A 57,671-nucleotide genomic window follows, 5' to 3' on the forward strand; every position below is an offset into this window, starting at 1 on the left:
TATCAGCAGGAACTGGAGGCGCTCTTTTCGGTGGGGCACGACTCCTTTGATGAGATCGATTCAATCACCCCCGGCTTATCGGGACTGCTGACCACCAACGAAGAAGACTTCAAGGCCCGCTGGGCGAAGTGCCCAACCTTCAAGCGGTGCAACATCGTCACCATGCTGGGGGATGAGCTCCGGTCGAGTCCGTACGTAACGGTCTGGCTTAACGCGACCGTCGGCGGCTTCGGCCTAAACCGGGAGGCCGGCCGGCTGATGGCACTCAAGGCGCAAAGTCTTACGGCGCGCCGGATCGAGGTAACGGCGGATCAGTTCGTCATCGCGGCGGGCACCATAGAATCCACGCGCTTGCTGCTCTTGCTTGATGAGGCCAGCGACCGGCATGCCTTTGCGGGCACGGATGCGCTGGGACGCTACTTCCAGGACCACCTCAAGGCCGAAGTTGCGCTGGTCGATCGTCATCGGGCAGCGCTCACCAACCATCTGCTGAGCTACCGGTTCGTCAAGGGGACGCGGCGCGACCTGCATCTGGAGCTGTCGCACGGCGCTCAGGAAAGCGAGGCCGTTTCCAGTGCGTTCGTCTATGTTTCGATGGACCTGGCCAATAGTGGCCTGGCGGCAATCAAGAGCATTGCCCACGGGCTGCAACAGCGAAAAGTCGAGTTCAGGCAGGTCGGCTCGGCGATGAAGGATTTCAGGCTGATTGCCAAAGGCGCCTTCTGGCGGCTGGTGCACAAGCAGCTCTATGTGCCTCCCGGCATAGCCTTTCGGTTGATGACGTCAATCGAGCAGCTTCCCAATGCGCAGAACCGCATCACCTTGTCGGACAGCAAGGACCGCCTCGGCGTACCCAAGGCCCGATTTGACTGGAAGCCGCGCGCTTCCGACGAGCGGACCTTTCGCGCCACCACACAGCACCTGAAACAGTACTGGCTGCGATCCGGCTTCGACAACCTTTGCCCGCTGGTGTGGGATCCGGCGGTAACCGATCCCTACGGCTACATTACCGACAAGGCCGAGGCGTGCGCCCATCCTTCGGGGTCGACCCGCATGGGAACCGACCCCGCAACCTCGGTCGTCGGCCCCGATCTGCGCTGCCATGCCCTGCCCAACGTCGCCGTCGCCAGTGCCGCGGTGTTTCCCACCGCCGGCAGCGCCAACCCGACCTTCACCATCATGAAGCTGGCGCTATGGCTGGCGGACTCCTATCAGCAATTGCCGTTGCAGATTTTGTAAGCACTCGCCGGGTTTCAGGCGGCCTTGCAGTCTCAGCCGCAAGGCCGCTCGCCCGGGGCAATTGGCCGGCTATAAGTACAAATAACCAGTCCTTCACGCTGTGCGGCTTAACGCTTGACGGCTTAGTGTGCGTGCCTCATGCCAATGCTGCGCAAAACGGGTCGAGGTCGCATGAGCAGTCCACTTTTCTACAATCGCGTCGTGCCTCTGGATAGCGCAGCCCATCGTGACCTTCTATTGACGGGCGGCGATCGGCCGCTTGCTTTTGCCGAGGGCGCCAATCTCATTCCCGCACTGAGCGAGGAATTCGTTGCGGCGGCGGTGCATCTTCCCATTGCATTTTTGCCCGGCGCGACCCGTCCCGCTGCCGTGTTCGTTGTCGGCACCAGGCCCGGCAACAATGTCTTTATCGATGCGGCGGGGAAATGGGATGCCGGCTATTTGCCCGCCTATCTGCGCCGCTATCCGTTCATCATGGGTGATGTTCCGGAGGGCGAGCCGATCCTGTGCATCGATGAAAGCTTTGCCGGTTTGGGCCGCGATGACGGCCAACGCTTGTTCACCGAAAGCGGCGAGGCGACCGATGCGTTGAAGCAGGCGCTATCCCTGGCCGATAATTATCGCACGGCCGCGCTGCGGTCCGACCAGTTTTGCGACACGCTGCAATCCATGGGCCTGCTCCGTTCGGTCACGCTCGACGTCAAGCAGGCCGATGGCGCCTCCAATGTGGTTCATGGGCTGATGGTCCTGGACGAAGAGGCGTTCGATGCGCTGGACCAGGAAAAGCTTGCGGCACTTCATCGCGATAAGATGTTGAAGCCGATCTTTGCGCATTTATTTAGCCTCGCGGCGATTGACAAATTAGCGCCGAGGCCCACGCAAGCTTAACCTTGTTAAACAAATGTGAACGGGCGGGGTTTACCGATCGTAAATTGAATATGGACTCGGTTCCGTATCCATGGAATCAGTCCACCACTTGAATGAGGGGGCTGGTTTGTTTCACCGCGTATCTGTCGGGCTGCAGCGGGGCGCCTTGCGCCTTATCGGTGCGGCCCTTTTTGTCGCGAGCGCTGTTCTGCTGGCGCCCACCTACAGTATTGCCCAGGAAGCTCCGGCCGCTGCCGTTCCTGCGCCGCTCTCCGTATCGGGATTTCGCTCCGCACAATTCGGCATGGATGAAGCTGCGGTTCGAGCAGCAATCAAGACCGATTTCGCGCTCGGCGAGGATGCCATCGTTGTTGGTTCCAACACTGTCGAGCGCACGAAGGTTCTGACCATCAAGGCGCCAGACGTGCTGCCTGAGGGCGGGATTTCGGAGGTCTCCTATGTCTTTGGCTATGCCTCCAGCAAACTGATCCAGGTCGGCATTTCGTGGAGCCCACAAATCGACCCGGCAGTCGATGCGCAACGGCTCTATGCCAATGGCGACGTGCTCGTGGCCTATTTCGCCGCCGCCGGCTACGTCCCCGAAACCGTTCGCAGCGGCATCGTGCTCAACGACGGTATTCTGCTGTTCCGGGGCGAAGATAGCGAAAAGCACGCCACGGTGCTGTTGCTGCAGGGAAGTTACGACAAGGTTGGCGACAGCCAGCCCGTGCTGACGCCGCTCAGCCTGGCTTTGCTCTATGCGGAAGACTCCACCAATCCTGACATCTTCCAGCTCAAGCCAGGGCAGTTCTAGCGATCATGAGCAGACGGAGACCTAGCGCTGCGTCTGCACCCCCCGCGAAAAGTTTCCCGGCGATCTTTGCTCGCTCCGGCCTGATGGCCGGGGCGAGCCCACTTGTACTGGGTATGGTCGCCGTGATGGCTGGCGCCGCGCCCGGCTATGCGCAGGCGGTCAATCTCGGTGGCGGCAACAATATCGTCGCCGATGGTCGCACCCAGACCCAGGTCACCGTCAGCGGAAACCAGACCTCGATCACCACCAATACGGTGGCCAACGGCACCGGCTTCAACTCGTTCTCCGATTTCCAGCAGGCCGCCAATACGCGCGTCGATATGTACGTGCCCGATGGCGCCGGCAATCTGGTCAATATCGTCCGCAACGGACCGGTCGTCATCGATGGCGTGCTGAACGCCTATAAGAACGGCCAGATCGGCGGCAATATTTTCTTTGCCAGCAGCCAGGGCTTCATCGTCGGCGCCAATGGCGTGGTCAATGTCGGCTCGCTCTCGGTGACCACTCCGACCAGCGACTTCATCGAAAACGTGATCCGTCCCGATGGCGGCATCAACGATACGCTGGCCGCCAACCTGCTGCGCGGCGTAGTGCCCTTGTCGGCCGATGGCATCATTTCCATCGCCGGCACCATCAATGCCAAGGGCGGCGTGTCCCTCCAGGGTCATGACGTCAATCTCGACGGCGGTACCATCCGCATCGACGGGCGCCTTGCCACCCATCGCGAAATCCTGGATTCAGCGGTCAATACCGGCGGTGTCGTCGAAGGCACGGCGCTGGCCATGCGCGGCGGGGTCATCTCCATCGTCGCCTCCGGTAATGCCCATATTGCCGGCGTGATCGACGCGAGCGCCAGGGGCACGGGCGACAGCCATGGCGGCAGCATCGAGATCCGCTCGGGCGGCAATATCACCGTCGATGGAACCGCCAGGCTGTCCGCCGATGCTGCCAGCGTCAATGGCGGCGGTGGCACGATCGAGGTCATCGCCGACGATACGCTGCTGGTGGCGGACAATGCCCGGTTTACGGCGCGCGGCACCGGCATTGGCGCCGGCGGTTTCGTCGAACTCAGCGGCAAGACCGCGATCATCCGCTCGATCGCCGTCGATCTGGACTCCGAGCGTGGCGCGGCAGGCACGCTGCTGTTCGATCCATTTGACCTTTACATCGGCACGCTCCCGCCTGGTGCGACCGGTAGCGTCAGCGGCAATATCGTGCTCAACGGCACCAATGCGGTGGTGCAGGCCGATAATTCGATCACCGTCGTCGCCAATGGCGTCATCGATACCCGCAGCGCCACTGGAGCGTCGGGTGACATCTCGATCACGGCGCCGCTGATCACCATTGCGGACGGCGCTCGCCTCCAGGCCGACGTCACTAATGGCTCAGGCGCCCAGGGCGGCAATATCACGCTCACGGCCACGCGGACGACGAGCGGGGAGTCCCGGATCGTCATCGGGACCGGCACCGGAACCGGGCCGATCATCGCTGGGCACAATGTGAGCCTGCTGGCTTCGGCCAATGTGGATTCCGGTCTGCTGCTGCTGACCCTTCCCACCGCCAAGGCCACGATCTCTGTCGGTACTGCTACCATCACCGCCAGTGGGATTTTCCGCGCCGAGGCCACCGCCAGCGCTGCCGGCACTCTCAGCGTGCTGCCCATCGGCGTCGTGGTCAGCAATGTGCTCGCTTCGGTCGATGTCGGCGGATCTGCCGATATCACTGCGGCTTCTGCCGCGTTGCGGGCGACTGCGACCGCAACATCGCGGATTGGGACCACGTCCCTCGCGCCCCCCAACAGTGCGGCTGATGGCGCGGTTGCTGTCTCCACAGTCACCAGCAAGGCGCTGGTCAATGTCGCTGGCAATGCTCGGGTCGCGACCACCGGGGCGCTCGAGCTTGCTGCCCACAACACCGTTATTTCCGCAGCCAGCGCGGTTCCGCAGGCAGCGCGCTTCGGCGCGAGTGTCGCGGTCAGCGTCGTCAAGGCCGAGACTTCGGCCATCGTTGCGGGTGCTGCCAATATCTCCAGTGGCAGCCTGAGCATCGACGCACAGACCTCGGCACTGGTGAAGGTCACCGCCCAGGCGGCCGCGGGCGGCGGCAGCGAGCCGGACAGCGGCTCCAAATCGTCCGAGTACCTCGACGATTCCAAATATGGCCAGGAAGCCAGCACCTCCGACGGCAAGGTTTCGGTGGTTGGCGGGCTCGCCATCTCCGACCTGACGGCGACGACGCTGGCGAAGTATGCGTCCAGCGTTGCAGCCGCCATCGGCGGCGATACGACAATCACGGCCGGCTCCACGACAGGCGCGGAACTGGTGGCCGATGGCGCGGCCGTCGATTCCACCACCGGCGTGGGCGTGGCGGTCGGCATCAACCTGGCCCGCGTCAGCACGGCGGCGCTGGCCGGCGGCTCGCTAGGCTCCGGCAGCCTAACGCTCGCCTCGGTTGCCAGTGGTAATGTCTTCAGCACGGAGGCCACGTCCGGCGCCGGAGCGGAGAATGTCGGCGTCGCGGGCTCCCTGGCCACCAACATAATCGATACCGAAAGCCGCGCTGCGCTGGAGCCTGCGGCCACGATCGACCTGACCGGCGATCTGTCACTGACGGCGAGCAACGCCTCCAGCAGTGCCGCGATTGCTAAGCCGACCGAAACCGGCGTGACCGGTGGCAAGGTCGGCGTCGGCGTCTCGGCGGCTCTCAATGTGGTGGCCAACCGCGCCACCGCAGAGGTCGCTGATGGCGTCGTCCTGACCGGTGCCGATGCCACGACCCTGGCCGCGACCGGCGAGTTCAGCGTCGAAAGCGAGGCCAAAGCCGGCTCGTCGGGCGGCATTTCGGTGACGCCAGCGCTGGCCCTCAACATGGTCAGCAATGCCACGACGGCACGTGTGGGAACAGGTGGCCTTCTGACCTTGGGCTCGCTCGACCTGAGCGCCGTCCAGCAGGCATCCAACAAGGCGACCGTCACGGCTTCCGCTGCCGGCAGCAAGGCCGCCGTCGGCGCAGGCCTCGCGATCGCGCTGCTCAACGACACAGTCACGGCCAGCCTGGCACGATCGGTCACCGCGACCGGTAGTGTCAGCGTGGTCGGCATGGGCGTATCGCTCTCCGAACTCACCGTCGAAGCCAGCGCCAGCGGCGCCAAGGCCGCCGATGATACCGGCAATGCGCCAGCCGGCAGCAAACCGGACGTCGACAGCCAGGTCACAGGCCAGCTCGGCTCTGCCAAGACCAAGCAGGACAAGGCCGGCGTCGGCAGCGCCGATCAGCGCGCCACGGCTGACACCGGCGTCGCCAACGGCGGTGCCCGCTCTGCCTCCACCAGCGAGGGTAAGGTCTCCGTCGCGGCAGCCGTCGGCGTCAACGTCCAGTCTGCCAAAGTCGTCGCCCAGATCGAGGACGCGGTTGCGGTGTCCGCTGGCGGCGCATTGACCGTGCGCGCCGTCGGCAACGCCGATGGCAAGGTTACGGCCAGCGGCTCCGCGGTCTCCACCGATGGCGTTCCGGCTTCACAGGTCGGCATCGGCGCCGCCGTCGCCGTCAACAAAGTCGCGACGGCCACGACGGCCCGCTTGGGTGTCGCCAGTTATAGCGCAGGCGCCGTCACCGTCGAAGCGCTCAAAGCCGATGTCGCAGCGCTGCTCGCCAATCCGGCCAGCACCGCGACCCGCACCGATACCTACCTTGCCTCGGCAACCTCGGGCGCTGGTGGCAGCAAGGTCGGCATTGCCGGCTCGCTCGGCCTCAACCTGATCGATACGGAAAGCTCGGCCCGCATCGCGGCCGCGGCCATCGTTACCATCACCGGCGCTGGAGCGGTCTCCCTCAAAGCCGACAACCGCTCGACGGCCACTGCCGAGGCACTCCCGGTCGAAACCGGCGCGACCGGTGGCAAAGTCGGCGTCGGCGTGTCGGCGGCGATCAACATCATCGCCAACCGCTCTATCGCCGAGCTGGAAGACACCGCGGTGCTGACCGGCGCGGGCGCGGTATCGCTCAACGCCAACGGCAATTTCACCTCTGTGGCCGAAGGCAAGGCGGGCGCCTCGGGCGGTGTGTCGATAACGCCGGCGCTCGGCCTCAATCTCATCGGCAACACCACATCCGCGCGCATTGGCACGGGTGCCACCATGTCGGCCGGATCGGTCGCCGTGAGCGCCGTGCAACAGGCCACCACCACCACCAAGGCTGCCGCCGCCGCGACTGGCGCCACAGCGGCTATCGGCGCCAGCCTGGCGCTAGCTTTGGTCAACGACACTGTTTCGGCCACCACGGCCCGCTCGCTGACTACGACAGGCAATGTCTCATTCACCGCTCAGAACAAGTCGGTCGGTACGCTGTCCGCCGAAGCCAGTGCTGCCGGCGCCAAGCCGGCAGGCGATAGCGGCCAGGCCCAGGCCGGCGACAAGGACGTCGATGGCAAGGTCAATGACCAGCTCACCGGCGCCAAGAGCAAACAGACGACGGCCAATGTCGGCAGTTCGACCCAGCAGGGCGCCACCAGCCAAAGCGTTGCCAACGGGAATGCTCGGTCGGCCAAGACCAGCGAAGGCAAGCTTTCGGTCGCCGCCGCAGCAGCGATCAATGTCACCACGTCCTCGGCGATTGCCGAAGTGCCCGATGCCGTCGCCATCAATGCCGGCGGCACTCTGTCCATCACCAGCGCCAATACCACCGGCGGCACCATCACGGCCGATGGTAGTGCCGTGGGCGCGTCGAGCGGCTCGGGCGGATCCTCGGGCCAGTCGCAGGTGGGCATCGGCGTGGCGGTGGCGGTCAACGCCATCGACAAGACCAATACGGCCCGTCTCGGCGTAGCCTCTCATGTTGCCAACGGTGTCACCGTTGCCGCCACCCAGTTCGGCGCGACGGCTACTCCCGATATCGATACCATCAGCGCGACAGCGGCCTCGGGCGCCGGCGGCAGCAAGGTCGGCATTGCCGGCTCCCTGGCGCTGAACGTCGCTGACGTGCGCACCAGCGCGCTGATCGCCGCTGGCGCTACGGTCAATGCCGGAACCGGCGCCTCGGTCATCCTGGCCGATACGCGCATGAATATCACCGCCAGCGCCCAACCGATCAAGGCCGGCGCAACCGGTGGCAAGGTGGGCGTCGGCGCTTCGGTCGCGCTCAATATGGTCACCACCAATACCAGCGCGACGCTGGCCGATGGCGCCAGCTTCAGCAATGGCGCGGGCCTTGCCGTCAGCGCCAATAGCGCGGTTTCAACCACCACCAAGTCGGCGGCCGGCTCCGCTGGTGGCGTTGCCATTGATGCGGTCGTCGCCCTGGCGCTGCTCAACGACACCACGACCGCCCGCATCGGCACCAGCAGCACCGCGATTTCCACTGCGGGCGCAGTCTCGGTCTCGGCCACCAGCAGCGGCGATCACCTGGCGGAAGCCGACGGCAATACCAAGTCTGGCTCGGTCGGCCTCGGTGCTGCCGCAGCCGTTATTCTGGGTGCCGGCGCACAGGGCACGGTGCTGTCGAACACGTCGACCACGTCGGCGACCCTGGCGCGCAATGTCACCGCGGCATCGCTTGCCATCACCGCAAGCTCCATCCGAACCTACACGGCCGACGCAACGGCGACCGCCAAGGGCGGCCAGTTCAGCGACGCCGATCCCAAGAAGAATGAAACCACGGGCGGCACGGCAGCCAGCGCCGACACCCTGGACAAAACCAAGAACTCCCAGCAGGGCACCAGTGGCGGTGGCAAGGTTACCGTCGCTGCCGCCGTCGGCGTCGCCGCGGCGCAGGACGTCGTCTCGGCCAATCTGCAGGGCGTCACCGTCAACACCACGGGCGCCGTCACCATTGGCGCCACCAACACCGTCGGCATGGCCACCGGCGGCAGTGGCCTGGCGGTCAACAGCCAGAGCCAGGTCGGCGTCGGCATCGGCGTCGCGCTGGGCATCATCAACAATTCGACCTCGGCGACCATTGCCGATGGCAGCCGCATCAACCAGTCCGGCAGCGTCGCCGTCACCGCGACCACCAGCGAAAACACCGCCCCGGCCTTCATCAACAAGGCGACTGCGGTTGCCATCGCGGGCGCCTCCTCGTCCAAGGTCAGCGTCGCCGGCGCTTTGGCTGTCGCCATCTCAACATCCAGCGCCAAGGCCGCGATTGGCGACAATGTCGCGGTCAACAGCGGCGGTGCCGTCAATGTCGCCGTCGACAATTCCAGCAAGCTGTCGGCACGTTCGCTGGCTGGCGCCTATACCAGCGGCAATGTGGGTGTCGGTGCCTCGATCGCCTCCATCTACTCGCAGCACACCCTGAGTGCCTCGGTTGGCGCCGGCGCCAGCGTCACCAGCGCCAGCCTCGCCGTCACCACCAATAACCGCAAGGTCAATGAGCCCTCGGTTTTCACCTTTACCAACTTCGACGATCTGAAGACGCGCCTACAGTTGGGCGAACTGCTGGGCGCTTCCAATTACTACGCCGAAGCCATGGGCGGCGCGGCCGCCACCGGCAGCGTCGCGGTTCAGGGCTCGTTCGCGGTCCTGTCGTTCGACGATAGCGCCAATGCCAGCATTGGCCGAAGCCTGAATGTGAACGGCTCCACGGCACAAACCACCGTCACCACGACCGGCGCCGTCACTCTCAAGTCCGAGAGCGATCTCACCTCCAAGGCCATGGCCGGCGGCATCGTGGTCAGCAAGAGCGTCGGCGTCGGCGTATCCAGCGCGGTGATCGTCAGCTCCGGCACCAACCGCGCGCTGTTCGCGGCCGGCACGTCCGTGACCGCTGGCTCCGTCACCGCGCTCGCCAAGGCGGGCCAGGACGTCCAGGTCTTCGGCATCACGGCCTCTGGGGGCGGCGATGTCGGTGTTGCGGGCGTCGCCACCGTCGTCACCACGCAGAATACCGTCGAAACGCTGGTTGATGAACGCGCCAGCATCGCCGCGTCCGGCAATATCGCGCTCGACTCCAAAAATGACTTCACCGCACTCAGCGTCGCCGGTGGCGCTGCCGCGGGTGGCACGGCTGGTGTCGGTGGCGCCGCCTCCGTTGTTACCATCAACAACGTCACGCGCGCCGCGCTGGCCAACGCCGACAATCTTGCCAATGCGGTCACCATCAATGCCGGCGGCACCTTCGGCCTCTCCGCCAAGGCGAGCGAGAACGCCAAGACCTTTACCGCTGCAGGCGCCGCTTCCAACAACGTCGCCGTCGGCGTCGCCGCGGCCGTCTATGTGCTCGGTACCAAGACCGAGGCTTATGTCGGCACGCATGCCCGCGTCGGGCAGACTACCGAGCCGTCCGGCATGGTCATCGAAGCCGAAGACCTGACCACGCTGGATAGCCTGGCCGGCGCAGCCGCGGGTGCCAGCACTGTGGGCGCCGGTGCCGGCGCCAGCGTCGGGGTGATCATCAAGACCACGCGCGCCGCCATCGCCGATAATGCGCTGGTTCACTCCGGCGATGTCCGCATCGCTGCCCGTAGCAGCGAAACCGCCCGCACGCTGGCCGCTGGTGTCGGCATTGGCGGCACGGCCGGCCTTGCCGGTGCGCTGGGCGTCTATTCGATGGTCAACACCACGACAGCCGAAATCGGCAGCAATGCCACGGTCTTGGCCGATAACAACGTCGCCGTATTGGCCGACGACGATGTCGATATTTCCTTCCTCACCGGTGCTCTCAGCGCTAGCGGCACAGCAGCGGTCGGCGCTTCGGCGGCCGTCGCGGTCATTCATGCCACCACTACGGCCCGCATCGGTTCGGGCGCCAGCGTCACGGCGCTCGGTCTCGGCACCGGCGTCAATTACGTCACCGGCTATGCTGCATCTCTTGGGGGTTTCGGCACCAGCACCGCGCCCAAGATTACCGCACCAGGCACCACCGGCTACAGCGCCGCAACCGGCAGCGACGGTGAAGTCACCACGGCGGACGAAGCGCTGCGCCAAGGCCTGCGCCTCCTGGTGCTTGAGCGCAAAACCACCCCGACGACCGCCATCGCCCGTGGCGTGGTGGTCAATGCCTCCGGGCAGAACGCCGTGCGCTCGCTCGTCGTCGGTGCTGCCGGTGGCGGTACGGCCGGCATCGCGGTCTCGGGCAACGTGCCGGTCATCCTGTCCAACATCACCGCCAGCATTGAAGACGGCGCCAGGATCAATATCGACAATGCCGGGGGTTCCGGCGCCAACCAGTCGGTCACTGTCGCGGCGGTCAGCGATGTCTATCGCATCGGCGTTGCCGGCTCGGTCGGCATCGGCACCGTGGGTGTCGGCGCTGGCGTCGAAACCTCGTTCATCAAGCCGATTACCAGCGCGACCATCGGTTCGGCCCAGGTCAACGCCAAGCGCGACGTCGTCGTCACCGCCCGTTCCACCCAGGATTATGCGGGCGCCGCGGCCGCTGCGGCGGTTGCTGCTGGTGCCGCCGTCGCCGGTGGTTTCTCGGTGCTTGTCCTCGACTCCTTCACTGAAGCGCGCATTGGCGGCATCGTCCATGCCGATGGCAACGTCGTCGTCCTGGCCGACGATATCACCCGTTCCGCGGCGCTCGCCGGTTCCGCCGCGATCGACATCGTTGGCGCCGGTGTTGGCGGCAGCATTGCGCTTGGCGTCTTGACCAAGCGCACTAGCGCCACCATAGCCGCCAATGCCGTGGTCACCGCCCTGGGCAATAGTGCGGACGTCACCGTCCGCGATGGCACCAGCTTCAGCGGCACCCGCACGGCGCGCGGCGTTGTGGTTTCGGCCAACAGCAATGAGAGCATGTTCACGCTGGGCATCGCCGGGGCAGGCGGGTTCTATGCCGGCGTCGCCGGTGCCGTCTCCCTGCAACTGCTCGATATTGCCACCATGGCGACCATCGGCGCCGACGCGCAGATCAATGCCACCAATACGGGCGCCAATGCCGCCCAGGACGTCGTGGTCGTCGCCCGCAACAGCAGCAGCATCGCCGCCATCGATGGTGGCGTCGCCGTCAGCCTGGGCGCGGGCGTGTCGGGTGCCGTCGATATCGGCATCCTGCGCAACACCACCGCGGCCGGCATAGCCGACGGGGCAGTCGTGAAGGCCAATCGCAGCGTCGATGTGCTTGCCCTGCAAAACATCGATACCAGCTCGACCGTCATCAGCGCTTCGGCGGGTCTGGCGGGTATCGCGGCCGGCGTCTCGGTCTATTCGATCGGCGACGGCATCGCGGTCGGCAGCGAAGGCAGCACGCAGATCAATTCGGGCGGTGACATGCTCGGCTATGTGCAGGGCCAGCTCAGCGACAATACCACCGGTTCGGTGCTGGCTGCGTCCAGCGATCAGCGCGTGCGCGATGTCGGCGTCTCCGCCAGCGCCGCCAAGGCCGGCGTCACCCTCTCCCTCGCACCCACCAGCGTCGCGGGGATTTCGGCCCGCATCGGCGATGCGACGATCACCTCGGGCGGTGCGGTCAATATTGCCACACGCGACACGCTCAACACCGAGACCCTTGCGGGGGCCGTGGCCGTCGGCGTGGTCAGCCTCGGTGCCGGTATCGGCATCGTCACGGTAGAGAGCACCAATACGGCGCAGCTTTCGGGTGTATCGACGCTCAATGTCGGTTCGCTCAAAGTCGATGCCAATTCCACGCACACCCTGGGCGTTTACAGCCTCGCCGGCACTGTTGGCCTGGCAGTCGCTGCCCAGGCCGCGATCGCGATCATCACCGACAATTCCATCACACGCAGCGTGATCGCTGGCGCAACCGTGCGCACATCGAACGATGTCATCGTCAACGCTGCCGCAATCCGCACCGGCACCGCCGATACGCGCGGCGCGGCCCTCAGCGGCTCGATGGCGCTGGGCCTGTCCTACGCCGCCGTCAATCTCGGTGGTCTGGTCGAAGCCAAGCTCGATACGCTAGCTGGTACCGGTGTGACCATCGGCAGCATCGGGGCACGCGCGGCAAGCGTCGCCGTCACCGCCAACAGCACCAATACGGCCAAGGCCACAACCAAGGCCGTCTCGGGCGGCATCGGTATCGCTGCGCTCGGCGCATTGGCCGAAGCGAACTCCACCACGTCAGTGTCGACCTCGGCCAACAAAGCCACGATCTACGCCCTCAACAATGCGCGCTTTGCATCTCAGTCGGGCGGCCGCGCCGAAGCCACCGCCCAAGGCCTGGCATTGGGCGGCCTGCTTGCCGCGGGCGGCTCGCTCGCCAAGGCCAAGGTCGCCGAGGCCGTCTCCACCACGATTTCCGGCGGTAGCCTGATCGACGCAGGCAGTGTCGATCTTGCCGCCTCGGTGGCGCCAATTCTCAGCACCCCCGGCGTGTCCGCTTCGGCCTCGGGGTCGTCTGGCGCCTTTGTGGGCCTCACCGCGACCGAAGCCGAAGCCACCAACAATTCCAGCGCCAATGTCCTCGCGACCGGCAGCACCCTGCGCGCCTCTGGGCTCATTCGTGCGGCGACGCAGACCAACACCGCTCAGCTTGCCGACGCCTCAGGATTTGCCTTCGGCATCCTGGCTGTCGGTGCCAATACCTCGCTGGCGCGCTCCGCCACCGTGTCCCAGGCGATCCTGCGCGACATGATCAGTGTCCAGGGCGGCGATGTGCGGATCGTGGCCGAGGGCCAGGACCGCAACGAGGCCAATACTACGTCGGGTAGCGGCGGCTTGATCGCCGGTGCGGCGGCCAATGCCCGCACCATTTCGCTCAACATCACGCGCGCCCTCGCCGAAACCACGGCTTCCGCCGCGCAATACACCATCCAGGCCAGCGGCCAGCTCGAGCTTCGGGCCGACCACACCACAACTTTTGCGGGCAAGGTCGATAGCGTCCAGGCTGCAGTGGTGGGCGCCAGCGGAGCGACCATTTCCCACACCGCAAACAGCACGGTCGAGGCCATCTTGGACGACCGTGCTCGGGTTCGCTCGGCCAGCCTCGCCATCAAGGCGCTGAGCGCGGTCAAGAACTTCTTCCTCAACGAGTCGGCATTCAGCCTGCGTCCAGGCGCCGCTACGCCAGTGGCCTACAACCCCGATACCGCCGCCTGGAATGTGGATTCTGGTTCCGGCGGCTTGGTCAATCTGCCCGCCGGCAGCAGCACCGTCACTGTGACCCACGCCACCACTGCCGCGATTGGCGCCAATGGCGACATCCTGGTGGTCCCTGCCGGATCGAACCTCGGCAATGTGCAGATCGAAGCCTTCAACGAAACCATCGTGCACCAGAAGGCCAAGCTGGATTCCGGCGGTGCCATTGCGCTCGCCGACTCCGACGTCCGCGCCACAGTGGTCTCCAATGCCACGGCGGCGATCGGCGCTGGCACCAATGCCATCGTTTCGCTCGGCGACATCGCCATGGCCGCCTGGGGCAGCACCCATATCGACTTGCGCTCGGCCGCCACCACCTACGGTCTGGCCGGCGCTCCTTCGGGCACGGCCGACGCCACCTATACGGGCAACAACACCGTCAGCATCGGTACCGGCGCGACGCTGATGGCCGCCAAGGGTACTTTCCCGACCACTGTTGGCGCCATTCCCACCAGCGGCACTATATCCCTCTCGGCCGGCACGGGCCTACTTGGCGAAGCCGCGCGGCTCAGCGTTCGCACCACGGTCGATCTGTTCAACAAGACCGCGATCCCGATTTCGACGACGCCCGACGCGCGCAGCACCGTCGTGGTCAATTCCAACCTCACCGTCGCCGACTCGCAGAATCCCGCCAATCCAACGACGCTCAAGGGCGTGCTGGCGGCCGGCGACATCACCCTGCGCGCCGTGCGCGGCACCATCGATGCGTCGGCAGTTGGCACCGGCAAGGACATTTATCGCGAAGCCCTCGCGGCCGCCGCCAGCGCCATCTCCAATGCCTTCGGCGGCGGCGATGTGACCTTCGACTATCACGGAGGCACCGTCAGCACGACCGGCATGGGCACCGCCACCATCAATGGCCTCGTTGCCACCGGCATCGAGCGTTACCAGACGCTGGTTCTCAATTACCAGTCGAACTGCTCGATCTCGACCCAGGCCTGCACTGTCTCCTCGGGCAATATCAACTACACCATCGGCGGACCGGATCCGGTGGGCACAGATATCCTCAAGCGCCTGAGCGAGCTGAAGGATCTGCAGGCCCAGTACAAGGACGATCCGATCGCCGTCGGCGCCTACGGCAATGAAATCCGCTTCCTGCAGGACAAGCTCGTGGCGCTTGGCCTGGGCAGCTACAATACCAGCGGCGTGTTCGTGCCGGGCACCTTTGCCGGCCCGTCGCCGCGCGATGCCGCGCTGGCTCTCGCGCAGCAGAATACTACCGATATTGGCGGCTTGAAGACCCAGTTGAGTACCGCCACCCAGGCGGTCGTGATTGCCGACCTCGACGACTGGGGCACCAGCCTCAAGGGCACCATAACGGATCCGACCAACGGGCTCGATGCGAACGCCCGAGCCACGCTGATGACGATCGCTGGCTTCTCCAAGCATTCGACCTTGATTGGGACCGGGCAGGGGTCGAGCGCTATCTATAAAACGACCTATGATTCCGTTGGCGGCCTGATTACCGCAGCCACTGACGCAGCCAACCAGGTCGCGCTCAGGACTGCCGACAACACCCTGCAGCAGGCGACGATCCAGCTGCAGGTCATCGAGATCCAGAGTGCCCAACTGGCCCGCCAGCAAGCTCTCATCGATGGTCGCCTGGGTGACGCAGCCACGGCGGGCACCAGGATTGGTGCCGCGCAGGGGATAATCGATCAGGCGCTGGGAACGATCTCCCTCAATAACACGGCCATCGACACCCAAGCGGCGCTGGCCAAGTCCAAGTCCACGGACGTTCTCAACGCCCTGAACAATCTCATTATTCTTGCATCGACGGGGGCAGGCGCCGACGCCCAGCGTCTCGACGATCTGAATGGTACCACCCAAAGCCCGGGAACCTTGGCCAAGGTCGGCCGCGGCTTGAACGGTTTCACGACGGCTGACGGATACATTGCCGGCGTGATTTCACTGCAAGGCAGCCTGAGCGGCGCCGCAACGACGGCAAATGCGGCAGTCACTGTCCTTACCGCCGACGCGTCCAGCACCGGCTCGGTTGCCAAGTTCATCACGCAGATCAACTCACTGACATCCGACCTTGCCAACAACACCCGTACCGCCGCGACCGCTGCCACCACAAGCGGCACGCCGATGGCCTATACGATCAATGTGGCCGATACGCTGGCACGCCTGGGCAATATCTCGGTCGTGACCGATCGCCTGGTCGGCTCCGCCACGGGCTCGCTGAGCGCACCGGGCGACGCCAAGATCGAGATCATCAACAATACCGCCAATACCCTGCGGGTCGGCAACCTGCTGATCCCCACCTATGACGCCGGCCGCCTTCGTCTCAACGGCGCGCTGGTGACCTCCAACAGTGAAATCAACGCGCTGCAGGGCGGCGCCTACTCCAATTTCAGCACCGTAACGACGGCCCTCGGCTCCAGTCGGCCCCTGGTCAGCATCACCTCGAACTACAATCCCGACTCGCTGCTCTCCTACAATCCGTCGAGCAGCGATTCCTCGCTCAGTACGCCCCGCATCGCGCCTGATATCATCCTCAAGCAGGGCTCGACGATCGACAACCTGGCCGGCGCGGTGAAGATCATCAGCGCCGCGGGCAATATCTATATCAACGGGACGGTCAATGCCGGCTCGGTGGAAGTGCTGGCCAAGAATGGCGATTTCGTTTCGAGCTATGTGAACGGCTTCAACCATATCGGCGGCGATCCCGCGAGCTTCAACTCCGCCACCCGCGCCGGCGAAGCCGGCAAGGGCATCACCGCCAACGGCGCCATTACCATCGCGGCCCGCTTCATCAACATCAACAGCACCATCCAGAGCGGCATCGCCGACTGGACGCTCAACCTCAATGGCTCGCCGACGCTGACGACCACCACGCCGTCGACGATCGGGCTCAGCCAGTCACAGATCGACACGGCGATACAGGGCTACAAGACCGCCATGGCGGCGGCCGCCAGCAATCCGGCCAACGTGCCGTCGTCGACGATCACGCTGACCAACAGCAATGGCCAGACGATCACGCTCAACATGGCGCCGGCCGGTATGTCGAGCACAGAGATCACGGCGCTGAACACGGCGATCAGGACTTACCTGTCCACCAACAGCACCAATAGTCCGGCCAACCCGCTGGCGTCACTGAGCGTTGGCGGCGTGACCAAGCTCATCAATCTCAAGGATTTCCTGTCGGCCGAAATCTCCGGCCGGCTTGAGTTCACCATGGCAGAGGCCACGGCCTACAATACGGCTGCCCACGCGCAAGGCCTGTTCGGCGTCATCAGCCCGACCAGCAATATCGGCGTCGCCTATGACACAGTGAACAACCGCTATGTCGTCGATGGCACCAGCGTGCGTGGCGGCTTTATCCAGCTCTATGGCCAGATCATGAACACGGCGTCGAGCGGTGGCCAGCTCAACGTGCTGGACGGCTTCGGCACCATTAACATCACCAATACCAGCAACATTCCCGTCGTGTTGCAGACGCTGAGCGCCGGCGCCGACAGTTCGGGCAATGGCCGCGGCACGGCCGGCATCATCGACATCACCGATATTGTCGGCGTCAACACGAGCAATGCGGCCAATCCGGTCATCAGCGTCAAGCGCACCGTCTATAGCCGCGACTACGACCCGGCCAATGCCAGCGGCAACATTCGTGTCCTGACCCAGAACGGCAGGCTCGATAATGAAACTGGCGATTTGCTGATCGCCAATCAAAACACGACCTTCACCGGCACGGACCGCACGGCGTCCTACGCGACGACGGCCAACCAGCGCTACGTCTGGAGCACGGGCGAGTATTTCGACCGCACCACCAATTTCAACGTCAAGCAGACCCAACTGTTCGGCTCATCGGCCCTCACCATCAGTTCGGCAACCGTCCTGCAGGACGTTCAGGGACGCACGCTCAATACCTACCGCCTGGCGGACGGTACTTACGTCACCACCGATAGGACCCAGACCGGCACCTTCAACGCTGCGCAGACCAACCAGGGCATCGTGCTGTCCAATTCGCCGACCAGCGCGAGCAATACGGACATTGCAAGCACCGAGTTGGCCACCTCGTCGCATGCCTATATGAATTCCCAGGACGGCCCGACCAAGACTGGGCAGCGCCGTGACTGCAACTGGTGGACCCTGTGCATCGCGTCCAACGTCACGCTCTATTACACGATCAACCAGAAATACACGGTGGTCACCACCAACTCGCTCAAGGCCGATAATCCGATCGGCATCAACTTCATCGGCTCCAATACCGGGGCGATCAACGTCACTTCGGCCAGCGATGTCGTGCTGACCGGCAACATCAACGCCAGCAATGGCACTGTGGCGATCACCAGCCAGGGTTCCAGCTCAATCGTGCAGGGGGACCTGGCGGCACAGATCACCGCCCGCAACGTGACCCTGACGGCCGGCGGCTCGGCTGGCGGCGTGACCTACTCCGTCAATCCAGCGGCACCGGTTCAGGCGGCTGTGGCGATCGATTTGCGCGGCGGCGTGCTCAACGCCAGCGCGGCCAATGGCAACGTCTCCATCAGCACGCGGGGCAATCTGGTCATCGGCCAGGTGACTTCAGCCGGCAACGTTCATGCCGGCAAGGGCAGCGTCAATCTGTTCGCCTCCGGCTCCATTTCGGCCGCCAACGCCTCCTCGCTGATCCAGGGTCCGCGCGTGTCGCTGACCGCTGTCAACGGCTCTATCGGCTCGACCGCCGCCAACGGCCAGCTTCACGTCAACACCGGCTACTCAACCACGGCGGGCGATCGCGTCTTCGGCGATCCGGCCACCGACCCGACCCTCAATACCAATCCCTATCTGGGTCTCAGCGCATCGGCTGCCGGCGATATCGGGATCACGTCCACCGCCTGGGCAAGCAATGTCGATGGTACGATGCTGCTCGATAAGGTCATTTCCACCGGCGGCAATATCCGTCTTACCTCGACCGGCCACATCCTCGACAACAATCCCGCCGAGTCGATCGACCAACGCACCTATAGCCAGCTGCTGGGCTACTGGAACTCGCTGGGCCTTGTCGACGCCACGGCGCAGAACGACCAAAAGCAGTTGGCCAATATCGCTGCGTTCAAACGGGCCACAGAGCAGTCCTATAACCAGTATTGGCAGATCCGTTCTAGCCAGGCAGATGGCGGCACCAGCTACGACGCATCCTTCACCTATCACGTGGCAGCGGGCACGGCACAAAACGCCGCGCTCACCCTGCAGTTTGGCAATGAACTGCGCGACGCGAACCCGACCTGGACCGACACGCAGATCTCTGACGGGATCGCCCAGCGCATTGCCGACTACGAAACCGCGCAGACCAGCCTGTACCGCGATCTCAACAGCAAGGTCGGTGCTCTGACCGCCGCCTACGATGTCAATTTCAAATATGTTGTTAGCACCACTGAGAAAGCCGCGCTGTCCGCGGGGTCAAGCTGGACCCAGCGCGAATTGGCGTTCTCGCTGTCGCCCGGCGCCCTCAAGGCCGTCACCGCCACCAATCCGGTGATCAAGGAAGCCAACGTCTCGGGCCGCTCGATCACCATCGAGGCCCAGACCGGCATCGGCGAAACCGTCGGCGCCGGCACCGCCAATGTCGGCGTCAGCATCGCCGGTGGCATGGATCCGAGCCTACTCACCATGGACCAGCGCGTCGCCCTGGCTTCGGCGGAGCGGTCCGACCTGCTGCTGACCGTCCTCTACAACGGCGCCAGCGTCGCCATCCCCCTGGGCACCGATTACTCTGCGCTCACCCCCACACAACGCTCCGCGCTCGATGCCGCTGCCTCCAAGCAGATCGCCGCCACCGATATGACCATCACGGTGCTCAGCAAGCGGCCGCTGAACTTCAATGCCGTGGAAGCGCTCAACGTTACCGTCGCCGCGGTCCCCAATGGCACGCTGGACACCGGCACCGCCCACCTCGCCTCCCGCGCCGATGCCCCACTGGGCAACATCAATGTCCAGGGCGAGACGCGCATCAAGACCAGCGGCAATATCTTCAACGCCGCCAGCTCCCTCATCACCACCGGCAACCTCATCCTGGAGGCCTCGCAGGGCAGCATCGGCTCGTCGGGCCTGGCGCTCAATCTGGCAACCGGCACCTCGACTTTCACCGGCCGCGCCCAAGGCGGGGTCTATGTCAACTTCAACGGCAATGGCGTGATCGACACCGTCTATTCGCCCGGCGCAGTGAGCCTCAGCGCCACCGGCGCGCTGACCAATGCCAACAATGATGGCCTGATCAACGTCCTCGGCAAGCAGATTGCGCTGAACGCCGGCACGACCATCGGTACGGCCGGTCGCGCCCTCAATGTCGGCAACAGCCTTGGCGGCGGCATCACCGCCAGCGCCGGTGGCCTGATCAACCTGTTTGGCCCCGCCACCAATCTCTTCGTGATCAAGAGCGCCATCAGCACTACTGGCGGCATTACCCTGACCGCCGCCAGCAATGGCACCATCGATGGCGCCGTCCGCGCTCCTGGCCGTGTCACACTCACCTCCGGCACGGGCCGGTTCGTCCTGTCCAGTGCGGCCGCCGTCCGCTCCATTGCCGACGACGTCAGCGTCGACGGCAATAGCATCGTCATGCGCGATGGCGCCACGCTGGTGGCCGATGCCGGTCGTGTCCTGATCAACGTGACCGGCGACGCCCAACTGACGGGCGTGAGCAGCGGCTCCAGCCACGCTCAGGCGGTCGATATCCGCGCCGGCGGGCGGGTTTATGCCGGCAACGCCGCTGGCCGCGCCTATGACATCGCAGCCCTGAATGGCGGCGTCTCGATCATCGCGCTCGGCGTCGCCGACAAGACGCTGACCGCCACCGATACCGTGCTCAATATCGCCAACCCGCTCCGCATCCTGTCGAGCTCGCTGGCCCTCAATGCAAGCGGCGGGTCCATCCACGTGGACGCCCTGGCGGCCGCTACGGAACTTGCCGCCACGGTTACCGGCAGCCTTGTCGTCACCGCGGCCGGAACGCTGACTCTGAAGCCCGTCACCACCGCTGGTTTCCAGAACTACCTCGCACAGGGTGACATCACCTTCGGCCAGCTCACCGCGACCGGCCCGACCGGCCACATCACGCTGGCGTCGATCAATGGCGCGCTGACGGGCACCAATATCACCGCCAGCGGCTCTACCGACCTGTCGGGCAACGGCGTCTCGTTCGGCACCATCCTGTCTGGTGTGAATTCCCGCATCGTCTCGACCCGTGATATCATCGGCACGGCACAGATCGCCGGCAATGCCATCGACGACCGGGCCGGCAGCGATACCTTCGCGGGTTCGATCCGGATTGGCACAATTCGGGCCAAGACGATGACATTCGATGCCACTGGCAGCTTGATCCTGCCGAACCTGGAAGTTGGCGAAACCATCTCTCTGGCTGGCGGCGAACTGCAGGTCGGCCTCACCCAAGTGCCATCAGGTCCCAACCCGCTGACCGTCAATCTCACAGGCGGCAAAGGCTCCGTTGGCAACTTCGCAAGCGTCAAGATCAACGCGCCGGCTGGTGTGATCATCCCGACATTGCGTTTCGTCGATGCCGACATCACCACCACGGCGAACAACGTCACGATTCTCAGCGCCTATGTACCTGGTCAGTTGCGGCTGACCTCGCCGCTCCAGACCATCGTCGCCAACAACCGCACGCCGGGTCCGCAACAGGGCAATAATATCCAGTTGTATCAACCCGGCTATGCCTTTGGTCTGGCGCTGCAGAACTACCACACCTCGACCAACGCCTTCGTGGTCAAGTATGACGCCAGCTCACAGGCAACCGTCCTCGTGAACGGTCTCGCCTTCGACGGCATTAGCCTCGTGCGCGACTCGGTCCGGGCCATGTTCAATGGCGATCCCATCCAGCAAATGCTGTTTGCGATTTTCGGACCCAAGGACGAGAAGGACCACGATGTCGAGTTCGACGCGCTGCAGAATGTCGTGGTGATCGATGGCGTGACCTATCCCATCAGCCGCATTGGCGACGGCCCGGCAGTCCAGCTCAGCTTGCTCAACTGAGGGTGTTTACGTAACAATAACGCCAACCCCATTGTGTCAGTGTTAAAGTTAGCAGTTTGTTAACCGAACACAGCAACAGGTAGCACAGCCAGTTCTGTTCTTGGCTGTACTGCGGGGCTTGCAAGACGATGGTGACGTGGAGCCAACATTTCCGTCTGGCCGGTCTGATCATGCTTGTCGCGGCCTGTGCGGCGCCCGGCATTGCGATGGCACAGACCGATCCGGCTGCCGACGCCATCCGCCAGAATGAACAGCGGGCCCTAGATATCGACGCCGCCACGAGCCCGGCACCCCAGACTGACCCGATCCTGACCGTAACCACTCCGGCGGGCGACCTGCCGGCACCAGGCGGACCCACGGTGCACCTCAAGAGTGTGGTTTTCGAGCCTGCCTCGGCGTTCCTGACCGCCGAGGAGCTCAACGCCATCGCGGCGCCTTATGTGGGTCGGCGTCTCGATTTCGCCGCGATCGCCAAGCTCGTGCGCGCCGTCAACGATCTCTATGCCGAGCGCGGCATCGTCACCGCCGGTGCCGTCCTGCCGCCGCAAACGCTGGCTTCCGGTGTGCTGAAAATCCAGCTCGTTGAAGGACGCCAGGGCGTCGTCAGCATCGTGGGCGACCGCAAGTCCAGCGATGCCTATATCTTCAATCGCATCCAACTGACGCGCGGCGATGGCATCGTCGATGTCCCTGCGGCGGCCGACGACATCGCCTTCTTCAACAAAACCAACCGCGCGCAGATTCGGCTCCTGCTGCAGCCGGGTGCCGCTTTCGGCTTCACCGACCTCACCCTCGGTATCGTCGAGCCGCCGCCCCATACCCTGCAGTTTTTCCTCGACAACCACGGCGTCCGCTCCACCGGCGAAGTGCAGACTGGTCTTACCTATCAGGCCTATGGGCTCATGGGCATGGATGACACCCTGGTGGCGTCGCTCACGGCGTCGCTGGGCAGCATCGCGGGCACGATCAGTTACGATATTCCCATCACCACCGCCGGCACGCGTATTTCGTTGGGCTATTCGCGGTCCCAGATTCGTGTCGTGGATGGGCCGAGCGAGCCCTTGGACATTAACGGCGGCTCCCAGGTCGCCTCCCTTACTGCCTCCCAGCCGGTTTTCGCCACCACGGATTGGTCGCTGATCGCGCTCGCCTCGACCTCATATGGCGACTCCATTTCGCGGGCCGGCGTGGTCTCGCTGGTGGAATCGACAACCACTAAAGCCAGTGCCGGACTGGCCCTCAGCTATACCGGCACGACTGGCTCATTCTCCATCCAGCCGCAAATCGTCTTCGCTGCCGCCCAGGACAAGCTGGCCCAGTCGTGGCGCGACCTGACTATCGGCACGATCAGCGGTAGCGGTCGCCTCCAACTGGGTGACAGTTTTGCTTTCGTCGTACAGGGCGCCGGCCAGTATGCCGGACACCAGACCCTGCTTCCGGGCGATCTACTCTTCAAGATCGGCGGCCCCAACACCGTTCGGGGCTATCCCTCCGACGGCGTCGCCGGCGACAGCGGCTATTTCGTGCAAAGCGAACTGCATTGGAATGTCGCGCCAAGCGTCGACCTTTTTGCCCTTACCGATTTCGGGCAGGCTTTCTCGACTTTCCCGGCGCGCACGACGATGATGTCCATCGGTGCCGGCGTGTCCTATACGGCCGAGCATTTCGGGGCTGAGCTGGCTGTCGCCGCACCCGTGCTTGACGCCGTCGCAGACCAGCAGAACGTCGCCCTATATGCGAAGATGACCGGCACGTTTTACTAGCCTCCGTTAGCTAGGCCTCCAGGCCAGTGCGGAGGCAGTGACCGCTGATACCTGGCTTGCCCGTGACGGTGCGGCTCCAGGGCCATCACTGCTTCAGTCCTTGAGTCAATCGCTACTTCGAGCTGTCGCACTAGTCCGATTGTTGCAAATTTACCCTTTGGTGGAGAGAAGCGTGGCATGGTGGCGGCTCTACTTGTATGCTTCAGCGATTGTCAGTAGAAAGCAACGCCGGTATTGTTGGGGGAAATAGATGCCGCCGGGCATCGATTCTGAAGGGTCTGAGGCGCTGCGAGTTGGCGACTGACATATTCAGGGTGCATGTTCTGGAAGTTCTCGTGATCCCTTGATGTGTGAACTGGAATGACTTCGTGCGTGGGAGCGCGCGAAACCGGCGAGATGACGGTGTTGAGCGGTAGTGGTCGTGGGTGGAAAAATGTGTTCATTGCCGCTATTGTTCTGATGAAGACGAGACGTGCCCGTCCGCAATTGTTGCGGTTATTCTGCGTGTTGATTTTGGATAGGCTTGGGGGCTATATGTTTTCGAATTTCTTGCGCTTGTTGGCGTTGGGGACTGCACTTTCCACCGCGTTTATTGTTCCGGCGTCAGCGATGTCGCTGCGAGACGCGACGCAGCTTGCGCTCGAATCCAACCCTGAAATCGGGCAGGCGATCCAGAATCGCGAGGCAATCGAGTTTGAATTGCGCCAGGCCCTCGGTCTGTATGCGCCTCGTGTTGATCTTGAGGCATCGACCGGGGCGGAAATGTTAAGCAGCCCGTCGCGTCGGGCCGCAGGCATTGACGACAGCCCGCTGTACCCCTCCCAGGTTGCGCTCGTGGCAACCTTTGATCTTTTGGACGGCGGGTTCCGCGATGCCGAAGTGTCGCGCCAGGCGGCCCGTATCGATGGCGCCTCGTTCCGCGTGCTCGAGCGCAGCGAATTCATCGCATTGCAGATCGCCCGCGTTTACTACCAGGTCTTGCTGCAGCAGCGCATCGTCGCGCTCAATCAGCAGAACGTGGACTTTCACCAAGGCATGCTGAAGGATGTTTCCAGCAGCATCGAAAGCGGCCAGTTGACTGAGGCCGATCGCTTTCAGGTTATCGAGCGCATGGCCGCGGCCCGCGCCCGTCTGACCGAATCGGCTGTCGATCTTGAAGCTGCGCGTATCGAGTTTGATCTGTTTGTCGGCACGCGTCCGGACACCGTTTCGATGCCGCCGCGCGTTGGTGGGGCACTGCCAAAAACGCTTGCGGCAGCGATTGAAGCCGCGCGCGTCAACAACCCGATGGTTCGTATCGCCAATGCCGATATCGACGCGTCGACCGCCTTGGTCACCCAGGCCGAAGGCGCCTTCGGTCCCAAGGTTCAGTTTGAAGCGCGTGCCTCGACTGGATTTGACGTCGGTGGCACGGAAGAAGTCACCAGCGACCTGAGCGGGCGTTTGTCGCTGCGCTGGAATATTTTTGACGGTGGCATTAAGGACGCTCAGGTACAGGAGCAGGTGCGCCGCCAGTCTGAAGCTATCTATGCCCAGGACCAGGCCTTCCGCGAAGTCGAAGAGGCAGTCCGCACGTCCTGGCTGCGGTTGCAGACCCAGGGAACGCTCTACGCGACCTATCGTGATCAACTGGATGCCTCCGCTAAGCTGATTTCGGCATATCGCGAGCAGTTCGGGGTCGGTGACCGTTCGCTCCTCGATGTGCTGGATGCGCAGAACACACGCGTGAACGTTCAGATTTTGCAGGAGACTTCGGACTTCGGCGTCAAGTTTGCCGAGTACCGGCTCATGGCCGCGACGGGCCATCTGCTCGGTTTTATGGGTCTGGATGCTCCCAATCAGGCTGGTGCCTATGCGCGTGACGCCCTCAAGGTTGACACTTGGGACGGCACGGAGCCCGAGCGTAAGCCTCTCGACCTGACGTCCTTCGTCAATTGAGCTTAAGCCACGGCGCAGAGCCGTGGCGCTACTCCCCGTCGCGATGCGATGATGAACAGCAAGCGGCGAACGAGAATGGGCGCAGCGGCGGCGCTGGGCCCAATTCCCGATTGGCGCTCCGGTAGTTTACCGTAACTGTATATTGTCTGCGGTTGGGGTGCTGCCGGTGATAGTGTTGTGGTGCGTCAAGATCCTAAATTCCGCGTTATTCGCCCACCAGCGTGGGGTTCAGGGCGGCTCGGGGGCATCGTGTACTTGAGATGAAGTCTGACGACAGTTTGCAGGGCGGCGGCGGGTTGCCGGACGCCCAGCTGGGCATTTCGGGCGCCGAGGCCCCGGAAGTGCCATCCCAGGGCAGCGATCAAATCCTGGCAGCGATTCAGTATCTCGCCCGCCTCTGGCGCAAACCGGACGCGCGCTCATTCCTGACGGCGGGTCTCCCCCTCGATAACGATCGGATGACGGCGGACCTGATCGCACCCGCGATGGCGCGAATTGGTGTGGTCACCACGAGCGCGACACGGTCGCTGCATGGGTTGGCGGACTATGAGATGCCCGCCATCATGCAGGGCGCCGATGGCCGTTTTCTGATCTGCCTGGGGCGGGAAGGTCGCAAGGCCTATCGCTGCTATGACGCTTCGCGCGGCGAGGAACGGATCGTCGACGCCAAGACGCTTCGCAGCAAGGAGCCAAGAGCCCTGCTGATCCTGACGCCCAATTACGAAATGGTGCAGGAAAATTCCGGCATGCGCTTTGCCCGTTCGGGGCACTGGCTCTGGTCGGCATTCAGGGGCCACGGGCGCAGCATCGTCTATGTGCTGGCCGCCGCGACATTCATCAATATCTTTGCCATCGCGTTCCCGATCTTCACGCTCAACGTCTACGATCGCGTGCTGCCCAATGCGGCGATCTCGACGCTCTGGGTGCTGGCGCTGGGCCTGCTGCTGGTGTTGATCTTTGACATCGCGCTCAAATTGGCCCGCGGGGCGATCATCGATCATGTCGGCCGCAGCATAGATTTCCGCCTGTCGTCGCTGCTGTTCGATCGCGTGCTCAATACAACAATGGATGCCAGGCCCGCCTCCACCGGCGCGTTCGTCAACCGCATCGCCCAATATGAAATCCTCCGCGATTTTCTAGCCTCCAGCACGCTCGTCATGTTCGTCGACCTGCTATTTCTGGGCATTTTCGCTTATGTCATCACCTTGCTGGTGGGATGGCTCGTGCTGTTCCCGCTGAGTGCCGGCGTCATTTCCATCGCCTTCACGCTGGGCATCGGTTGGCTGTCTGGCCGCGCAGTATCGTCCGCGCTGAAAGAGTCTTCGGCCCGCAATTCTATTCTGGTCGAGGCCCTGACGAGTTCGCAATCGGTCAAGGCCTCGCGCGCCGAAGGTCAAATGCTGCGCCGTTGGGAGGCGACTGTGCTTGCCTCGTCCGATACGCAGAACACGATCAAATGGCTGCAGTCGATTGCCACCAACATCACAGCGACGCTGACCCAGTTGTCGATGACCGGCATCATCATCGGCGGCACCTTCATGGCCGCCGCCGGCAATATCACCATGGGCGCCATCGTGGCGGCCATGATGTTGTCGAACCGATTGATCGCGCCGATTTCCATGATTTCGTCGATGTTGCTCCGCACGCGCAGCACCATGGAAGCGTATCGCACCATCGATGCCATCATGAAGATGCCCGACGAGCGCAGCGCCAAGGACGGGTTTTCCGCGCGCAGCGTCAATCGGGGCCGCATTGTCCTCAACAAGGTGCGCTTCGCCTATCCGGGCAGCAAGAACTACGTGCTCGACGGGATCAGCTTTACCGCAGCAGCAGGCGAGAAAATCGGCATCATCGGCCGTATCGGCTCGGGCAAGACGACCCTGGGACGCTTGCTTGTTGGCTTCCACGCGGCCAGCGAAGGCGAAATCCTGATCGATGGCGCCGATATTGCTCAGTACCACCCGGCCGATTTGCGGCGCGGCGTGGGGCTGGTGCTGCAGGATCCCGAATTGTTCAACGGCAGCGTGCGTGAGAACATCTTGATGGCCGATCCCAGCGCCAGCGAGCAGCGCATGCTACAGGCCGCGCAACGGGCGGGCGTGGACGATTTCGTCTCGCGGCACCCGCAGGGCTATGACATGCAGGTCGGCGAGCGCGGCGTCCTGCTCTCTGGAGGACAGCGGCAAGCCGTCGCCCTGGCCCGCACAATGCTGGTCGAACCCAAGATACTGTTCCTCGACGAGCCGTCCAGTTCCATGGACCTGGCGACCGAACGACAGCTCATCGCCAACCTCGAGGCCAGCCTGACGCCGGACCAGACCGTACTGGTGGCAACCCATCGCTATAGCGTGCTGTCGCTCGTCAGCCGCCTGATCGTGCTCGACAATGGTCGTATCGTCGCGGACGGTCCGCGCGACGATGTGCTTAATCACCTCAAAACGCGCGGGGGCGTGTCATGAACGCTCCATTTCGCACCGAGCGGGGGCAGGGACATAGTGTCCTCAGCACGCAGCCGCCGCCGACCGGCTGGCTCTACGTTGTCGTCATTATCGGCGTTTTCTTCGTCGTCGCGCTTGCCTGGGCCTCATGGGCAGAGATCGATGAGATCAGCCGGGCGGAGGGGCGCGTTATCCCATCGGGGAAGTCGCAGATCATCCAAAGTGCTGAAGCCGGCGTCGTCACCGATATCCTGGTCAGGTCCGGCGAACGCGTGAGCAAGGGCCAGCAACTGATTCAGCTCGACGACACCAATACGGCGTCGAGCGCGGGCGAGGTGCAGGCCCGCGTATTGGCGCTCCTCGCGCAAACGACTCGCCTGGCCGTGGAAAGCCAGGCGCAGGATGCTGGCGCATTCATTTGTCCCGCAGAAATTGTTTCATCGGCCCCCCAGATTTGTGACAGCGAAATCCAGTTGCTGACGACCCGCGCGGCCAGTCTGGCGCAGGGCAAGGATGTGCTGATCCAGCGCGTCGAGCAACGCAATCGCGAGCTGGGCGAGGTCAATGCCAATCAGAACCGGCTCACCGGCAACCTGGCTCTGGCGCAGGAGCGGCTTAACCTGATGGCGCCACTTGCCGAGCGCGGGCTGGTCGCCCAAACCACTTATCTGAGCATGCAGAGCGAAGTCAGCGATCTGACTGGCCAGATTGCCGGCGCCAACGAATCCAAGGCGCGCCTCGAAGCCGCCCTCAAGGAAGCCCAACTCCAGGTTGACCAGGTCACGCTGCAGTTCCGTCAGGATGCGCTGGCGGAACTGACGGTCCGCCGTGCGGAACTCGCCAGTGCGCAGCAGCAATTGCGTGGTGCCGAGGACCGCGTGATGCGCACCGATATCCGCTCCCCAGTGGATGGCGTGGTCAATAGCATAGAGGTCAACACCATCGGTGGCGTCGTTGCTGCGGGCACGCGCCTGCTCGATATCGTGCCGATTTCCGACACGCTGCTGGTTGAGGCGCATCTCAAGCCATCCGACGTCGCCTTCATCCTTCCGGGGCAGCAAGCGCGCATCAAACTGACCGCCTATGACTATTCAATTTTTGGCGGGTTGACGGGCGAAGTGACCAATGTGTCGGCCGACAGCATTGTCGATCCCAACACCCGTGAGACCTACTACCTCGTCCAGATCCGGGCCGACAAGGCCGTGCTCGAATATCGCGGGCGCGAATTGCCGGTGCTGCCCGGCATGGTCACCAGTGTCGATATTCTGACCGGCAAGCGCACTATTCTGCAGTACCTGCTGAAGCCTATCAACAAGACCCGGCAGGAGGCGCTCAGTGAGCGATAGTGCCAGGCTGGTCGCCGAGGACCAAGACGCTACAGCCGGCAGCAGCAGACTTGCTCAATTGACGCGCCCCGAATTTCGCACGCTAACCACGCCCAGCGGCCGAAAGGGCGTTCGACTGGAGCAGGTGTTCTGGAACGCCTTGAGTATGCTGAGCGCGGGGGCGGGCCAAAAGCGCTCCCGCTTCGTCGCCAAGATCCTGGAAGAGGCAAACGAGCAAGACATCAATGCCACCGGCGCGATCCGCAGCGCCACCGTGAATCTGTTGATGGAAGAGCTGCAGCGCCTGCTGCCGCTGGCCAATGCCAGCACAATGATCAGCCTGTTGCAGGCCGGTCCCGCGCCGTCCTTTGCGCTCGACAGGCGCAAGAGGCTGGTACAGGCCAATGCCGAATTTCTGCGCTATCTGCGCTCGGTCGGTGGCGCCGTCAGCGGCGCAACGCCGGTCGATGCCGCGCAACTGTCATTGGAGAGACCATTGGAAACGCTGTTCGATGAACTGGTTTCAGGGGGGACGACCGAGTGCGGCATTTCCATTCGCTTCGGCAATCGCGATCGGCGCACGACTGCTCGATTGCTGCTGGTCCCGCCCGCGCCCGCAAGCGTGATCATTGGCTACGTGCTGGCGTGAAATCCTCGCCAATCCTGCGCCGCCTGATGATCCTGATCCAGACGATGACATTGGCGGCGCTGCTCGGCGCCTGCTCCTCCACCATGCAACAGGTCGGCATGGCACCCGCGCCGGCGCCCGAAACACCCATGGTTGCTGAAACGGTCGGCACCGGCCAATTGGTCATTGGTGTGCTGAGTTTCGCAGAGCCCGTGAACCGGTCCGGCGGGGCCGCGGACGCGACTGCGCTTGCCGCCAAGCTAGCAGCGCAGTCCATTACCAAACACCCCGTCAGTGTTGTCATTCGTCCGCAGTCGGACGGCGTTGCCCGCGATGCCGAGGCGTTCCAGGCGGCCAACGTTCGCCTGACAATCGGCGGCAGCGACCCTCGGGCAATTGCGGGCCTGGCCAAGGCAATGGCACCGCGCAAAGTGCCGACGATCGCCCTGGCATCGCTCAGTGATACCGGCAGCCTTCTCTATGGCGCTGGTCTTGCACCGCGTGAGGAGGCCGCCGCCCTCGTCGGCGAAGCCAAGCGGCTCGGCTACGCCAAGGTCGGCATAGTCTTTGGCAGCGATCCGGACAGCGCTAGCTTTGGAACGGCCGTGGCCGACATCGCCGCGGCCCAGGGTATTGCCGTTATCCGCATCGATGTCCTCAACCCCGAAACGTTCCAGGCAGGGCTCGCCGCAGCACTTGCCGCTGGCAAGGTCGATGCGTTGGTTTTCGCCATTGACCCCCAGCGCGCTGCGGGATTGATCGCCGGCAGCGCTCCCGCCGCAATGGCCGGCATCGCCATCGTGGGCAATGCTGGCTGGACCTTGGCGGAACCTCTCCCGGCTGCTGTCCGCAGCTCGTGGTATCCATCGCTGCCGCGCGCCGGCATAACGGCTTTCGCCACGCGTTTTCGGGCCGCCTATAATGCGACACCGACTCTGGCCAGCGCCGTGATCTACGATCTGGTCGTCATGGCGGCGGTGCTGGACCAGGTTGCAGGCGCGGAGGCCTTCAGCGCTGGAACACTGCAAAGCGATCTTGGCTTTACCGGCTTTACTGGTCCCTTTACTTTTGGCGCCCTCGGCCTTGTGCAGTCCCGCAGCTACGAGATTGTTGCCGGTCGCTGACCCTTTCCATCTTGAAGCATATCAGGTTATGCTTGTCGATTAAGGTTAAGTGCAGCTTAAGCGCAAATGCCATATCAGGTTATGCTTTGGCTCTATTTGGAATTTGCTGCCGGTTTTACGTCCCCGTATAAGTCTGGGTTAATTAAGCTTTAATCCGATTGCCGGGGGCCTCCATGATCGAACGTTCCGACTCAAACTCTGATTTCGTTGTCGATACGACGTTGGATACCAATTCGCTGCCGACCGCTGAAATCCTGGTGGCTCAAGCGGATACGGGAGCGATCACGGCGACCGATGCGACGCCGCCGGACGCCGCGGCCACGCAGAACCAGGCAAGCCTGGTGGTCGAAATTGAGAATGGCTCGATACTGCATCTGCCCGAGGGCGCAAGTATTGATGCGCCCCGGATGAATGGCGCCAATCTCGAATTCGTCCAGCCCGATGGCTCCGTCATCGTGGTGCCGAACGGCGCCATCGAAGGCCTGACCATCGTGCTGGGCAGCGTGGAAATCCCGCCCCTCACCGTGGCCGCATTGTTTGCTGCAAGTGATATCCAGACCGCGGCTGGCCCCGCCGGAAATGGTCCGCCGAGCTCCGGCGGCAATTTCGACGTGCTGCCCGCTGGCGATATCGGCAGCGCGTTCACCTATGGCGCTTTGCTCGACGGCACCGACCTGCCGACCACCGAAACCACCGATGAAGAAAGCTTCGACAACAACCTGGCGCCGCGGTTCGAGCTGGCGATCAGCGAAGCCCGCCTCTCCGAAGAGGGCCTGGCCGGCGGCAATGCGGATCTGGATGGCGACGCCGATACCACTAACAGTTCGGTCTATTCGGGCAACCTCAACGCATCCGACCCCAATGGCGATCCGCTGGCATTCAGCTTTGGCGAACCCACGACGGCTGTCAGCTCGCAGGGCGTGGCACTGACCTGGACCGGCGTTGGTACCTCGGAGCTCTCCGGTTGGGCTGGTGAGACCCTCGTCGTCCAGGCGGTTGTATCGGGCAATTCCGGTGCATACACGGTCACGCTTTTCCAGCCCGTCGATCACGCCAACGGCGGCGGTGAAAACGAGTTCCGCTTTGACCTGCCCATCACGGCCACCGATGGCCGCGGCGGTAGCGCTTCGACAGCCATTCGCATCATCGTGGAGGACGACAGCCCGACCGTCGACGTGACGGCCAAGACCGGCGAAGGCGCTCCCCACCTGGTGATTTCGCTGGATGAGGCCGTCGGTAATGGTTCGGGCGAAGGCAACCCTTCGGGTGAAGGTAATCCATCGGGTGAAGGCGGCGGCAACACCGGCGACGATGCCCCGGGCGTGCTTGGCCGGGTGACGACGTCGTTCGAAGGCGGCCTCGCGGCGCTGTTCACCGTCTCCGGCGGATTTGGTGCCGATGGTGCCGGTTCCAGCACCGCCGTGTTCAGCTTCGCCGGCATTCCGGCAGAAGGCCTGGCCACGAATCTGTCGGCTACGCATGGCGGATTGATTACGCTGTTCCTCGAAGATGGTGTGGTCTTCGGCCGCGATGCCGCGGGTGACGATGTTTTCAAGATCGAAATCGTTGGTGCCCCAGGCGCCGAACAGTTGCAGACCACGCTCATCGAAGCGATCGCGCATGGCGGCGGCGAGGGCAACCAGTTCGATCAGACAGCCTTGCTGCAACTGCTGGGGGCGGGCGCCGCTCAACTGAAGTACGAAGTCACGCGCACGGACTTCGACGGCGACACCACCACGCATTCGGCCACGATCGACCTGGTCACGAAAGACTCGTCGGTCATTTCCTTCGAAGATGACAACCCGAGCCTCAGCGCCGTGAAACCGCAGACAGTGGCGGAACTGACAGCGGACGGTGCATCGAACGCCTTTGTGCCGACCACCATCTCCAACGTATCCCTCAACGTGACCTGGGGCTCCGATGGCCCCCACGCCCAGAATCTGGCCTTCACCACGGCAAACGGCGATAGCGGCCTGACGTCGAACGGGCAGGCCATCAATTATTCGATCAGCGGCACCCTGCTCACCGCAGCGGCTGGTGGCCGCGAAGTCTTCACCGTGCAGTTGAACGCCGATGGCTCGTATACCTTTGCCCTCAAGGACAATATCGACCACACGCCCGGCAGCAATAACCAGGAACTGACGTTTGGCTTCCAGGCGACCGATGGGGATGGCGATTCCGTCGCGGGCAGCTTCAAGGTCAATGTGACGGACACGGTCCCCACGATCGACACCACCGAGACCGCGACTGCTTCTGAGTACACCCTGGACGCGGTGCAGCCCGGCAACCTCAACATCGACTGGAACGCCGACGACAATAATAGCGGCACTATCGCCAATCGTAGCGTCGCCTTCGCCGATCTCGTGGCGCCGGCCGACCTGACCTCGGACGGCAAGGCCGTCATCTATAGCTATAATTCCGACCATACAGTGCTGACGGCAAAAGCCGGCACTGAAACCATCTTCACCGTCTCGCTCAGCGACGCCGGCACGGGCAGCTATGCCTTCCACCTCCACGGCAATATCGACCATGTCGTCGGCACCGATACCAGGGAACTTTCGTTCGGCTTCCGGGCGACCGACGCAGATGGCGATTCCGTTATCGGCAGCTTCAAGGTCAATGTGACGGACACTGTCCCCACCATTGGCGCGACCGAGACCGAGACCGTGTCCGAGCAAAACCTGCCGTTTTTCTTTGACGAATCCCACCCAGACGAGAGCGACGCGCTGGTGCAACCCGGCAAGCTCAACATCGACTGGAATGCCGATGACAATAATGGCAACCCTGCCAATCGCAGCGTCGCCTTTGCGGCCGTCGCAGGGCCCGTCGACCTGACCTCGGACGGTAAGGCTGTCGTCTATAGCTACAATGCCCAACACACGGTGCTGACCGCAACGGCGGGCGGCCAAATCGTGTTCACCGTGTCGCTGAGCGATACCGGGACCGGCACCTACACCTTCCGCCTCTATGGCAATATCGACCATGCCGTCGGCACTGATACCAAGCCGCTGAACTTCGGCTTCGTTGCCACCGACTCCGATGGCGATCCAGCCTCGTCCAGCTTTACGGTCAACCTGCTCGACGATCAGTTGAGCCTGGATTCGGTTGGCGTGCGCTATGTCGAAGAAGAGGCACTGCCGCACGGCAACAATGACGCGAGCCCGTTTGGCGTGGAAGTGGCGGGCGCAGCGGCCAATTTCTTCAGCGGTGTTCTCGGCATCAGCAGCCAGATTGGCGCCTCCCTCAACATCTCCTGGGGCAATGACAACTTTAACAGCGCCGTCAATGGCGGCTACAACGGCACCCAGGTGATGGGCGACCGCTCGGTCGCCTTCGCTTCGGGCAATGGCGCGGCACGCGTTCTGACGGTGCCGGAAGTTGCCGGCCTGATCAGCGCAACGGGCGGCAACAATACCCCGGCCTCGCTCACGTCCAACGGCCAGCCGCTGGTCTATACACTGTCCGCCAATGGCACCGTGCTCACCGCTTCCGCCGGTGGCCATGATGTGTTTAGCGTCACACTGTCAGATCAGTCCAACGGCTCCTACAACTTCAAGCTGCTGGGCACGCTCGACCACCCCGTGGCCGCTAGCGGCGCGGATAATGAAGACGTCCTGTCGCTGCGCTTCAACTTCACCGCTCGTGATGGCGATGGCGACGCGGGCACCGGCAACTTCGTCGTTCGCGTCATCGACGACAGCCCCGAAGTCGGCTCAGTTGCCCGCCTGGACGTCAACGAGCTGACGCAAGACGGCTTCTCGAACGCCTTCATTCCGCAGACGCCCGCCGCCGAATCGCTGAGCATCGATTGGGGTGCCGATGGCGCCAAGACCGGTGGTCTGACGTTCACTACCCATAGCGGTGCCGTAAACGGCCTGACCTCCAATGGCACTCAGATTGCCTACACGGTCACCGGCAATGTGCTGACCGCTATGGCCGGCACGCGCGAAGTCTTCAACGTCACTCTCAATAGCGACGGTACATACTCCTTCGTCCTCAAGGACAATATCGACCACACCCCCGGCAGCAACGACAAGCTCCTGAGCTTCGGCTTCCAGGCAACCGACGCCGATAATGACACGGCAACGGGCTCGTTCTCGGTCAATATCAAGGACAGCGTTCCGGTCTTGCTGGCTGGCGTGGCCGATGTCGGCTCGCTTTCCGAAAGCCCGCTGCCAACTGTCAGCTTCACCACCGGCAGCCTCAAGGTCGATCTCAATGCCGATGATGCCAATACCCATGTCGAAATTGCCAAGGACGGCAATGGCAACTATATCCTGCCGCAGGGCCTGAAATCGGATGGCGTTGCACTGGACTATGAGGTGCGCGCCACAAATGGTGGCGATCAGGAGATCGTCGCTTTCAAGCATGGCGAGAGCGTCAACCAGCCCGTGTTCATCGTGGCAGTCGTACGTCCGGGCGACTTTGCGGCGACGCTGTTCCAGAACTTGGATCACGCGCCTGGCAGCAACACGCTGGCGATCAACCTGACGGCTCGCGTCTATGACGGCGACGGCGACTACGTGGATCGCGCCTTCACCGTCAATGTGGCCGATACCGTGCCGGAACTGGTCGGGCAAGCTGACACCGGCACTCTGCAGGAAAGCAGCCTGCCTCAGATCAGCGTCATCACCGGCAGCCTGCATGTCGATCTCAACGCCGACGATGCCAAGAACCACGTCGAAATCGCCAAGGACGTTAACGGCAACTACATCCTGCCGCAGGGGCTGACCTCGGATGGGGTGGCGCTCGATTATGTCGTGCGCACCAGCAATGGCGTCGATCAGGAGATCGTCGCCTTCAAGCACGGCCAGAGCGTCGACCAGCCGGTGTTCATCGTGGCTGTGGTCCATCCCGGCAACTTCGTGGCGACGCTGTTCCAGAACCTGGATCATACGCCGGGCAGCGATAACCTGGCGATCAACCTGACCGCGCGCGTCTATGACGGCGACGGCGACTATGTGGACCGCGCTTTCACCGTCAACGTGGCCGATACGGTACCGGAACTGGTCGGGCAGCCCGACGTTGGCATCCTGGTGGAATCCAGCCTGCCGAACGTGAGCTCGACCTTCGGCAGCCTGCATGTGGACCTCAACGCCGACGATGCCAAGAACCATGTCGAAATCGCCAAGGACAGCAACGGCAACTACATCCTGCCGCAGGGGCTGACCTCTGACGGCGTGGCGCTCGATTATGTCGTGCGCACCACCAATGGCGTCGATCAGGAGATCGTCGCCTTCAAGCACGGCCAGAGCGCCGACCAGCCGGTGTTCATCGTGGCTGTCGTCCATCCCGGCAGCTTCGCCGCGACGCTGTTCCAGAACCTGGATCACGCCCCCGGCAGCGATACGCTGGCGATCAACCTGACCGCGCGCGTCTATGACGGCGACGGTGATTACGTGGACCGTCCGTTCGCTATCAACGTGGCGGACACAGTGCCTGAACTGGTTGGGCAGTCGGATGTTGGAACTTTGGTGGAAAGCGGCCTGCCAACTGTCAGCTTCACCTCCGGTAGCCTCAAGGTCGACCTCAATGCCGATGACAGGAATACCCACGTCGAAATCGCCAAGGACGGCAATGGCAATTACATCCTGCCGCAGGGACTGACCTCCGATGGCGTGACGCTCGACTACGTCGTGCGCACCACGAACGGTGTCGACCAGGAAGTCGTGGCCTTCAAGCACGGCGAGACCGTCGACCAGCCGGTATTCATCGTGGCCGTCGTCCATCCCGGCAGCTTCGTGGCAACGCTGTTCCAGAACTTGGATCACGCGCCTGGCAGCAACACGCTGGCGATCAATCTGACGGCACGCGTCTATGACGGTGATGGCGACTATGTCGATCGTCCGTTCGTCGTCAATGTGACCGATGACGTGCCCACCCTGAGCGCGCCGGTTGGTGACTTCAACCTGCTGACCAATGGCGATTTCGCCGATGGTACCTGGACGGGTGCGGGCTGGGGCGGTGGCTTTGCGACCGAAGCGGTCGGCTGGAAGATCACTGGAACCGGGGGCAATGTGCAGCTGGAATTTGTCCAGGATGGCTATTTGAACATGCACGCCCCCTCGGGTGGCCGCATGGTGGATCTGGGATCTTCGCCGGGCAATACCGCCATCTCGCAGTCCCTTTCGGGCCTGACGGTGGGCCAAGCCTATACCTTGACCTTCGCGATGGGCTCGCCTGATCCTGCCTCCTCGAAGCTTGAAGTGTATTGGAACGGCCAGCTTATTCAGAATTCGTCTGTGTTGGTGACCAACACGATGACGTCCATCATCATCGACGGCCTGCTGCCCGATGCGCAGGGCAATGGCGTGCTGACCTTCAAGGAAGTGGGCACGGCCGACGCCACCGGCACCTATCTGGCCGATATCGGCATCGCGCCGACCGGCGCTGCCGACCTGCCGCTGATCAGCGGTGTAATTGACGAAGACGGTACCGCGACCATCAACCTCGGCGCTCACTTCAGCTTTGGCGCAGACGGCGCCGGCACGGTTTCCGTCAACCCTGCGACCGTCGTCATCACCACGCCGACAGGCACCATCCTTGGCCAGCCCACGATCACGGTCGACCCCGTGACGGGTCAGCTACACGTCAATCCGGGTTGGGGCTTCGGTGGCCTCAGCCAGGGTGAAATTGCCACCATCACCATTCCCTACACGGTCACCGACCACGACGGCGACAGCAAAACGGGCCTCTATCAACTGACCATTAATGGCCAGAACGATCAGGTCTCGACGTCCGTGGGCTTCCCCGATGCCGGCACGATCACCGAATATGCCGAGGGTACGCCGAACGCTGGTTCCTCGGATCCTCGCACTGAATTCGACGCTCCCGCGGGCCATGCCGGCTATAATGGCGGTGGTTTCTGGATCTATGACGACCAGGGCGACACCCACAGCGTGACCGTGACTCCGGGCGCCAATGCGGGCTATCTCGGTACCCTCGTGGCCAATGTCAGCGAAGAAACTGCCAATGACGGCAACGGTTTTGTGACCTGGCGCTATAGCGTCACCGATGCGGCCCTGAACCCGCTGCAGGCGGGTGAGACGAAGATCGAGACCTTCACCGTTCGCGTCAGCGACGGGCATGGCACCTTTGCCGATCGGGTCATCACCGTGACGCTCGTAGGCACCAATGATGCCCCAGTCATCAGCGTCGGCGATGTCGATCATGTCGTCCTGAACGAGACCGATGCCGGGCTTCAGGCCAGTGGTACGCTCAACGTGGTCGATGTCGACGTGAAGGACGTGGTGACCGCAACCGTGACCGGCGCTTCGGCGACCGGACTCGGCGCACACGTCACCGACCAGGACCTGAAGGATTTCTTCAGCATCGGTTCGGGCGCGGTCATCGATGGCACCCACACGACCGGCAACATCGCCTGGGCCTTCAACTCTGGCAGCGAAGCGTTCAACTTCCTCGCTGCCGGTCAGGAAGCCGTAATCAAGTACACCATCCAGGTGTCCGACGGGCATGGTGGCACTGACAGCCAGGACATCGAGATCAAGCTGATCGGCACCAATGACCGGCCAGTGGTTGATCTGAACGGGCTGGATGCCGGCAACAATGGCACCGCGACCGCGGTGGAGCAGTTCCCGCAATATATTCTGAATGCCACCGCCATCACTGCCGCCACGATTTCGGATGTCGACTCGTCGCAAATGAGTTCGATGACGGTGAAATTCGTCGGTCGGCCGGATGGTGCGGACGAAGTGCTGTCGCTGAACCCAGCGGCTCAGACGGCCGCTGCAAATCTTGTGGTGACCTACAACGCCGTATCGGGTGTCCTGACGATCACGGGCGCCGCACCGGTCGGCACCTACCAGACGATCCTGCAGGGCGTGAGCTACATCAACAACAGCGATAATCCGACCGGGACCGGCCATAGCGTCGAAGTCATCGTCAACGATGGCCTTGACAACAGCACAGCGCAGATCGTCGACATCAAGGTCGTTCCGCTTAACGACGCGCCGGTTCTCGCCGGCACGCTGCAGGCAACTGTCGTTGAAGGCGGCATGGTCGTTCTGACGGCTGCCGAACTGGGCTACAGCGATCCAGACGATATCGCTTCCGGGGTCGTGTTCAAGATCTCGGCCCTCAATGGTGGCGAAATCCGCAACGGTGGCGCGCTGGCGACCTCCTTTGCAGCAGACGAACTGGCCCATGGCCTTATCACCTTCGTGCACAACGGGTCCGAGGGCAGCGCCGGCTTCAACGTGGCGGTGGAAGACGGCAACGAGGATGGCTCCACCAACCCCACCCCGGCGTCCTTTGTTGTCCATGTCACCCCGGTCAACGACGCGCCGGTCGCCGTTGCCGACAGTTATACTGTGGACGAAGATCAGGTGTTGGCCGGCGGCGTTCTTGTAAACGACACGGATGTCGATGGGCCGGCTTTGACCGCCGCCCTCGTCTCTGGTCCTGCGCATGGCTCCCTGATGTTTAACCCTGATGGCACCTTCACCTACACGCCTTCGGCCAACTACAATGGTCCCGACAGCTTCACCTATCAGGCGACCGACGGAGCGATTTCTACCGCTGTAACGACCGTCAATCTGACGGTCACCCCAGTCAACGACGCGCCCACGGCGCCTGTCGATACCAATGGCGCCGTCAATGAAGTGGCAGAAAACGCCGCTGCGGGTACGGTGGTGGGTCTGACGGCCCATTCGACCGACGTCGACGATGCGACCGTCACCTACAGCCTCACCAATGACGCTAACGGCCGGTTCGCAATCGATCAGAACACCGGTGTTGTCACCGTTAAGGCTGGCGCCGTGCTCGACTATGAGACGACGACCCAGCATGTGATCACTGTCCAGGCGTCCGATGGCCACGGGGGTGTCACCTCTTCCGACTTCGCCATCGATGTGAAGAACGTGCAGGAAGGCCCGGTGGGCATCGCAAATTCGAGTGCATTCTACGCATTCTCGAACAACAATGCCGCCGGCCCGACTTCCATCACGCTCGACATGGCGACCTTGTTCGTCGGTGTGGCCGCCGGTACGACCTACTCGTTCGAAAAGGTGCGAGTGGGGGAAACCGACGCCTCTAACGGCGACCTTCAACTCAACGGCAGATGGAGCTGGCTGCACCAGACGCTGAACGTGATCAGCGGTAACCCGGATCCGAACGATGCGGACGCTTATATCCTCAAAGTCATTGCGACAGCGCCTGACGGAACGACTGCGTTCACATATGTCGCCCTGACAGCCCTGGCGGACAATGCCACCTCGACAGCTGTTGGCAACGAGCGTGATAACGAGATGATCCTGCCCAGCGGGACGGACGCGGGCGCTGATCTGCATGGACAATCTCGCGTCGACGTGCTGGTCGGCAATGATGGCAATAACACGCTTTATGGCGAGCAAAACCAGGACGCTCTATATGGTGGTGCTGGCGGTGACTATCTGAATGGCGGCTCGCAAAGCGACTTCGTCGCCGGCGGTGCTGGCAACGACACGATCTATGGCGAAGACGGTAACGACATAATCCTCGGTGAAGACGGCGACGATGCGATCGATTCCGGAGCGGGCAATGACATCGTCATGGGCGGGGCCGGCAATGACACCATCTACGGGTCAGACGGCAATGACGTCCTCTATGGCAACGATGGCAATGATCGACTCTATGTCAATTCGGGCGATGATAAGATTTACGGCGGAACCGGCGACGATCTGCTCACCGATGACAGCGGCAACGATACGTATTACTTTGGCATGAAGGACGGGCAGGACGTCATTGACGAAGGCAGCGGCACTGACAGGATCGTCATTACCGCGGCCGGCGCAAAACTCGACGCGCTCAATGCCTACGACACAGTTGCAGGCAAGAACCTGGGTAACCTGGTTATCGAGTTCAATGGCCAGTCCGTCAGGGTTGAGAACCATTTCGTTGGCACCAATGACCGCGTCGAGCTGATCAACTTTGATGGGGCAACCTACAAAGGGTACCACCTTGGGTCTGGCGATTACGCTGTCGGCCGCGACGACGACAGCCCGAGCGTCCGTACGCCACTGAGCACCAATGGCAACGACTTCCTCGTCGGAGAGATTGGCGTCAACAACACGTTCTCTGGTGGCGATGGCAATGATCTGATGTTTGGCGCCGACAAGGTCGACACCCTGTCGGGCGGCCAAGGCAATGACTTGATCATCGGCGGCGGCGGCAACGACATCCTGACCGGCAATGATGGCGACGATATCCTGTGGGGCGGCCTCGGCAACGACACGCTGACCGGCGGCACTGGTAACGACACCTTCGTGTTCAGCGAAGCCGGCGCCGCCAATGCCGACACCATCAAGGATTATGTCTTTGGACAGGATGTGATCGATCTGTCCGACTTGCTGAGCGGCGTTGCCGACGGCCAGAAGGCCAGCCATGTTCAGATCGATGCGGCCGCCAACACGATCTCGGTGGATAGGGGGACCGGCCAGGGCTGGGAGCTTGTCGCGACGATCGAGCCAGTTAGCGTCGGGCACGTTGACATCAAGATTGGTGACGATCTGCCCCATATCCAGCCGATCATCTAACGCCAGAACCGCCTTTCAGGACGGCCCGCTCACCAGCGGGCCGTTTCTATTAGAGACCCTCGCCGGGCGACACTGCGGAAAGATCCTTGGGCATCGATGCCATTGCGGTATTGGCGCCCGTAAAGCCGTGGATGTAATTGCGGCCTGCCGAGAAACTCATGATGGGCTGGTATTGCCCATAGGCCGTGTCCAGGTTCAGCCGGCTGGTGACATTGTCGAGCACGTAGCTGTCGGCGCCCATATGGGCGACCAGAACCGCATGGAATAATTGCCGGCGCGTGTCCTGCAACACGACGAGCTGCAACTGTTCCGCCGGCACCCCAAGGCTGCGCAGGAGCCAGAATTTGGCTATCGCGAAGTCCTCGCAATCACCGGCCCCTTTGCGGGCCATTTCGGATGGCGTGGCCCAATAGTCGCCGACGCCCCAAATCGCGGTGTCCTCGCGATACTTCATCGTCGAATTGACCGACCGATTGACCAGGTTGAGCATCGCCACCTCGGACAATCCATTGGCCCGATCGGCGACGCCGCGCAGCGTGTTGGCAAATCGTGTATTGCACCCCGCAAGGCCGCTGCTCGCACAGTCGGGCCCGAACATCGCCCTGAAGTCTGCCTGGGTCACCTGCTGCCACTTTGCTGCTGCCGGAAGGCGGGCGGCAGAAATCGCGACCGAGCCGAAAACCCCCATATTGACCGTTGGCGCCGCAACCGGCGCAGGCGTCATGAAGACGCTGGCAGGCTGCAACGCTCTGGCCACGGAAACCCGCGTTTTGGTTATCGTAGGCGATGTGTTGATCAGTTGGGCGCGGCCCATATCAGGATTGTAGCCGAAGCTTGAGGCAACGGGGACAATAGAGAAAAGTCCCATGGCTGCGGTAAAAACAAATATTGCTTTTCTAAGCATCGGCGCCTCCTGATTACTTGCAGGAAGCTATCCGCAATGCCATAAAACTTCACAAAGCGACGTAGTATATTATAGATATACAAATTCGATAAAATTTTATCGTTTGTTTGCGCCGGCGCTTTGCCCCGTTTTCTGTATGATCGATAAAATTGCACCTAGCCTCATCAGTGATGGTTGAGACCTCGATGGCACGTTGTGGCCACAACACTAGGGGCATATAATGGGCACATTCGCGGATTGGCTGAGGGGCTTGATGGGTCGGGGAAATGAGCGCGTTGACAGACGCCGCAAAGAGCGTCCACCGGCCATCGCCATTCAGGCGAGCGATCTGGATCCGGTCAGCGGTGCGCTGCGTAGCGATCGTTTCATGGTCATGGTGGCCGCGGAGCAGGCGCAGCGCCCTGGGGCTCTGCTATTGATCGACTTGGCGGACCGCGCGGAGTTTGTAGCGGCCGGCAATCCCGATGCGCCCCAGGAGACCTTGATTCTCATGGCTCAGGCCATCCGCCAGGCCGTTCGTTTCGATGATCTAGTGGGCCATGTCGAAGGCTACCGCTTCGCGGTGCTGTTGCGCGGCGCCCCCGAGGATTTGGCGGACGCGATCGCCCAGCGCATTTGCGACTCCGTGGATGACACGGTGTTCCTCACGCACGACGGCATCTCGCAGCTTGACGTCGCTGTGGGCGGGGCCGTGTTCGAGCCAGGAGAAGGGCGAGACTTATACACGGATGCCCAGGCCGCCCTCGATTCCGTGCGCCGCCTGGATAGCCACCGTATCTCGATAAACTGATCGCAAGCGCGCCTTGCCCCCACCGGCCGTCAGGCCCGCTGGGCAGCAGTGGTGAGGGCCTGCGCCTTGGCGCGGAGCAGCACGATGCCGAGCACCAACGTCCATAGGGCCCAAAGCGTGTAGCTGATGGAGTTGATAAGCCCGGTCAGCGGCACGCCGAAGGGTTCGAGCATTCCCGAGGCCACGCCGAGTGCGATAACGACGCCGGCCACAGCCAGGATACGGCTGGTTTTGAGGATGAGAGTGGCAAGTAGTACCGTCCAGATGGCGGTAAAGAAGTAGCCCAGGTGCTCGCCGACGCCCATGCCGAGATAATGGTTGGTGGCGTCGAAGAGCGCGATAGCCATGGACTTGCTGGTCTCGGTTGCGTCAGGCGCCACATACATGGCCGCCAGACTCGGCACCAGCATGACCCAGCGGAGCAGGCCGAGGGCCTGGACCAGGCCAGCCAGCACGCCGGCGCCAATCGACAGTGCCGACAGCAGGTTGTTCTGCTCCCAGAAGCGCAATCCCGTGGCGATCACCGCGCCGATCATCAGCAGCGACGCGAACATCATGGCGTACCAGTAGAGGTGCAAATCCGCGCCCGCGGCGGCAAAGCGGGTCAAAACCTCGCCCGCCGGATGACGCAGGATATCGGGATATTCGAATGTCATCTGCAGGCCGGTAAAGCCGGCGGTGAACAGCAGGGGTACGGCGACGAGCAGGCCGCCGGCGGTGCGGGAGGTGGCGTTCATTTCGATTGTCCTTTGAGATGGGGGGTGAGGATGCGCCGGAACAGCCGGACGCCTTGGTCCATATCGGCCTGGCTAAACTCAGCCCCGCCGGAGTCCTTGAAGACGAGCCAGAAGTCGCCGACCAGCCAGAGCAATTGCGCCATGTCGTCGAGCGCCTCGCTATCGCCGACAGGCGCGACAACGCCCGCCTCGGTGAAGAGATTGATGAGAAACTTGGTATTGCCGATGCCGGCCTCGCGGCTGCCGCGATAGGCGGATGCCAGTTCGGCATCGGCGTTGAGCAACAGAGTCAGGTCGCGAAAGAAAAAGCGATAGCGCGCCTGGATTTCGAAATTGCCGGCCACCATGGCCTCCATCATTGCGATGCTGGGCATGGTTGCGGGCGGCACGGCGTAGTTTGTCGCCCAGTCGGCCGTGATGCGGGCAAACAGCCCTCGCACGATCTCGGCCTTGTTGCGGTAGTGGTAATAGAGATTGCCGGGGCTCATCCCCAGCGCGTCGGCGATGTGGTTGGTGGTGACGTTGCCCGTACCCCGTTCGTTGAACAGCGCAAGAGCAGTGTCGAGAATGCGATTTTTGGTCGTGGGGGTCACTGAAACGTCCGTTAGAGTATTAGCTCTAACGCGATGAATAGAGCTAATACTCTAACGTGTCAATGGGCCTTCGGCGGAGCCGGCTCAGACATGCAGAATGGGCCGGTAGGTGAGCTCCAGCGTGCGGCCGTCGAGCGTCCGGCTCTCGATTGGTTCGAGGTCGAAATCGGCCCCGCCACGGAAGATCGGCTCCTGTCCATTCTGAGGGGTGATGGCGGGGAACAGCGTCACCTGCACGCGGTCGACCAAAGCCGCGGCCATCAGCGCCCGGTTCATCGACAGGCTGCCATGCGAGCGCAATGGTACATTGGACTCCGCCTTAAGCTTGGCGACGACGTCGACGGCGTTACCGCTGACGAGGGTCGCGTCCGGCCAGTCCAGGGGGCCTTTTATTATGGTCGACACCACCGTCGTCGGCAGGTTCCTCACCTGGTGACCCATGGGTCACGCACGTCGGACCCCTCGTTGCTCTCGGTCAGCATCTGCGCAAATGCCCGATACGTGTTCGCTCCGAAGATCATCCGCTGCTCCGGCTCATACAGGTCGAGCCGGCGCTGCAGCAGCTCCGGGCCCTGCTTGACCCAGTAGCCACCCCAGCTTCCACTATGGAGCCGAAGCCATTCAGGCTGGAAAAGAGGTCAACGGTATAGGTCGCAGTCATGATGTTCTCCTCAATGCGCTTGATACAACAACAAACCAGCGCCGCATTTTTCGACACCCCAATGGAGTTTGATCAGGCGCCTTGACTCTCTACCTACCAATAGGTAGATAAAACCCATGACCAACCTGTCCTCAACCGCCGACGACATCCTTGCCTGTGCCCGCTCCCTGATCATTTCGGGCGGCTACAACGGTTTCAGCTATGCGGACATTGCCGCCGTGGTGGGGATCCGTAAAGCCAGTATCCACCATCATTTCCCCAGCAAGGTCGATCTGGTGCGCGTCCTTGTCAATCGCTACCGCGAGGATGCCCGCGCCGGATTTGTCGCGCTTGAACGGACAGCCCCTGGCCCACGCGAGCAACTCGCAAGCTATGTCGGCTATTGGGAGCGCTGCCTCATGGACGCGAGCGCTCCCTTTTGCGTCTGTGCCCTTCTGGCCAGCGAACTCCCGGCCCTGCCAGCCGAGGTTGCGGCCGAGGTCCGCTATCACTTCGAAACCTTATCGGCGTGGCTAACATCGGCTTTCGACCGTGGCGCCAAGTCGGGCGTCTTTCAACTCGCGAACACGCCGCAAGTCGAGGCCGAAACCTTCATGGCCACTGTGCATGGCGCAATGCTGTCTGCCCGGGCCTATGACGATCCGAAGGTGTTTGGGCTAATCACCGCTTCCCTGCTCGATAAACTCTCCGACTAACCTCACCTGGTCCCTCCGACCACATCATATTCTCGATCCTACCAACTAGTAGATAGGAATACCATGTCGACCATCGATACAAACCTCGCTCCATCGACCCAGGAACGCTGGCTTACGCGATATTACTTCAGCCGCGCGGCGTTCTCGGCCGCTTGGGTGGCAGTCACCCTGACGCTGGGTCAGCAATACCCGCTGTTCGGCGCCGTCTTGCTGGTGATCTACCCGCTCTGGGACGCGGCGGCCAACTATATGGATGCGGCGCAAAACGGCGGATTGGCCCAGAACCGCACGCAAGCGCTGAACGTCTTCGTCAGCCTGGCCACCACACTGGGCGTGCTCGTGACCCTGCAGATGGGCCTGAGCGCCGTCCTCGTGGTCTTCGGCGCCTGGGCCTTTCTGTCGGGCCTGCTTCAGCTCGCGACCGCCATTCGCCGTTGGAAAACCGGAGCCCAATGGGCGATGATCCTGAGTGGCGGCCAGTCGGCTCTGGCCGGTGCCTTTTTCGTCGTTCAGGCCCAGGCTCCCGTGTCCGCTGTAATCCCCACGATCGCCGGATATGCGGGCTTCGGCGCCATCTATTTTCTGGTGTCGGCGCTATGGCTGGTCGTCAGCAAGAGATTGCGCAACAGGTAAGTGCGTAACCCGGGCCACGCCTCGCCATGGCCCGGGCATAGCCTACCCTGTGGCCGGTGCGCGCCCCGCGGCCACGAGGCAGGCAATGGCCCCGAAGATGAAGGCCTCCGTGGCTCGTTTCAGCGGTTCTGGTCGAGCAGGGCGATGATGTCGGCGGAACTGCCGGTCTCGCCGAGACGGGGGAAGGTGAATTTGACGGCGGCGGCGTGGGCTTCGGGGTTGGTGTCCAGCATGGCGTCGAGCGCCAGGGTGACGTTGAAACCGGCCTCATAGGCCTGGCGCGCGGTGGATTCGACGGCCGAGGTGGTGGAGATGCCGGCCAGCACCACCTGGGTGACGCCTAGGTTACGCAACTTCTGCTCGATATCGGTGGTGGGGAAGGCGCCCCAGCTCGTCTTGGTGACGACGATGTCGGATGGCTGCTGGCCCAGTTCGGTGACGAAGGTCATCGCCTCGGGCGGAAAGCCGCCGGAGACGCCACGCGGCGTCTCGGTGCGGCCGGGCGCAGTGCCAGAAACATTGACCAGGATCACCGGCAGGTTGTGCTTGCGGAAGGCGGCGGTGAGGGTGCCGGCGGCCTTGAATACGGCACTGGTGGCATCGCCCGGCGCGAAGGCGCGGATCGCCTCCTGCAGGTCGAGCACGACGAGGGCAGTTTTGGGATCGAGGGTGGTGAGGCTCATTGTTGTCTCTGGATCAGGGTTCTATCAGGCGGTCGAGCAGGGCGACGGCGCCGGCCAGCCCTTGCTGCTCGGCGGGGGTGAGCTGGTGTTGCAGGGCGCGGAACAGCCAATCCTGCTTGGCCGCGCGGGCGGCCGCGACGGTGCGGCGGCAGGTATCGGTCAGGCTGAGGACAGTCTGGCGCCCGTCGCTGGGATCGGGCCTGCCCTCGATCATCCCAGCCGCTTTCAGCGCCGACACGATGCCGCTCATCGATTGCGGGCGCATGCCCTCGGCCTCGGCTAGCGCCGTGACCGTCGCCGGCCCGCTGCGTTCCAGGCGAATGAGCACCTTGGACTGGGAATGTGTGAGATCGCCGAAATTGCCCTCCTCACGGAGGCGGCGATGCAGCTTGCTGACGGTCAGACGCAACTGCTCGGCCAGCGCAGCGGCGCGTTCGGTATCGATATCGACGGTAGGGGCAGGTTTGATCATGCCGGCAAATATATGAAGGTTACCTTCTTAGGTCAACTACGAAGGTTGCCTTCATATATCACGATGACGAGATTTCGCGCCCTTGCGAGGACGCCGGAGACGTTCCGGGAAATCCGAGAGTGCTACTCCGGCAAACCCGCCGTCTGCATCGCGTCGGTCAGGTCGCCCATAATACCCGGCGCAATGCCGACGGCGGCGGACCAGCGGCCAATGGAGAAATGCATGTCGAGCGCCATCAGCCGCGCTGCCGACGCTTTCGCCTCATCGAGCCGCCCCAGCCTTACCAGCGGTGCCGTCAGCCATCCATGCAAAATGCTGAAGCCGGGGTTCAATTCCACCGCCCGCCGGCCGGCAGCGACGGCGTCCTCGTGCCGGCCCAGCAGGAAATTGCCGAAGCCGATAATGCCTTGGGGAATACAGCTCATAGTATCCAGCGGGCTGAGCCGCATGGCGCGCTCGCCCCATTCGATGGCCCGCGCCGCATCGCCTCCATAGGCCACCGGCACGCAGCCGAAGGCATAGACGAAAACGCAGGATGCGCTGAGCGCCAGCGCCTGCGCGAATGCCTGTTCGGCCAAGCCCCGGTTATGCTCCACAAGGCCAATGGTAAAGCCGGCCAGCGCCAACGCCATGGCGTCGCCCTGGCCCAGCTCGATCGCCGCATGGGCATGATGCAGCGCCTTGACGCGATCCGCCCCATCCATGCCGCCCCTTATGAATAGCGTCTGATACGCCCAGGCCGCAAACCCATGCGCCAGCGCGTAGCTTGGCTCGATGGCCAGCGCCCGCTCCAGCAGCGGCAGGCCCTTGGCGGCACCCGGCGGCATGAAGGTGTAGACGTCAGGCAGGGCACGCAGCAGAAAGTCATAAGCGTCCAGGTTGTCGGGCCGCTTGCGCTTGACCCGTTCGATCTCGGCGCGGCGCAGATTGGGCTCGATGGCCGCCACGACGCTGATGGTGATCTCGTCCTGCACCGCGAACACGTCGGTAAGGTCGCGGTCATAGCGCTCGGCCCACAGATGACTGCCGTCCTCGGCGTCGATCAACTGGCCGGTGATGCGGACGCGGTTTCCCACCTTGCGCACGCTGCCCTCCAACACATAGCGCACGCCGAGTTCGCGCCCCACCTGCTTCACGTCCACTGCGCGGCCCTTGTAGGTGAAGCTGGAATTGCGCGCGATGACGAACAGCCAGCGCACATGGGACAGTCCGGTGATGATGTCCTCCACCATGCCATCGGCAAAATAGTCCTGCTCCGGATCCCCGCTCATATTGGCGAATGGCAAGACGGCGATCGATGGGCGGTCGGGCAGGGTCAAGCTGGGCGGCGCCACCGCCTCGGTACCACCGTCCTCTTGCACATTGCCGACGAAGCGGATGCCGCGTCGCAGCATGGTACGGATGAGACGCTGGTCCACGCCATTGTCACGCAGCGCATTGCGGGCAGCGTTGATGCGGCTCGCAAGCGTTGCATCCGAGACGATCCGTCCCTGCCAGATTTCCTCGATCAGGTCGTCCTTGCTGACCACGCGGTCGCGATTGCGGATCAGGTATTGCAGCAGATCGAACACCTGCGGCTCCACCGCGACCAGCTCGTCTCCGCGCCGAAGTTCACGCCGATTGCCGTCCAACGCGAAGTCCTCGAAGATATACGGCAACGTGTTGGCTCCCGGTCTCGTCAAGAATAGAATGCCGGCATTGTAAGCGCGTCTTGCACGCAAAATCAAAGTCGCCTGAATGGAAATACAAGGCGCCCTGAAGGCCGCCTGAAAGCGCGCTCCGAAACCTTACGGCATAGTCCTACTCGCAATAGTGCAACAAACCTGAATGCGAAGGAGAATTCAAATGTCGAACCCTGTAACAACTCTCGCCGCTGCTGCCCTGGCTCTTGGCGTCGCTGCCACCGGCGTCCAGACCGCAAGTGCCCAGCCTGTGAAGTCCGTCGTTCTGGTCCATGGCGGCTTTGTCGATGGCTCGGGCTGGGAGGGCGTCTACCAGATCCTCAAGAAGGACGGATATGAGGTCACCATCGTCCAGAACCCAACGACTTCGCTGGCCGACGATGTGGCCGTGACCAAGCGCGCCATCGCCGCCGCTTCCGGCGACGTCATCCTCGTGGGCCATTCCTATGGCGGCGTCGTGGTCTCCGAAGCCGGTACCGACCCCAAGGTGGCGGGTGTGGTCTATATCGCGGCCTTTGCCCCCGATGCCGGCGAGTCGGTTTCGAGCCTGATCGCCAATCCCCCGGCCGGCGCTCCGGTCCCACCGATCCTGCCGCCTGTCGATGGCTTCTTGATGCTCGACAAGGCGCAGTTTGCCGCCTCGTTCGCCGCCGATGTCCGCCCCGATCTCGCTTCCTTCATGGCCGACTCGCAGGTTCCGTGGGGCGTCGCGGCGCTTGAGGGCAAGGTCACCGTGCCGGCCTGGAAGGCAACGCCGAGCTGGTACATGGTCGCCAGCGATGACCACATGATCCCGCCCCCGGCGCAGCGCATGATGGCCGAACGGGCCGGCGCGACGACTGTCGAAGTCCCCGGCAGCCACGCCGTCTACGTCTCCAATCCCGCCGCCGTAGTCGACCTCATCGAGCAGGCTGCCGTGGCCGTCGCCAAGAAGTAGTGCTCCCAAATGAACGGACTGAAGTGGCCGGACGCCCCAGGGGCGCCCGGCTCTTTCCATTCTCAGGGCCGGGCACATCATGTATCAATAAAAGACGCATAATGGTATGAAGCGCGTGTCCGATACAGCCCCCGTTCGGCTTTGGCGTATGGACGACGACCCTCGAACCGGGAGATGCTCACCCATGAGGCAGGACAGCAAGCTATCGCGGATGCTCCACGTGCTGCTCCACATGGCGCGCCATGATGGTCCCTTCACCTCCGAGCAGATCGCCGCGATGCTGGGGACCAACGGCGCTGTCGTGCGCCGCACGCTGGCGGGTCTGCGCGACGCCGGGCTCGTGCGCGCCGAAAAGGGCCACCACGGCGGCTGGACCGTCGGCCGGGACCTGTCGGAGATAACTCTGCTCGATATCTATCGATCGCTGGGAACCCAGCGCCTGTTCGGCATCGGCAGCGACAATGAAAATCCGGCCTGCGCCGTCGAGGCCGTGGTCAACGACGCCGTCGCCGATGCTCTCGCCGCTGCGGAAACCCAACTCATGGCGCGGTTTTCACAGGTGACGCTGGCCCAATTGGCGGCCGAGTTCGACGCCAAATGCCTCGCGGGCGGCCGGGACCCCGACCACCAAGCGCACTAGGCTACACAATCGTATCATCCCCGCAATCTTGGTAACGCTTGAGTCGGGCAGACTGCGCTAAGCTGCTGCCAGCGCACGAATCGAAGTTGCACCCAATGGTTGATACCGCCGTTCAGTCGGGCCACCCGGAGACCGAAACCGCTGGTAATCGTCGCCTATTCGGCCGCCTGCGCGATCGGATCGCTGCCTCCGATCCGGCATTCTCGCGGCTGCGGATGGCCTCGCGGGCCATGCTCTCCCTGTTGCTGAGCCTGGCGCTGCTCGGCGGCGTGACGCTGATCCAGCCCTTGCCGATCGCTGCCTATGGCATGGCGGTCCTGATCTCGTTCCTCGGCTCCATGGCCATTACCGACAAGACCGCCATGGCCCAGCTCGCCAGCCGCGCCATCGGCTGCGTCGGCGCCACGCTGGCCGTGCTGGCCGCCGCGGTTCTGGCCCCGATGCCGGTGGTGGCCGATATCGTCTTCCTCGTAGTGATCTTTGGCGCCGTCTATGTCCGCAAGTTCGGCCAGCGCTGGTTCGCCATGGGCATGATCGCCTTCATGGCCTATTTCATGGGCGATTACCTGCGCCCCCAGCCGGCCGATATCGGCTGGGTCGCGTTCGCTATCGTGCTGTCATTCGCCGTCACCCATCTGGTCACCAATGTCATCCTGCGCAACGATCCCGAACAGGATTTCCGCCGCGCCATGATCACCATCGACCGGCGCATCAACGTCATCCTGCGCGACATTATCGCCGCCGCAAGCACCACTGCCGCGCCCGGAAGCGACCGGCGTTCGCTTCAGGCGCAACTATCGCAACTGCGCGATATCGTGCTGATGGCCGAGGGCTTCATTCCCCAGGGCGAGGTGGGCTCGCTGGCCGCCACTGGCGCCGCCTCCGACCTGGCGGTGGGTCTGTTCGAACTGCAGCTCTCAGTGGAGCGTATGGTGCGGGCGAGCTATCTGGCCCGACCCTCCGCGGACCTGTTGGCGGCCGTGCTCTATGGCGATGGCACCGCCGTGTACAAACAGGTCGCCGCGCTGCCCGAAGCCTCCGGCGAAGAGGTAGCGTCGCGCCTGCTGGTGCGGGTTCACCGCGCCCGCCAACGGCTTGATGGTTTGCTCAAAGCCAAACCTTCACCGGCCTTTGTGCCGGTGCCCGGCGATGCCACAGCCGCGCCTGCACCAGCCCCGGCGGCGAGTGCTGCGGCCGGCTTCATTCCCGTTAGCCTGCAGCGGCCGATCCAGATCACCCTGGCCTGCGCCATCGCCATGGGCGTCGGCTTGATGCTGTCGCCCAATCGCTGGTACTGGGCGGTGATCACCGCATTCATCCTGTTCAACAACACCAAATCGCGTGCCGATACGGCCTTCCGCGCCGTGCAGCGTTCGGGCGGCACCTTTGCGGGCTTCATCGTCGGCACCGTTATCGCCACGCTCCTGCATGACCAGATGATCGTTTCGGCAATCGCCGTGCCGGTGCTGTTCTTCTTCGCCTTCTATGTGCTGCAGCGCTCCTATTCGGTGATGATTTTCTTCATCACCGTAGCGTTGGCGCTGCTCTATGGCGTCATGGGCATGTTCACCCCGGAATTGCTGCTGCTGCGGCTGGAGGAAACGCTGGTGGGCGCGCTGGCCGGTGTCGGCGTTGCCTTCTTCGTGTTCCCGGCCCGCGCCTCGACCAGTGTCGCCGAAGCGCTCGACAAATATCTGGCGGCTTTGGGTGCGCTGGTAATTGCCGCGCGCAGCCGTGCCCATGGCGAGACCGACGCTAAAACCCTGCTGCCGCTGTCGCGCGCGCTCGACCGTGCCTATACCGATCTCGGCAATATGGTGCGTCCGCTCGGTGGCCCCTGGACCGCGGTGACCCATTTCGGCCAGATCCGCGAAAAGCTGCTGCTGCTCACCGGCGCCGCCCATTGGGGCCGTTCGCTGGCGCGCAGCCTGCAAGCCGAGCGAGCAATCGAGCCGGCGACACTGGCGCGCATCGATGTTCTGGCCGCCGAAATCGCCACCCGCATCGAGCGCGCCACCAGAGTCAGAACCACCCTCTTCGATCGTCCCCATCCCGGCGATGACGTGATTGACCCGGCCCGGCCGCCGCTGCCGATCACCGAGGACGAGGACCCGGCCTTCTCGCTCGAAGTCATTTCAGCGCTTCTTGGGCAGGCTACGCCCGAGGTGACGCCTAGCGCAGCGAGTCCCGCTGCGTAAACACCACGAGGCGCTGGCCAGGATCGACCAGCAGCAGCACGCCGCGCCCGAAACTATAGTAAGCGCCCGGCTTGGTGCCGATATGGGCGCTCTTGGCCTGCCACTCGGCGTTCAACCCGCACGCCAGCCCACCCCAAACATAGCCGTCCACGCTCCAGCTTGCCTGCGAATCCGAATCCACCGGTGTCTGCTGCCATGGCGCATAGCGCCATTCGCTGCTCTCGATCGGCCCGCTCATGGTGGCGAAGGCGCTGAGCCCGTCTTTTTCGATCGCCAGGGCGGTCGCCTCATCGAGGGCAAAGACCTGTGATGTGCATTCCTTGAACATGTCCCAGCCCCAACCCAGGCTGTCGCCGACCTTGAGGCCCGCGGGCAATTTCTCTTGCCCATCCGACCCCTGCACCCATGTGGGCAGGCTCAATAGTAACGACAACATTATCAGGCCAGCTATGCGCATGTTGGCTCCTTGCACGAAAGCCTCGCCTTAGCACCGCGCCGATGAACGCAGACCGACAGCTTTGCGGGCCGCTGCCCCGCCAGGCTCCAAATCGTCAGATCTCCCATCCGATCCGCAGTCGTCGTCAACTCGGTACAATTAGCATGTAACACAGCACCTTTACCGCTCGCTGCCGGAGCCATAAGGTGCGCTCATGAGCCGGGGGGCTTGCTAGGGGTTAGCTATGCAGCGTCTATTCGCGTCCGCCATGTGGCTTTGTGCGGCCTTTTTTCTTGGCTTGGCCCTGACGGCCCCCGCCTCCGCTCAAAAAATATCGCTGATGCCGGGCACCGACCTGCCGGGCTTCGACTATTCGATCCTCAAGGATGTCGATCTCGACGCCTGCCAGAGCGCCTGCAAGGACGATCGCATCTGCCGCGCTTTCACCTTCAACGAACAATCCAACTGGTGCTTCCTCAAGGGCGATGTCGGCACCCAGACCGAGTTTGCGAAGGCCACGTCCGGCCGGGTCGATCGGTCGCCGATCCCCGCCGTTACTGCCGCGGAGCGCCAGTCTGAATTGCCGTTCCCGGCGCAGAGCGTGATCGATAGCGCGCGCAGCTTCGCCCAGGCACTGCCGCAGTCCGACCCGGCGCCCCCCAAAACCACCTATGCCGATCTGCTGGCCACCGGCGACCAAGCGGTCGAGCAGGCAAACACCGCCGCGGCCCTCCTGGCCTATCGCCAGGCGCTTGGCGTCAACGACAACGATCCAGCCGTGTGGATGAAACTGGCCACGGTTGCGCTGAACCAGGCCGATGCCGTCGCCGGCCAGCCCGAAGGCGACAACAGCTCCGATCTCGGCCAGCTTGGCCTGACGTCCGCCCTCAACGCCTTCCTGCAGTCGCAGACCCTCGAAGAACGCACGCCGGCTCTCGCCGCTGTCGCCCATGGTCTCGAATACGCGCAGATGTGGCGCGAGGCCATCGCCACCTACCGCGCGCGCCTGGCCCTGGCGCCCGATGCCGAACTCGATGCCCATCTCGACAAGGTCGTGGCCGAACACGGTTTCCGCATCACCTCCAACGAGGTCGACGCCGAAGCCACGACGCCGCGCGTCTGCGTCGTGTTCTCCGATCCGCTGCCGACCAGCAATACCGACCTGTCGAGCTATATCACCGTCGAAAACGCCCCCAAGATCGCGGTTGAAACCGAAGAGAGCCAGATCTGCATCCAGGGCCTGGAACATGGTGGCCGCTACAATATCAAGGTCCGCGCCGGCCTGCCTTCGGCCGATGATGAGAGCCTGCGCAAGGACGTGGTGCTCAACGTCTATATCCCCGACCGCTCGCCCTTCGTGGCCTTCGCCAACAATGCCTATGTGATGCCTGCCGGTCTCGGCGGCGGCCTGCCGATCACCTCGGTCAATGCCGAGCGCGCCGATATCACCATCTACCGCATTGGCGATCGCTCCATCGCGACCGCCGTCCGCAATGGGGTCTTCGCCGGCTCGCTCAGCGATTACTCGGCCAGCGACGTCGCCAACGAATATGGCGAGCAGATCTGGGAGGGCCAGGTCGACCTGGCCCAGGGCAAGCCTAACGAATTGACCACCACGGCCATCCCGGTGAGCGAAGCGCTGACCGACATCGCTCCCGGCGCCTATGTGGTGACCGGCAAGGTCGCCTCCAGCAAGCCTAACGACGATGAATACTATAGCGATCTCGCCACCCAGTGGTTCATCGTCACCGATATGGGCCTGACCACCATTTCGGGCGATGACGGCGTGCACGCCTTCGTGCGCTCGCTGAGCACCGCCGAGCCGATCGCCGGCTCCAAGGTCCGCCTCGTGGCGGTCAACAACGAAATCCTGGGCGAAGCCGTTACCGACGCCGATGGCCAGGCCGTGTTCGCGCCCGGCCTCGCCCGTGGTACCGCCGGCCGCGCCCCGCAATTGCTGGTCGCCGAAACCACCGATGGCGACTACGCCTTCCTCGATATGTCGAAAACCGCGTTCGACTTGACCGACCGCGGCGTCGAGGGCCGTCCATCCCCCGGTCCGCTCGATGCCTTTGCCACCACCGAACGCGGCGTCTACCGCCCCGGCGAAACCGTGTTCCTCACCGCGCTGCTGCGCGACGTGCACGCCAAGGCCGTGCTCGACCTGCCGCTGACGCTGCAAGTCGAGCGCCCTGACGGCGTCCTCGCCTCCACCGACCTGCTCAAGGACAGCGGCGCCGGTGGCTACTTCGCCGCCCTGCCTATGGTTTCCGATGCCATGCGCGGCGCCTGGACCCTGCGTCTTTACGCCGATCCAAAAGCCGAGGCGCTGACCAGCACCACCTTCCTCGTCGAGGACTTTGAGCCCGAACGCCTGGCCTTTGAAATCTCCGCGCCCGACGCGCCGATGCAGATCGGCGAGCCGAACCCGATCAACGTCGCCGCCAAATATCTCTACGGCGCCACCGCTCCCAACCTGTCGGTCGAAGCCGATGCGGTGCTGCGTCCCGTCACGACCCTCAAGGACTATCCCGGCTATACCTTCGGACGCCTCGACGACACCATGGAAACCAGCCGCGAGCCCTTGGGCGAAGTCGGCGTCACCGATGAAAGCGGCAATGTCGTCGCCGACGTCACCTTGCCCGATCCCGGCGTGACCACGCGTCCGCTCGAAGCCCAGGTCATCATGCGCCTGGTCGATAGCAATGGCCGCACGGTCGAGCGCACGCTGTCGCGCCCGGTCCTCGCCACCGTCGACCGCATCGGCGTCAAGCCGCAGTTTGAAGACGGCAATGGCATTGCCGATGGCAGCCAGGCCGGCTTCGATGTCATCACCGTCGCCCCGACCGGCGAAACCGTCGCCACCACCGGCCTCAACTGGACCCTGTCGCGCGTCGACAGCAACTACCAATGGTATCGCGACGGCAGCACCTGGAAGTGGGAATCCATCACCACCACGCGTGAAGTCGCCAATGGCTCGGTCGATACCTCGGCCACTGGCCCCGTCACCGTCGGCGCCGCCGTCAATTACGGCCTCTATCGGCTCGAAATCGAGAGCACGGGCGAAAACCCGACCTCGACCAGCTACGAATTCTATGCCGGCTACTATTACCCCGAAGCTGGTTCGGACACGCCAGACACGCTCAAGGTCGCGCTCGACAAGCCGAGCTACAAGGCCGGCGACACCGCCGTGCTGCGCCTCGATCCGCAATTCGCCGGCACCGCTCTGGTGATGGTGGTCGATGATCGCATCATCGACATGAAGGCCGTCCCGGTTCCCGCCGAAGGCGCCTCCATCGATCTGCCCGTCACCGCCGACTGGGGACCTGGCGCTTACGTGACCGCCATTCTCTACCGCCCCGCCAGCGTCGCCGAAAAGCGCATGCCGGCCCGCGCGCTGGGCCTGGCCTATGCGGATGTCGATCCCGGCGATGCCAAGCTGACCGTCAATCTCGACGTGCCAAAGGTCTCGCTGCCGCGTCAGCCCTTCACCGTCAAGGTCAGCCTCCCCAATGCCACTGCCGGCCAAAAAGCCTATGTGGCGGTTGCAGCGGTCGACCTGGGCATTCTCAACCTGACCAATTTCCAGACGCCCGATCCGGATGGCTGGTATTTCGGCCAGCGCCAGCTCGGCATGGATGTCCGCGATCTTTACGGCTCGCTGATCGATCCGACCCAGGGCCTGCCGGGCGCATTGCGCTCCGGCGGTGACGGCGCTGCCGCGCGTCTCGGTACGCCCCCTCCCACCTCGGTCCTCGTTGCCCTCCATTCGGGCATCGTGGAAGTGGGCGCCGACGGCACCGCGACCGTCAGCTTCGATATGCCGGACTTCTCGGGCACCGTGCGGGTCATGGCCATGGCCTGGTCCGCCGATGCGGTGGGTCACAGCTCCGCCGACGTCATCGTCCGCGATCCGGTCGTCGTCAATA

Annotated in this window: 26 protein-coding genes (2 of these 26 running past the window's edge); 18 read left to right on the plus strand and 8 right to left on the minus strand. The window is 63.3% G+C overall.

The window, feature by feature from the left end:
- The 11 genes from JWR51_RS00725 to JWR51_RS00775 all read left to right on the plus strand — a co-directional run.
- On the plus strand, positions 1-1,239 hold the 3' portion of the coding sequence (locus tag JWR51_RS00725; RefSeq protein ID WP_299742250.1) for a GMC family oxidoreductase. It extends 357 nt beyond the left edge of the window; 1,239 of the gene's 1,596 nt are visible here — the last part of the coding sequence; its start codon lies beyond the left edge, outside the window; the stop codon is at positions 1,237-1,239.
- 171 nt (positions 1,240-1,410) lie between these two features.
- Positions 1,411-2,127, plus strand: coding sequence for a SapC family protein (locus JWR51_RS00730; protein WP_299742253.1), 717 nt, complete (start codon positions 1,411-1,413; stop codon positions 2,125-2,127).
- 283 nt (positions 2,128-2,410) lie between these two features.
- Complete coding sequence (locus JWR51_RS00735) at positions 2,411-2,920, plus strand: hypothetical protein (protein WP_299742256.1); 510 nt, start codon at positions 2,411-2,413, stop codon at positions 2,918-2,920.
- A 125-nt stretch (positions 2,921-3,045) separates the two neighbouring features.
- Positions 3,046-21,933 carry a leukotoxin LktA family filamentous adhesin gene (locus JWR51_RS00740; RefSeq protein ID WP_299742259.1) on the plus strand — a complete coding sequence of 6,296 codons (18,888 nt, stop codon included), beginning with the start codon at positions 3,046-3,048 and terminating at the stop codon, positions 21,931-21,933.
- 131 nt (positions 21,934-22,064) lie between these two features.
- On the plus strand, positions 22,065-23,696 hold the full coding sequence (locus tag JWR51_RS00745; RefSeq protein ID WP_299742261.1) for a ShlB/FhaC/HecB family hemolysin secretion/activation protein: 1,632 nt from the start codon (positions 22,065-22,067) through the stop codon (positions 23,694-23,696).
- 396 nt (positions 23,697-24,092) lie between these two features.
- Positions 24,093-25,634 (plus strand): TolC family protein, encoded by a 1,542-nt coding sequence (locus tag JWR51_RS00750; RefSeq protein WP_299742264.1) that lies wholly within the window; start codon positions 24,093-24,095, stop codon positions 25,632-25,634.
- A gap of 260 nt (positions 25,635-25,894) precedes the next feature.
- Positions 25,895-28,093, plus strand: a complete 2,199-nt coding sequence (locus JWR51_RS00755; RefSeq protein WP_299742267.1) for a type I secretion system permease/ATPase — start codon at positions 25,895-25,897, stop codon at positions 28,091-28,093.
- The gene (locus JWR51_RS00760) at positions 28,090-29,418 is read left to right on the plus strand and encodes an HlyD family type I secretion periplasmic adaptor subunit (RefSeq protein WP_299742270.1); all 1,329 of its coding nucleotides are present in this window, start codon (positions 28,090-28,092) and stop codon (positions 29,416-29,418) included. The genes JWR51_RS00755 and JWR51_RS00760 overlap by 4 nt, the downstream gene beginning before the upstream one ends.
- Complete coding sequence (locus JWR51_RS00765) at positions 29,408-30,046, plus strand: ribbon-helix-helix domain-containing protein (protein WP_299742273.1); 639 nt, start codon at positions 29,408-29,410, stop codon at positions 30,044-30,046. The genes JWR51_RS00760 and JWR51_RS00765 overlap by 11 nt, the downstream gene beginning before the upstream one ends.
- Complete coding sequence (locus JWR51_RS00770) at positions 30,043-31,149, plus strand: hypothetical protein (RefSeq protein WP_299742276.1); 1,107 nt, start codon at positions 30,043-30,045, stop codon at positions 31,147-31,149. Before JWR51_RS00765 ends, JWR51_RS00770 begins: the two co-directional genes overlap by 4 nt.
- 173 nt (positions 31,150-31,322) lie before the next feature.
- A complete protein-coding gene (locus JWR51_RS00775) occupies positions 31,323-41,681 on the plus strand; it encodes an Ig-like domain-containing protein (protein ID WP_299742278.1) in 10,359 nt (3,452 codons plus the stop codon).
- Between the two features lie 49 nt (positions 41,682-41,730).
- Here JWR51_RS00775 and JWR51_RS00780 read toward each other — a convergent pair whose 3' ends face one another.
- The gene (locus JWR51_RS00780) at positions 41,731-42,438 is read right to left on the minus strand and encodes a transglutaminase-like cysteine peptidase (RefSeq protein WP_299742281.1); all 708 of its coding nucleotides are present in this window, start codon (positions 42,436-42,438) and stop codon (positions 41,731-41,733) included.
- 367 nt (positions 42,439-42,805) lie between these two features.
- Here JWR51_RS00780 and JWR51_RS00785 point away from each other — a divergent pair, with 367 nt between their 5' ends.
- Positions 42,806-43,375, plus strand: coding sequence for a diguanylate cyclase (locus JWR51_RS00785; protein WP_299742284.1), 570 nt, complete (start codon positions 42,806-42,808; stop codon positions 43,373-43,375).
- 29 nt (positions 43,376-43,404) lie between these two features.
- Here JWR51_RS00785 and JWR51_RS00790 read toward each other — a convergent pair whose 3' ends face one another.
- The 3 genes from JWR51_RS00790 to JWR51_RS00800 all read right to left on the minus strand — a co-directional run bounded on the left by JWR51_RS00790 (position 43,405) and on the right by JWR51_RS00800 (position 45,146).
- Positions 43,405-44,112, minus strand: a complete 708-nt coding sequence (locus JWR51_RS00790; protein WP_299742287.1) for a DUF4386 domain-containing protein — start codon at positions 44,110-44,112, stop codon at positions 43,405-43,407.
- Entirely contained in the window at positions 44,109-44,705 is a 597-nt protein-coding gene (locus JWR51_RS00795; protein ID WP_299742290.1) for a TetR/AcrR family transcriptional regulator, read from the minus strand. The genes JWR51_RS00790 and JWR51_RS00795 overlap by 4 nt, the downstream gene beginning before the upstream one ends.
- An 84-nt stretch (positions 44,706-44,789) precedes the next feature.
- Positions 44,790-45,146: a dihydrofolate reductase family protein gene (locus JWR51_RS00800; protein WP_299742293.1), complete on the minus strand. Its 357-nt coding sequence runs from the start codon at positions 45,144-45,146 to the stop codon at positions 44,790-44,792.
- A gap of 336 nt (positions 45,147-45,482) precedes the next feature.
- Here JWR51_RS00800 and JWR51_RS00805 point away from each other — a divergent pair, with 336 nt between their 5' ends.
- Both JWR51_RS00805 and JWR51_RS00810 read left to right on the plus strand, forming a co-directional pair.
- On the plus strand, positions 45,483-46,061 hold the full coding sequence (locus tag JWR51_RS00805; protein ID WP_299742296.1) for a TetR/AcrR family transcriptional regulator: 579 nt from the start codon (positions 45,483-45,485) through the stop codon (positions 46,059-46,061).
- Between the two features lie 63 nt (positions 46,062-46,124).
- Positions 46,125-46,694 carry a DUF308 domain-containing protein gene (locus JWR51_RS00810; protein WP_299742299.1) on the plus strand — a complete coding sequence of 190 codons (570 nt, stop codon included), beginning with the start codon at positions 46,125-46,127 and terminating at the stop codon, positions 46,692-46,694.
- 119 nt (positions 46,695-46,813) lie between these two features.
- On the opposite strand, the gene JWR51_RS00815 is transcribed toward JWR51_RS00810, so the two are convergent.
- The 3 genes from JWR51_RS00815 to JWR51_RS00825 all read right to left on the minus strand — a co-directional run bounded on the left by JWR51_RS00815 (position 46,814) and on the right by JWR51_RS00825 (position 49,507).
- Entirely contained in the window at positions 46,814-47,377 is a 564-nt protein-coding gene (locus JWR51_RS00815; protein ID WP_299742302.1) for an isochorismatase family protein, read from the minus strand.
- A gap of 13 nt (positions 47,378-47,390) precedes the next feature.
- Positions 47,391-47,849, minus strand: a complete 459-nt coding sequence (locus JWR51_RS00820; RefSeq protein WP_299742305.1) for a MarR family transcriptional regulator — start codon at positions 47,847-47,849, stop codon at positions 47,391-47,393.
- 122 nt (positions 47,850-47,971) lie between these two features.
- A complete protein-coding gene (locus JWR51_RS00825; protein ID WP_299742308.1) occupies positions 47,972-49,507 on the minus strand; it encodes a winged helix-turn-helix domain-containing tetratricopeptide repeat protein in 1,536 nt (511 codons plus the stop codon).
- A 187-nt stretch (positions 49,508-49,694) separates the two neighbouring features.
- On the opposite strand from JWR51_RS00825, the gene JWR51_RS00830 reads away from it, so the two are divergent.
- The 3 genes from JWR51_RS00830 (at position 49,695) to JWR51_RS00840 (ending at position 53,306) form a co-directional block, all read left to right on the plus strand.
- Positions 49,695-50,468, plus strand: coding sequence for an alpha/beta hydrolase (locus tag JWR51_RS00830; protein ID WP_299742311.1), 774 nt, complete (start codon positions 49,695-49,697; stop codon positions 50,466-50,468).
- A 184-nt stretch (positions 50,469-50,652) separates the two neighbouring features.
- Positions 50,653-51,108: an Rrf2 family transcriptional regulator gene (locus JWR51_RS00835; protein WP_299742314.1), complete on the plus strand. Its 456-nt coding sequence runs from the start codon at positions 50,653-50,655 to the stop codon at positions 51,106-51,108.
- Between the two features lie 95 nt (positions 51,109-51,203).
- The gene (locus tag JWR51_RS00840) at positions 51,204-53,306 is read left to right on the plus strand and encodes an FUSC family protein (protein ID WP_299742317.1); all 2,103 of its coding nucleotides are present in this window, start codon (positions 51,204-51,206) and stop codon (positions 53,304-53,306) included.
- Here JWR51_RS00840 and JWR51_RS00845 read toward each other — a convergent pair.
- Complete coding sequence (locus JWR51_RS00845; RefSeq protein WP_299742320.1) at positions 53,281-53,763, minus strand: hypothetical protein; 483 nt, start codon at positions 53,761-53,763, stop codon at positions 53,281-53,283. The genes JWR51_RS00840 and JWR51_RS00845 overlap by 26 nt on opposite strands.
- A 223-nt stretch (positions 53,764-53,986) precedes the next feature.
- Here JWR51_RS00845 and JWR51_RS00850 point away from each other — a divergent pair, with 223 nt between their 5' ends.
- A protein-coding gene (locus JWR51_RS00850) for an MG2 domain-containing protein (RefSeq protein WP_299742323.1) crosses the window boundary here: on the plus strand, positions 53,987-57,671 show its 5' portion. 1,823 nt of this gene lie beyond the right edge of the window; only the first 3,685 of its 5,508 coding nucleotides appear in the window; it begins with the start codon at positions 53,987-53,989; its stop codon lies off the right edge, out of view.

Source organism: Devosia sp. (genome assembly GCF_028290625.1).
Lineage (GTDB): Bacteria > Pseudomonadota > Alphaproteobacteria > Rhizobiales > Devosiaceae > Devosia.

What these genes read in the sequence shown, in the direction of transcription:
- JWR51_RS00820 (WP_299742305.1), bottom strand. Translation starts at nt 47,849, where the DNA reads ATGATCAAACCTGCCCCTACCGTCGATATCGATACCGAACGCGCCGCT.
- JWR51_RS00800 (WP_299742293.1), bottom strand. Translation starts at nt 45,146, where the DNA reads ATGGGTCACCAGGTGAGGAACCTGCCGACGACGGTGGTGTCGACCATA.
- JWR51_RS00790 (WP_299742287.1), bottom strand. Translation starts at nt 44,112, where the DNA reads ATGAACGCCACCTCCCGCACCGCCGGCGGCCTGCTCGTCGCCGTACCC.
- JWR51_RS00835 (WP_299742314.1), top strand. Translation starts at nt 50,653, where the DNA reads ATGAGGCAGGACAGCAAGCTATCGCGGATGCTCCACGTGCTGCTCCAC.
- JWR51_RS00840 (WP_299742317.1), top strand. Translation starts at nt 51,204, where the DNA reads ATGGTTGATACCGCCGTTCAGTCGGGCCACCCGGAGACCGAAACCGCT.
- JWR51_RS00735 (WP_299742256.1), top strand. Translation starts at nt 2,411, where the DNA reads ATGGATGAAGCTGCGGTTCGAGCAGCAATCAAGACCGATTTCGCGCTC.
- JWR51_RS00760 (WP_299742270.1), top strand. Translation starts at nt 28,090, where the DNA reads ATGAACGCTCCATTTCGCACCGAGCGGGGGCAGGGACATAGTGTCCTC.
- JWR51_RS00815 (WP_299742302.1), bottom strand. Translation starts at nt 47,377, where the DNA reads ATGAGCCTCACCACCCTCGATCCCAAAACTGCCCTCGTCGTGCTCGAC.
- JWR51_RS00805 (WP_299742296.1), top strand. Translation starts at nt 45,483, where the DNA reads ATGACCAACCTGTCCTCAACCGCCGACGACATCCTTGCCTGTGCCCGC.
- JWR51_RS00830 (WP_299742311.1), top strand. Translation starts at nt 49,695, where the DNA reads ATGTCGAACCCTGTAACAACTCTCGCCGCTGCTGCCCTGGCTCTTGGC.
- JWR51_RS00750 (WP_299742264.1), top strand. Translation starts at nt 24,093, where the DNA reads ATGACGGTGTTGAGCGGTAGTGGTCGTGGGTGGAAAAATGTGTTCATT.
- JWR51_RS00845 (WP_299742320.1), bottom strand. Translation starts at nt 53,763, where the DNA reads ATGCGCATAGCTGGCCTGATAATGTTGTCGTTACTATTGAGCCTGCCC.
- JWR51_RS00810 (WP_299742299.1), top strand. Translation starts at nt 46,125, where the DNA reads ATGTCGACCATCGATACAAACCTCGCTCCATCGACCCAGGAACGCTGG.
- JWR51_RS00730 (WP_299742253.1), top strand. Translation starts at nt 1,411, where the DNA reads ATGAGCAGTCCACTTTTCTACAATCGCGTCGTGCCTCTGGATAGCGCA.
- JWR51_RS00775 (WP_299742278.1), top strand. Translation starts at nt 31,323, where the DNA reads ATGATCGAACGTTCCGACTCAAACTCTGATTTCGTTGTCGATACGACG.
- JWR51_RS00740 (WP_299742259.1), top strand. Translation starts at nt 3,046, where the DNA reads ATGGCTGGCGCCGCGCCCGGCTATGCGCAGGCGGTCAATCTCGGTGGC.
- JWR51_RS00755 (WP_299742267.1), top strand. Translation starts at nt 25,895, where the DNA reads ATGAAGTCTGACGACAGTTTGCAGGGCGGCGGCGGGTTGCCGGACGCC.
- JWR51_RS00785 (WP_299742284.1), top strand. Translation starts at nt 42,806, where the DNA reads ATGGGCACATTCGCGGATTGGCTGAGGGGCTTGATGGGTCGGGGAAAT.